This window comes from Pantoea sp. PSNIH1, from assembly GCF_007680655.1.
Taxonomy (GTDB): Bacteria; Pseudomonadota; Gammaproteobacteria; order Enterobacterales; family Enterobacteriaceae; genus Pantoea; species Pantoea eucrina.
Genome location: NZ_VEIP01000001.1, coordinates 1 through 55,345, shown reverse-complemented (window position 1 = coordinate 55,345; position 55,345 = coordinate 1). Strand labels below are relative to the sequence as shown.

The 55,345-nt window shown below is 57.7% G+C and carries 54 protein-coding genes and 4 tRNA genes (1 of these 58 cut by a window edge); 21 read left to right on the top strand and 37 right to left on the bottom strand.

Features of this window, described 5'->3' with window-relative positions; genetic code table 11:
- The 3 genes in view from mepA to prmB are tightly spaced (at most 46 nt apart) and all read right to left on the bottom strand, a layout consistent with a single transcriptional unit that may run on beyond the window.
- Positions 1-721, bottom strand: the 5' portion of a protein-coding gene (gene mepA / locus FS690_RS00285; RefSeq protein WP_145339313.1) for a penicillin-insensitive murein endopeptidase. Its footprint begins 104 nt before the window's first position; only the first 721 of its 825 coding nucleotides appear in the window; its start codon is at positions 719-721; the stop codon falls past the left edge of the window.
- Positions 722-729: 8 nt separating this feature from the next.
- Positions 730-1,815 (bottom strand): chorismate synthase, encoded by a 1,086-nt coding sequence (aroC, locus tag FS690_RS00280; protein WP_039379151.1) that lies wholly within the window; start codon positions 1,813-1,815, stop codon positions 730-732.
- Positions 1,816-1,861: 46 nt separating this feature from the next.
- The gene (gene prmB, locus FS690_RS00275; protein WP_145338905.1) at positions 1,862-2,794 is read right to left on the bottom strand and encodes a 50S ribosomal protein L3 N(5)-glutamine methyltransferase; all 933 of its coding nucleotides are present in this window, start codon (positions 2,792-2,794) and stop codon (positions 1,862-1,864) included.
- 154 nt (positions 2,795-2,948) lie between these two features.
- Between prmB and smrB the strand changes: the two genes are divergently transcribed.
- On the top strand, positions 2,949-3,497 hold the full coding sequence (smrB, locus tag FS690_RS00270) for an endonuclease SmrB (RefSeq protein WP_039379153.1): 549 nt from the start codon (positions 2,949-2,951) through the stop codon (positions 3,495-3,497).
- Positions 3,498-3,859: 362 nt separating this feature from the next.
- Here the strand turns inward: smrB and sixA are convergent, their stop codons facing one another.
- The 4 genes from sixA to FS690_RS00250 all read right to left on the bottom strand — a co-directional run bounded on the left by sixA (position 3,860) and on the right by FS690_RS00250 (position 8,441).
- Complete coding sequence (gene sixA, locus FS690_RS00265; protein ID WP_039385580.1) at positions 3,860-4,342, bottom strand: phosphohistidine phosphatase SixA; 483 nt, start codon at positions 4,340-4,342, stop codon at positions 3,860-3,862.
- Positions 4,343-4,549: 207 nt separating this feature from the next.
- Complete coding sequence (fadJ, locus tag FS690_RS00260; protein ID WP_145338904.1) at positions 4,550-6,670, bottom strand: fatty acid oxidation complex subunit alpha FadJ; 2,121 nt, start codon at positions 6,668-6,670, stop codon at positions 4,550-4,552.
- Positions 6,670-7,980 carry an acetyl-CoA C-acyltransferase FadI gene (gene fadI / locus FS690_RS00255; protein WP_039379155.1) on the bottom strand — a complete coding sequence of 437 codons (1,311 nt, stop codon included), beginning with the start codon at positions 7,978-7,980 and terminating at the stop codon, positions 6,670-6,672. Before fadI ends, fadJ begins: the two co-directional genes overlap by 1 nt.
- A 164-nt stretch (positions 7,981-8,144) precedes the next feature.
- A complete protein-coding gene (locus FS690_RS00250; RefSeq protein WP_082032635.1) occupies positions 8,145-8,441 on the bottom strand; it encodes a YfcZ/YiiS family protein in 297 nt (98 codons plus the stop codon).
- Between the two features lie 360 nt (positions 8,442-8,801).
- Between FS690_RS00250 and fadL the strand changes: the two genes are divergently transcribed.
- Entirely contained in the window at positions 8,802-10,052 is a 1,251-nt protein-coding gene (fadL, locus tag FS690_RS00245) for a long-chain fatty acid transporter FadL (RefSeq protein ID WP_039385584.1), read from the top strand.
- A gap of 50 nt (positions 10,053-10,102) precedes the next feature.
- On the opposite strand, the gene mlaA is transcribed toward fadL, so the two are convergent.
- Genes mlaA through ccmA form a run of 10 tightly spaced genes read right to left on the bottom strand, consistent with a single transcriptional unit; the run spans position 10,103 to position 17,851 of the window.
- Positions 10,103-10,870, bottom strand: a complete 768-nt coding sequence (mlaA, locus tag FS690_RS00240; protein WP_039379156.1) for a phospholipid-binding lipoprotein MlaA — start codon at positions 10,868-10,870, stop codon at positions 10,103-10,105.
- Positions 10,871-10,905: 35 nt separating this feature from the next.
- A complete protein-coding gene (gene ccmI / locus FS690_RS00235; protein ID WP_145338903.1) occupies positions 10,906-12,117 on the bottom strand; it encodes a c-type cytochrome biogenesis protein CcmI in 1,212 nt (403 codons plus the stop codon).
- Positions 12,117-12,575: a cytochrome c-type biogenesis protein gene (locus tag FS690_RS00230; RefSeq protein ID WP_039379160.1), complete on the bottom strand. Its 459-nt coding sequence runs from the start codon at positions 12,573-12,575 to the stop codon at positions 12,117-12,119. Before FS690_RS00230 ends, ccmI begins: the two co-directional genes overlap by 1 nt.
- Entirely contained in the window at positions 12,572-13,129 is a 558-nt protein-coding gene (locus FS690_RS00225) for a DsbE family thiol:disulfide interchange protein (protein ID WP_039379161.1), read from the bottom strand. Before FS690_RS00225 ends, FS690_RS00230 begins: the two co-directional genes overlap by 4 nt.
- The gene (locus FS690_RS00220) at positions 13,126-15,084 is read right to left on the bottom strand and encodes a heme lyase CcmF/NrfE family subunit (protein ID WP_039379162.1); all 1,959 of its coding nucleotides are present in this window, start codon (positions 15,082-15,084) and stop codon (positions 13,126-13,128) included. Before FS690_RS00220 ends, FS690_RS00225 begins: the two co-directional genes overlap by 4 nt.
- Positions 15,081-15,566: a cytochrome c maturation protein CcmE gene (gene ccmE, locus FS690_RS00215; protein ID WP_145338902.1), complete on the bottom strand. Its 486-nt coding sequence runs from the start codon at positions 15,564-15,566 to the stop codon at positions 15,081-15,083. The genes FS690_RS00220 and ccmE overlap by 4 nt, the downstream gene beginning before the upstream one ends.
- The gene (gene ccmD / locus FS690_RS00210) at positions 15,563-15,793 is read right to left on the bottom strand and encodes a heme exporter protein CcmD (RefSeq protein WP_039379165.1); all 231 of its coding nucleotides are present in this window, start codon (positions 15,791-15,793) and stop codon (positions 15,563-15,565) included. The genes ccmE and ccmD overlap by 4 nt, the downstream gene beginning before the upstream one ends.
- Complete coding sequence (locus FS690_RS00205; RefSeq protein WP_039379166.1) at positions 15,790-16,530, bottom strand: heme ABC transporter permease; 741 nt, start codon at positions 16,528-16,530, stop codon at positions 15,790-15,792. The genes ccmD and FS690_RS00205 overlap by 4 nt, the downstream gene beginning before the upstream one ends.
- Before the next feature lie 53 nt (positions 16,531-16,583).
- On the bottom strand, positions 16,584-17,243 hold the full coding sequence (gene ccmB / locus FS690_RS00200) for a heme exporter protein CcmB (protein ID WP_039379167.1): 660 nt from the start codon (positions 17,241-17,243) through the stop codon (positions 16,584-16,586).
- Complete coding sequence (ccmA, locus tag FS690_RS00195; RefSeq protein WP_039379169.1) at positions 17,243-17,851, bottom strand: cytochrome c biogenesis heme-transporting ATPase CcmA; 609 nt, start codon at positions 17,849-17,851, stop codon at positions 17,243-17,245. The genes ccmB and ccmA overlap by 1 nt, the downstream gene beginning before the upstream one ends.
- A gap of 243 nt (positions 17,852-18,094) precedes the next feature.
- Here ccmA and FS690_RS00190 point away from each other — a divergent pair, with 243 nt between their 5' ends.
- Positions 18,095-19,033 carry a formate/nitrite transporter family protein gene (locus FS690_RS00190; protein ID WP_108569482.1) on the top strand — a complete coding sequence of 313 codons (939 nt, stop codon included), beginning with the start codon at positions 18,095-18,097 and terminating at the stop codon, positions 19,031-19,033.
- A 95-nt stretch (positions 19,034-19,128) separates the two neighbouring features.
- Positions 19,129-19,203 (top strand) — tRNA-Arg (locus tag FS690_RS00185).
- Here the strand turns inward: FS690_RS00185 and FS690_RS00180 are convergent.
- Positions 19,163-21,028: a 3'-5' exonuclease gene (locus FS690_RS00180; RefSeq protein WP_369826787.1), complete on the bottom strand. Its 1,866-nt coding sequence runs from the start codon at positions 21,026-21,028 to the stop codon at positions 19,163-19,165. The genes FS690_RS00185 and FS690_RS00180 overlap by 41 nt on opposite strands.
- A 275-nt stretch (positions 21,029-21,303) precedes the next feature.
- Here FS690_RS00180 and FS690_RS00175 point away from each other — a divergent pair, with 275 nt between their 5' ends.
- The gene (locus tag FS690_RS00175; RefSeq protein ID WP_039385596.1) at positions 21,304-21,549 is read left to right on the top strand and encodes a DUF2543 family protein; all 246 of its coding nucleotides are present in this window, start codon (positions 21,304-21,306) and stop codon (positions 21,547-21,549) included.
- Between the two features lie 52 nt (positions 21,550-21,601).
- Here the strand turns inward: FS690_RS00175 and FS690_RS00170 are convergent, their stop codons facing one another.
- From FS690_RS00170 to FS690_RS00150, 5 genes are read right to left on the bottom strand one after another with little or no spacing between them, the layout of a single operon-like run.
- Entirely contained in the window at positions 21,602-22,609 is a 1,008-nt protein-coding gene (locus FS690_RS00170; RefSeq protein ID WP_145338901.1) for a substrate-binding domain-containing protein, read from the bottom strand.
- A gap of 34 nt (positions 22,610-22,643) precedes the next feature.
- A complete protein-coding gene (locus FS690_RS00165) occupies positions 22,644-23,663 on the bottom strand; it encodes an ABC transporter permease (RefSeq protein ID WP_369826788.1) in 1,020 nt (339 codons plus the stop codon).
- A 33-nt stretch (positions 23,664-23,696) separates the two neighbouring features.
- The gene (locus FS690_RS00160; RefSeq protein ID WP_071668099.1) at positions 23,697-25,169 is read right to left on the bottom strand and encodes a sugar ABC transporter ATP-binding protein; all 1,473 of its coding nucleotides are present in this window, start codon (positions 25,167-25,169) and stop codon (positions 23,697-23,699) included.
- Between the two features lie 17 nt (positions 25,170-25,186).
- Positions 25,187-26,704 carry a xylulokinase gene (gene xylB / locus FS690_RS00155; RefSeq protein ID WP_145338900.1) on the bottom strand — a complete coding sequence of 506 codons (1,518 nt, stop codon included), beginning with the start codon at positions 26,702-26,704 and terminating at the stop codon, positions 25,187-25,189.
- 3 nt (positions 26,705-26,707) lie between these two features.
- Positions 26,708-27,742 carry an NAD(P)-dependent alcohol dehydrogenase gene (locus tag FS690_RS00150; RefSeq protein WP_039379369.1) on the bottom strand — a complete coding sequence of 345 codons (1,035 nt, stop codon included), beginning with the start codon at positions 27,740-27,742 and terminating at the stop codon, positions 26,708-26,710.
- Between the two features lie 212 nt (positions 27,743-27,954).
- On the opposite strand from FS690_RS00150, the gene FS690_RS00145 reads away from it, so the two are divergent.
- Positions 27,955-28,497 (top strand): D-lyxose/D-mannose family sugar isomerase, encoded by a 543-nt coding sequence (locus tag FS690_RS00145; protein WP_094112061.1) that lies wholly within the window; start codon positions 27,955-27,957, stop codon positions 28,495-28,497.
- Between the two features lie 82 nt (positions 28,498-28,579).
- Positions 28,580-29,581, top strand: coding sequence for a LacI family DNA-binding transcriptional regulator (locus FS690_RS00140; protein ID WP_039379376.1), 1,002 nt, complete (start codon positions 28,580-28,582; stop codon positions 29,579-29,581).
- Positions 29,582-29,592: 11 nt separating this feature from the next.
- Here the strand turns inward: FS690_RS00140 and FS690_RS00135 are convergent, their stop codons facing one another.
- Positions 29,593-30,465: a helix-turn-helix domain-containing protein gene (locus tag FS690_RS00135; RefSeq protein ID WP_039385598.1), complete on the bottom strand. Its 873-nt coding sequence runs from the start codon at positions 30,463-30,465 to the stop codon at positions 29,593-29,595.
- 182 nt (positions 30,466-30,647) lie between these two features.
- Here FS690_RS00135 and FS690_RS00130 point away from each other — a divergent pair, with 182 nt between their 5' ends.
- Entirely contained in the window at positions 30,648-31,547 is a 900-nt protein-coding gene (locus tag FS690_RS00130) for a DMT family transporter (RefSeq protein WP_104085252.1), read from the top strand.
- A 37-nt stretch (positions 31,548-31,584) separates the two neighbouring features.
- On the opposite strand, the gene FS690_RS00125 is transcribed toward FS690_RS00130, so the two are convergent.
- The gene (locus FS690_RS00125) at positions 31,585-31,824 is read right to left on the bottom strand and encodes a hypothetical protein (RefSeq protein ID WP_039379380.1); all 240 of its coding nucleotides are present in this window, start codon (positions 31,822-31,824) and stop codon (positions 31,585-31,587) included.
- Between the two features lie 257 nt (positions 31,825-32,081).
- On the opposite strand from FS690_RS00125, the gene FS690_RS00120 reads away from it, so the two are divergent.
- Positions 32,082-33,299, top strand: coding sequence for an MFS transporter (locus tag FS690_RS00120; RefSeq protein WP_039379382.1), 1,218 nt, complete (start codon positions 32,082-32,084; stop codon positions 33,297-33,299).
- Between the two features lie 257 nt (positions 33,300-33,556).
- Positions 33,557-33,703: a hypothetical protein gene (locus tag FS690_RS18280; RefSeq protein ID WP_166714036.1), complete on the top strand. Its 147-nt coding sequence runs from the start codon at positions 33,557-33,559 to the stop codon at positions 33,701-33,703.
- 69 nt (positions 33,704-33,772) lie between these two features.
- On the opposite strand, the gene FS690_RS00115 is transcribed toward FS690_RS18280, so the two are convergent.
- From FS690_RS00115 to FS690_RS00100, 4 genes are all read right to left on the bottom strand, one after another.
- Positions 33,773-34,054, bottom strand: coding sequence for a hypothetical protein (locus tag FS690_RS00115; protein WP_039379385.1), 282 nt, complete (start codon positions 34,052-34,054; stop codon positions 33,773-33,775).
- A 255-nt stretch (positions 34,055-34,309) separates the two neighbouring features.
- Positions 34,310-35,113, bottom strand: a complete 804-nt coding sequence (locus tag FS690_RS00110) for a hypothetical protein (protein WP_145338899.1) — start codon at positions 35,111-35,113, stop codon at positions 34,310-34,312.
- A gap of 9 nt (positions 35,114-35,122) precedes the next feature.
- Positions 35,123-35,575 (bottom strand): universal stress protein, encoded by a 453-nt coding sequence (locus FS690_RS00105; RefSeq protein ID WP_039379390.1) that lies wholly within the window; start codon positions 35,573-35,575, stop codon positions 35,123-35,125.
- A 6-nt stretch (positions 35,576-35,581) separates the two neighbouring features.
- Complete coding sequence (locus FS690_RS00100; protein ID WP_039379392.1) at positions 35,582-36,370, bottom strand: IclR family transcriptional regulator; 789 nt, start codon at positions 36,368-36,370, stop codon at positions 35,582-35,584.
- 152 nt (positions 36,371-36,522) lie between these two features.
- Between FS690_RS00100 and FS690_RS00095 the strand changes: the two genes are divergently transcribed.
- The 3 genes from FS690_RS00095 (at position 36,523) to ypdK (ending at position 39,429) form a co-directional block, all read left to right on the top strand.
- Complete coding sequence (locus tag FS690_RS00095; protein WP_145338898.1) at positions 36,523-38,127, top strand: MFS transporter; 1,605 nt, start codon at positions 36,523-36,525, stop codon at positions 38,125-38,127.
- Position 38,128: 1 nt separating this feature from the next.
- The gene (locus FS690_RS00090; protein WP_145338897.1) at positions 38,129-39,157 is read left to right on the top strand and encodes an HlyD family secretion protein; all 1,029 of its coding nucleotides are present in this window, start codon (positions 38,129-38,131) and stop codon (positions 39,155-39,157) included.
- Positions 39,158-39,357: 200 nt separating this feature from the next.
- Complete coding sequence (ypdK, locus tag FS690_RS00085; RefSeq protein WP_006120362.1) at positions 39,358-39,429, top strand: membrane protein YpdK; 72 nt, start codon at positions 39,358-39,360, stop codon at positions 39,427-39,429.
- Positions 39,430-39,470: 41 nt separating this feature from the next.
- Here ypdK and alaC read toward each other — a convergent pair whose 3' ends face one another.
- A complete protein-coding gene (gene alaC, locus FS690_RS00080) occupies positions 39,471-40,706 on the bottom strand; it encodes an alanine transaminase (protein ID WP_039379399.1) in 1,236 nt (411 codons plus the stop codon).
- A gap of 119 nt (positions 40,707-40,825) precedes the next feature.
- On the bottom strand, positions 40,826-41,350 hold the full coding sequence (locus FS690_RS00075; RefSeq protein WP_039379402.1) for a GNAT family N-acetyltransferase: 525 nt from the start codon (positions 41,348-41,350) through the stop codon (positions 40,826-40,828).
- A gap of 345 nt (positions 41,351-41,695) precedes the next feature.
- Between FS690_RS00075 and FS690_RS00070 the strand changes: the two genes are divergently transcribed.
- Positions 41,696-43,387, top strand: coding sequence for a sensor histidine kinase (locus FS690_RS00070; protein ID WP_039379405.1), 1,692 nt, complete (start codon positions 41,696-41,698; stop codon positions 43,385-43,387).
- Positions 43,384-44,106 (top strand): LytTR family DNA-binding domain-containing protein, encoded by a 723-nt coding sequence (locus FS690_RS00065; protein WP_104085255.1) that lies wholly within the window; start codon positions 43,384-43,386, stop codon positions 44,104-44,106. Before FS690_RS00070 ends, FS690_RS00065 begins: the two co-directional genes overlap by 4 nt.
- A 30-nt stretch (positions 44,107-44,136) precedes the next feature.
- Here the strand turns inward: FS690_RS00065 and glk are convergent, their stop codons facing one another.
- Together glk and FS690_RS00055 are read right to left on the bottom strand one after the other, a co-directional pair.
- Complete coding sequence (gene glk / locus FS690_RS00060) at positions 44,137-45,102, bottom strand: glucokinase (RefSeq protein WP_039379409.1); 966 nt, start codon at positions 45,100-45,102, stop codon at positions 44,137-44,139.
- Between the two features lie 152 nt (positions 45,103-45,254).
- Positions 45,255-46,910: an alpha-keto acid decarboxylase family protein gene (locus tag FS690_RS00055; protein ID WP_145338896.1), complete on the bottom strand. Its 1,656-nt coding sequence runs from the start codon at positions 46,908-46,910 to the stop codon at positions 45,255-45,257.
- A gap of 215 nt (positions 46,911-47,125) precedes the next feature.
- Here FS690_RS00055 and mgrA point away from each other — a divergent pair, with 215 nt between their 5' ends.
- Entirely contained in the window at positions 47,126-48,115 is a 990-nt protein-coding gene (mgrA, locus tag FS690_RS00050; protein WP_145338895.1) for an L-glyceraldehyde 3-phosphate reductase, read from the top strand.
- Positions 48,116-48,263: 148 nt separating this feature from the next.
- Complete coding sequence (locus tag FS690_RS00045; RefSeq protein WP_052246436.1) at positions 48,264-48,647, top strand: DUF2502 domain-containing protein; 384 nt, start codon at positions 48,264-48,266, stop codon at positions 48,645-48,647.
- A gap of 34 nt (positions 48,648-48,681) precedes the next feature.
- Here the strand turns inward: FS690_RS00045 and FS690_RS00040 are convergent, their stop codons facing one another.
- Entirely contained in the window at positions 48,682-49,923 is a 1,242-nt protein-coding gene (locus tag FS690_RS00040) for an Nramp family divalent metal transporter (protein ID WP_039379417.1), read from the bottom strand.
- A 366-nt stretch (positions 49,924-50,289) separates the two neighbouring features.
- On the opposite strand from FS690_RS00040, the gene FS690_RS00035 reads away from it, so the two are divergent.
- Entirely contained in the window at positions 50,290-51,480 is a 1,191-nt protein-coding gene (locus FS690_RS00035; protein ID WP_039379419.1) for a NupC/NupG family nucleoside CNT transporter, read from the top strand.
- A gap of 225 nt (positions 51,481-51,705) precedes the next feature.
- Here FS690_RS00035 and FS690_RS00030 read toward each other — a convergent pair.
- Positions 51,706-51,781 (bottom strand) — tRNA-Ala (locus FS690_RS00030).
- Positions 51,782-51,824: 43 nt separating this feature from the next.
- Positions 51,825-51,900: transfer RNA gene (locus FS690_RS00025), tRNA-Ala, on the bottom strand.
- A gap of 343 nt (positions 51,901-52,243) precedes the next feature.
- Here FS690_RS00025 and FS690_RS00020 point away from each other — a divergent pair.
- Together FS690_RS00020 and FS690_RS00015 are read left to right on the top strand one after the other, a co-directional pair.
- Entirely contained in the window at positions 52,244-53,032 is a 789-nt protein-coding gene (locus FS690_RS00020; RefSeq protein ID WP_094111922.1) for a formate/nitrite transporter family protein, read from the top strand.
- Positions 53,033-53,142: 110 nt separating this feature from the next.
- Entirely contained in the window at positions 53,143-53,496 is a 354-nt protein-coding gene (locus FS690_RS00015; protein WP_039379424.1) for a YfeC-like transcriptional regulator, read from the top strand.
- Between the two features lie 77 nt (positions 53,497-53,573).
- Here FS690_RS00015 and gltX read toward each other — a convergent pair whose 3' ends face one another.
- Entirely contained in the window at positions 53,574-54,995 is a 1,422-nt protein-coding gene (gene gltX / locus FS690_RS00010; protein ID WP_071668079.1) for a glutamate--tRNA ligase, read from the bottom strand.
- A 273-nt stretch (positions 54,996-55,268) separates the two neighbouring features.
- On the opposite strand from gltX, the gene FS690_RS00005 reads away from it, so the two are divergent.
- A tRNA-Val gene (locus FS690_RS00005) sits at positions 55,269-55,344 on the top strand.
- Position 55,345: the final 1 nt, after the last annotated feature.

Here is a 55,345-nt window from a genome sequence, read left to right as displayed (position 1 = left end):
TCTCAAGCTCTGCACCGCAGCCGTCGCCCGGCGGCGGTGGCGCCTGATCTTCACACTCCAGGCTGCCGGCCGGACAGCGCAGGCGCACATGCATATGCGCCCGATGCGCAAACCACGGGCGAACTTTATGCAGCCACTCGCGATCGCTGCCGGCATCGGCGCAAAGCTGTTTTTTGATCGCCGGATTCACAAAAATTCGCGAGACGTCGCTGTCTTTCGCTGCCAGCTTGATCAGGCTATCAATCTGCGGCTGCCAGTGACGGGCGATCACCTGTTTATCATCCGGCGCCACCAGATCCAGCGGCTGCGGCTTCAGCAACTGCTGTGCGCTCCAGCGGGTTTTTGGCAGCTGCAGCCAGATATCCACATCCAGTCCGGTCTGATGACTGGCGTGGCCGCTGCTGAAACGTCCACCCGCCGCCATTCCCATATCGCCAATCAGCACCTGCCCCAGATGAAGCTGACGGGTGCGGGTGCTGAGGCGCTCAATAAAGGCGATCAGATCGGGATGACCATAGTAGCGGCGCTGATCCTGACGCATGACCTGATAGGCCGGTGCGTCCAGCGGCAGCGCCTGTGCGCCAATGATACAGCCATTGGCGAAGCCGCCAATCGACTGCGGCGCCCCGGAAACCGGGTGCTGGATCTGCTGCCACGGCGTGGCGGCAACGGCGGCCGCGCTACCCAGCAGCGCGGCGAAAGTGAGCAGAGCGCGGCGCATCATCAGGCTCACCAGCGCGGTACGCTGCTGTTAACGTCAGCGTTTTGCCCGCGCTGGCGTAACAGGTGATCCATCAGCACAATCGCCATCATCGCTTCGGCAATGGGCACGGCGCGAATGCCGACGCAGGGATCGTGACGCCCTTTGGTGATCATCTCCACCTCCTCCCCCGTGCGGGTGATGGTGTTACCCGGTACGGTAATGCTGGAGGTCGGTTTCATCGCCAGGTTGGCGCTGATGGTCTGCCCGCTGCTGATGCCGCCGAGGATGCCGCCGGCGTGATTGCTCTGAAAGCCGCTGGCGCGGATTTCGTCGCGATGCTCGCTGCCGCGCTGGTTAACGACGGCAAAGCCATCGCCAATCTCTACGCCTTTAACGGCGTTGATGCTCATCAGCGCATGCGCCAGATCGGCATCGAGGCGATCGAACACCGGCTCACCGAGGCCCGGTGGCACGTTTTCCGCCATCACGGTCACTTTCGCGCCGATAGAATCGCCCTCTTTCTTCAGGGCGCGCATCAGCGTATCCAGCGCCTCCAGCTTGCTGGCGTCCGGACAGAAAAACGGATTCTCTTCAACGATGCTCCAGTCTTTCAGCTCACAGGCGACGTCGCCAATCTGCGCCAGATAGCCACGCACCACGATACCGTGCTGCTGCTGCAGATATTTTTTGGCGATGGCACCGGCGGCCACGCGCATAGCGGTTTCGCGTGCTGAGGAGCGTCCGCCTCCGCGATAGTCGCGCAGACCATACTTCTGCTCATAGGTGTAATCCGCGTGGCCGGGCCGGAACAGATCTTTAATCGCGCCGTAATCCTGCGAACGCTGATCGGTGTTCTCGATTAACAGGCCGATAGAGGTGCCGGTAGTGACCCCTTCAAACACACCAGACAAAATTTTCACCTGATCCGGCTCGCGACGCTGGGTGGTATAGCGCGAGGTGCCGGGACGGCGGCGATCGAGATCGTGCTGGATATCGGCTTCAGTCAGCGGAATACCGGGCGGCACGCCGTCAACGATGCAGCCCAGCGCAAGACCGTGCGACTCGCCAAACGTAGTAACGCGAAAAAGTTGTCCAATGCTGTTTCCGGCCATGATGGCTCCTTGTTGCCATAGTGCGGGCGCTCAGGCGCGCCGCAAATTAATCTTTAAAAAAGGAGAAATGGTGCTGCGCCGCCACGATCTGATCGCGCGTCAGCATAAAGACGCCGTCGCCGCCGTTATCAAACTCCAGCCAGGTGAAAGGCACGTCAGGATATTGCTCAATCATATGCACCATGCTGTTGCCGACTTCGCAAATCAGCACGCCCCGCTCGCTGAGATAGTCAGGCGCACAGGCGAGAATGCGGCGTACCAGCTTCAGGCCATCGCTGCCAGCCGCCAGGCCAAGTTCCGGTTCATGATGATATTCGCCAGGCAGATCGCCCATATCTTCCGCATCCACGTACGGCGGGTTGGTGACGATCAGGTCATATTTTACCGGTGGCAGGTTGCGGAACAGATCGGCGCGAATCGGCGTGACGTGATGCAGCAGGCCATGCTCTTCAATGTTTTGTTCCGCCACCGCCAGCGCGTCGTGGGAGATATCGACCGCATCCACTTCCGCTTCAGGAAAGGCATAGGCGCAGGCGATAGCGATGCAGCCGCTGCCGGTACACATATCCAGAATATGCTGTGGCTGGCCGGGGATCAGACCCGCAAAGCGGTTTTCAATCAGCTCGCCAATGGGTGAGCGCGGAACCAGCACCCGTTCGTCCACGTAGAACTCATGTCCGCAGAACCAGGCTTTGTTGGTCAGGTAAGCGACCGGAATACGTTCATTCACGCGGCGGATCACCCGCTCAACGATACGGTGCCGTTCACTGGCGGTCAGGCGCGCATTGCGCATATCTTCAGGAATATCGAGCGGCAGCCACAGAGTGGGCAGAACCAGCTGGACCGCTTCGTCCCAGGGATTATCCGTGCCGTGACCGTACCAGATGCCAGCCGCTGAAAAACGGCTGACGGCCCAGCGCAACATATCCTGAATAGTGTGCAGTTCGTTTACTGCCTCATCGACGAAAATCTTGTCCACGTAGCCCTCCGCAGGCCATAAAATCAATCGGCCGATAGTTTGCCATGAAGCGGGCCAGAATTCAGCGCAGCGAGGCGAAAAAGCTGACATTTGTCAGCGCTTAGCGGTAAGGTAACAGCCCGGTAAACTGCAACGTTGAAAGAATTTTCCCGCCATGAGTAAAAAGACGCCGCTGAACGACGACGATCAGGCGCTGTTTCGTCAGTTAATGATCGGGACGCGTAAGCTGAAACAGGACACTATCGTACATAAACCTGCGGTTAAAACCCGGGAAGTCCCGCTGAAACGTCTGCTTTCCGAACAGGCTGACAACAGCCACTATTTTTCCGATGAGTTTCAGCCGCTGCTCTCCAGCGACGGGCCGGTGCGCTATGTCCGTGCTGACGTCAGCCACTATGAACTGAAGAAGCTGCGTCGCGGTGACTACACGCCGGAAATTTTTCTCGACCTGCACGGGCTGACGCAGATGCAGGCGAAGCAGGAGCTGGGCGCGCTCATCGCCGCCTGCCGCCGCGAACATATTTTTTGCGCCAGCGTCATGACCGGCCACGGAAAACATATTCTTAAACAGCAGACGCCGCTATGGCTGGCGCAGCACCCGCATGTGATGGCGTTTCACCAGGCACCTAAAATGTTCGGCGGCGACGCCGCACTGCTGGTGCTGATTGAGGTAGAAGAGTGGCAACCGCCCGAACTGCCTTAGCAGATGAGGTGGCAGGTGGCAGCAAGGCGGCAAGCAAATGAATCCCCGGGAGCTTACATCAGTAAGTGACCGGGGTGAAGGCGCGCAGCCAGTGCAGCTGCAGCCTGTACGCGCGTATTCCCCGAAATAATTCAGGTTGCAGCAAGGCGGCAAGCAAATGAATCCCCGGGAGCTTACATCAGTAAGTGACCGGGGTGAAGGCGCGCAGCCAACGCAGCTGCAGCCTGTACGCGCGTATTCCCCGAAATAATTCAGGTTGCAGCAAGGCGGCAAGCAAATGAATCCCCGGGAGCTTACATCAGTAAGTGACCGGGGTGAAGGCGCGCAGCCAACGCAGCTGCAGCCTGAATTATGAAGGGGAATCAGATAGCTTTAGCAAGCCTGGCCGGACTCACCTGCCACAAAAGCTTACCTTCGCACTCGTCGGCATTAAAATCGATACAGGCGATAGCCGACGTGGCGAACATGGGCGGCGCTTCCTGCGGGCACAGCTCAGAAACCAGGTATCCTACCAGCGGCAGATGCGAAATCACCAGCACGGCTTTCACGCCCTGCACCGCCAGCGCCTGCAAATGCAATGCGACCTGTCCCGGATCGCCGCCCGGCGTCAGTTCAGAAAGAACGTCCTGGTTTTGCGGCAAATCCAGTGCCTCGCGCACGGTGGCGAGCGTCTGCCCGGCGCGCAGATAGGGGCTGACCAGCACCCTTCCGATATCCGGCGTCTGGCTGTTGAGCCAGCTCGCCATCTGACGTGATTCGTTACAGCCGCACAGCGTAAGGGGGCGAGCAGAATCGCTCGCGGCTTCCAGAGCTGCATCGCCATGACGCATGATAAAAACTTGCATAAAGCACCGCTGTTGTTGGTCGATATCGTCCGGTACCACGGCACCAGACGCTTCATTCTGCGAATGAAGGCTGTGTTTTACCCCAATGGCTTCAGTATAGTCAACCGGTTGCTTATTAAATAAGCGCCCGCTAAATCGGTACCGGCTGACCTGTACTGCATCTTCTCTGCTAAGCGGCTGAATATGCACCGCTCTTGCTGAATGTGATTAAATGTAAAAATGCGCGCCGCTTTCTGCCCGCTTTAGCAGCGCCTCGCACGGGGCAAAGCGATCGCCATGCTGCTGGGCGAGGGCCGTAAGTCTCTCCACAAGCGCAGCGCTGCCGTATCGATCCATATAACGGAACGGTCCGCCAAGAAAAGGTGGAAAGCCGATGCCGAATACCGCAGCAACGTCGCCATCGCGTGCCGAACGGATCACCGACTCATCCAGACAGCGCGCGGCCTCATTTAACAGCATCAGCATGCAGCGTTCAGCAATCTGCTGCTCACTCTGACGCGCCTCAGGTTTCAGAGCGAGCAGCGTATAGAGGCTGCGATCCGCTTTATGCGCGCCGGGCCAGCGTCTCTTCTCATAGTGATAAAACCCTTTCCGGTTTTTTCGTCCTTTGCGATCGTCAGCGAGAATAGCATCAACCGCGGCCTGCGGTGCGGCAAAGCGCGCGCCATAAGCCTGCTCAAGCAGCGGGCTGATTTTACTGCCAGTGTCGATACCGACTTCATCAAGCAGCTGCAACGGCCCTACCGGAAAACCCGCTTTTACCAGAGCCTGGTCAATATGTTCGACCGGTTCCCCCTCCAGCAGACAGCGCAGCGCTTCGTTGATATAGGGGGCGAGGATACGGTTAACGTAGAAGCCAGGGCGATCCGCTACCACTACTGCAGTTTTACCCTGCTTTTGCGCCAGCCGCAGCGTGGTAGCCAGCGTTTCCGCTGACGTTGCCGCATGCGGGATCACCTCCACCAGCGGCATTTTATCTACCGGACTGAAGTAGTGCAGCCCGATGATATTTTGCGGCCGCTGCGCCTGCGCGGCGATAGCGCTGATAGCGAGCGAGGATGTATTCGAGGCGAAAATGGTGTCGGGCTGACAGTGCTGCTCCATTTCCGCCACCATCTGCTGCTTCAGTGCCAGATCTTCAAATACCGCTTCAATGACCACATCGCGCCGGCTGAAGCCCTGATAGTCGGTACCGCCGCTGATGCGCGCCATCTGCTGCTGACGCTCTGCGGGTTTCAGCTGACGCCGCCTGACTTTTTTTGTCAGCAGATCCCAGCTGTAGCGCAGCGCGTGATTGATTCCGCTGAGCTGGATATCTTTGATACGCACCGGCAGTTCCGCTTTCAGCGCCGTCACGCTGGCAATCCCTCCGCCCATCAGCCCACCACCCAGTACGCCCACCTGCTGCAGCGTGCGCACTTCGCCCTCTGCGGCGGCGGCTTTTTTCAGCGCGGTGGACGCGAAAAACAGGCTGCGCAGCGCTGCCGATTCCGGCGTGAGCGCCAGCTCGCCAAACGCCTGCGCTTCAGCCTCATGTCCCGCCTGGCTACCCTGCTCCAGCCCGATGCGCACCACCTGCAGAATGCGCCCGGTCGCCGGATAGTTACCCTGAGTTTTTTTATCCGTCTGACGCTTTGCCAGCGCAAACAGCAACGGGCGCCCCGCAAAGCTCTGCATCAGGCGCGCCCGCTGTGGCAACGTCCGCGCCGCGCCCTTTCCTTTATGAACGCGCGCCACCGCCGTTGCCAGTAAAATGGCCGGCGGCACCGCATCATCGACCAGGCCCAGCTTAAGCGCCTGCCGGGCGCGCAGGGCTTTACCGCTGAGTATCAGCGACAGCGCCTGCTCTGCGCCAATCAATTGCGGCAACCGCTGTGTGCCGCCGGAACCAGGCAGCAGGCCCAGCTGAACTTCAGGCAGACCAAGCCGGGTCTTCTCATCCAGCGAACAGATGCGGGCGTCGCACGCCAGCGCCAGCTCCAGACCGCCCCCCAGACAGGCGCCGTGTATCGCCGCCACAACCGGAAACGGCAGCGCTGCAATCTCCGCCATCACCTCCTGCCCCTGCTTCGCCAGCGCCTGCGCTTCAGCTGATGAGTGGCAGCGGTCGATCATGCTGATATCAGCACCCGCAATAAAATTGTCCGCTTTGCCGGAAATCAGTACCAGACCCGCCAGCTGCGGATGCTGACGGGCTGCGGCGATCACCGCGCGGATCTGCGCGGCAAACTCAGCGCGCAGCGTATTCATTTTTTCACCCGGCACATCAATGGTGATCACACCAACATGATCCGGGCGCAGGGTTAACTCAAACGCGGTATGCTGCATTATTCAGCCTCCAGAACCATTGCAGTGCCCAAACCGCCCGCCGCGCAGGCGGTTACCAGTCCCAGTCCGCCACCGCGCCGCCGCAGTTCATGCAGCGTCTGGGCGATCATGCGGGCACCGGTGGCGGCAAACGGATGCCCGTAGGCGATGGAGCCGCCCAGCACATTAAAGCGGTCATCATCAACCTCGCCCAGCGCCTGCGGCCGGTTGAGCACCTCACGCGCAAAGCGCGCATCGCTGAACAGCTTCAGGTTGGCTAACGTCTGGGCGGCAAAGGCTTCATGCATGTCAATCAGCGTTAAATCACCCAGCGTGACGCCAGCGCGATCCAGCGCCAGCGGCGAGGCGTAAGCCGGGCCCAGCAGCATGTCGGTCTGCACATCGATGGCGGTAAACGCGTAGCTGCGCAGGTAGCCCAGCGGCGCTATTCCCAGTTCGCGGGCGCGCCCTTCACGCATCAGGATGAGGGCTGCCGCGCCGTCCGTCAGCGGCGTACTGTTTGCTGCGGTTACCGAGCCGTGACGCCGGTCAAACGCAGGCCGCAGTCGGGCATAATCGGCCGCGCTGGCGTTAAAGCGGATGGTGTTGTCCTGCTCAACCGGCGCTTTCCACGGCGGCACAAAGGCGGGCATGACCTCCTGCTGCAGTACGCCGCTCTGCCAGGCCTGTGCGGCACGCTGATGTGAGCGCAGGGCAAGCGCATCCTGCTGCTCACGCGTAATACCCCAGGTTTTAGCCATCTGCTCAGCCGTATCTCCCATGCGCAGTCCGGTTGAATACTCCGCCACGGCAGGCGGCACCGGCAGCAGATCGCGCGGGCGCAGACGCCGCAGGATCTGCAGCTTTTTGCCCACTGTCCGCGCACGGTTAAGATCGACCAGCGCACGCGCCAGCGTTTTGCTGACACCAATCGGTAACACGGAGGAGGAGTCTGCGCCGCCGGCAATTCCGGCATCGATGGTGCCCGCCATCAGGCTCTCCGCTACGTTAGCGACGGCCTGAAAGCTGGTTGCACAGGCGCGACTGACGCTGTAGGCGTCCGTGTGCACGCTCAGCCCGCTGCTCAGCACAATTTCGCGCGCAATATTTGGCGCTTCCGGCATCTGTATCACCTGACCAAACACCAGCTGATCGATTACCTCAACCGGCAGTTCGCTGCGCACCAGCAGTTCGCTGACCACCATACGCCCCAGCTCCAGCGCCGGAATGCCGTGGAAATCGCTCGCCTGCCGGACAAAAGGCGTACGCAGCCCGTGAGTAATAGCGATACGTTCGCCCTGACGCGTCAGCAACGGCTGCGCTCTGCTCATGCTTTTCCCCCTGTAACCGACGATCTGACACCATTGCCAGAGAGGTCTGACCTGATCGTCAGTGTTAACCATCCGGCGACGGCTCGCCAATAGCAAAGAGAAAAAAGTGCGAGGAAAAACACGAAAATAGCGATTCGCCGTCGCGGATTGACGGCGATGCAGAATTAACGCAGGGCGAGCTGAAAAATCAGCGCTTCAGCCTGACAGGCAAAGGTAAATTCAGCGTTCAGGCGTATACCTTCCGGCTCTGAGGTAAATTGCGACGTAATCTCACAGGGTTCAGAGGCAGTTTGCTGCGCTTTCTCCGTCAGCGTTAACAGCATCGCTTCGGCAGCTGCGCGATCGGGAAACAGCGCTGACCAGCGGGCACTGCAGTCGCTGTTATCAATCACAATGCCCGTATCCACACAGCAGCAGGCAGCGGTCTCGCGGGCACTGCATTTATTAATGGTCTGACTCATGAGGTTTCTCCGGCTGAAAAAGCGGGCGATCTAAGGGGATGTTCTGTCATAAAGTGTACGCCTGCGGGCCATTTTCCTCTATCATTGCGCCGCTAAGTGACGAATATCACAATAAAATTTGATCCAAAACAAACCTGAGCCGGTATGCTGACGGCGCAGTATAAGGAAATTGTTAAGCAGATCTGATTTTATCGATCAAGTCTGTAATATTTGAAAAACATTATTGCAACTTACACACAGGTCAGACCTATACTCGTCGCACTGGTCTGATATGTCTGTTTAGTCTCAGTCCCTACAATCCGCCGTCCTTTGTTACGCGACGTGACAACGTTTAATAATAATTTTGATGAGGTTGTGGTCATGAACCATAAGAACCTGTTTGCAAAGTCAGCTGTGGCAGCTGCAGTGGCGCTCGTCTCCTCCCAGGTTTACGCCGCAGGCTTTCAACTTAACGAATTCTCAGCAATTGGATTAGGTCGCGCTTATTCAGGTGAAGGCGCGATGGGTGACACAGCAGCATCGGCCAGTCGCAACCCCGCCACCATGGCACTGATGGATAGCCCGATGTTCTCCATCGGCGCAGTCTATATCGATCCTGAAGTGGATATCAGCGGACGCAGTCCGCTCACCGGCAACAGCCTGAACGCGAATAACATTGCGCCTAATCAGTGGGTACCAAATATTCACTATGTTCAGCCGCTTACCGATCGGTGGTGGGTGGGCGCATCCGCAACCTCAAACTATGGCCTGGCCACTGAATTCAATAATGGTTATGCCGCAGGGGGCTATGGCGGTAAAACCGATCTGATGACCGCTAACCTTAATCTCAGCACCGCCTATCGTCTGAACGAGCACCTGAGCGTTGGCGTTGGCTTTGATGCGGTTTATGCCCGCGCCAAAATTGAGCGTTATGCCGGTGAAGCTGGCCCGGCAGTGGGCTTCCCGTCCGATCTGCAGGTCGCACACCTTAAAGGCAATGAGTGGGGCTATGGCTGGAACGCCGGCGTGCTGTATGAAGTGGATAAAAATAACCGTTTCGGCTTTACCTACCGCTCTGAAGTAAAAGTCGACTTTGACGGCAATTATAAAAACGATATCCCGGCGGCGTTTGGCGGTACCGGCGGCTCAACGGTGCCCGGCTACCTGACCCTGAACCTGCCGGAAATGTGGGAAGTGTCCGGCTGGCATAAAGTTGCGCCGCAGTGGGCAGTGCACTACAGCCTTGCCTATACCAGCTGGAGCCAGTTCCAGGAGCTGAAAGCGACCGGCAGCCGCGGCCAGACGCTGTTCCAGAAAGATGAGAGCTTTAAAGATGCCTATCGCATTGCGCTGGGTACCACCTACTTCTATGACGATCGCTGGACCTTCCGTACCGGTATCGCCTTCGATGACAGCCCGGTTCCGGCCGATAAACGCTCTATCTCTATTCCGGATCAGGATCGTCTGTGGCTGAGCGCCGGTGCGTCTTACGCCTTTACGCCTGAAGCGTCAGTGGATGTCGGCGTATCTTATATGCATGGTCAGCACGTTACCGTTAATGAAGCCCCTTATACCTTCAACTCAGAAGGCAAAGCCTGGCTTTACGGCGCAAGCTTTAACTATAAGTTCTGATCGCGCCTGCCGCACAAGTAATAAGGGCAACCCGGTGGGTTGCCCTTTTTTTACGGCGCGTCGATATCCTGCAAATCGTTTTGTATCGCGCTGGCGTTTGGATTCTCTTCCGGCTTCAGCTTGCCGCCGTTAGCCAGAAAATCGTTACGCTGGAAATAGGCATTGCGGATAAAAGAGTAAGGATCCTGCTGCTGTTTCAGCAGCCCGTCAGAGTCCAGCAGCTGAGCACGCGTCTCTACTCCCTCCAGCGCCCACTTACCGATCGACATCGGCCAGGTCAGCCAGCTGAGTACCGGATAGAGCGTATCCACATAGTCACCGCCATCCTGCCGCACGGTGAAACTGCCGTAGCCGGGCAGCACCACATACGGACCGTAGCCGACACCATAACGCCCCAGCGTACTGCCAAAGCGATGCGGCACCTCGCGCGCCAGCGCCGGGTTCGCTTTGCCTGCGACGTCGATAAAGCCGCCCAGACCCAGTACGGTATTCAGGAAGAAACGCGTGAAGTGGATCCCGGCCTGACGCGGCTCGCCCACCAGAATAGAGTTCACCATGCTGGCAGGTTCATTCAGGTTGCCGAGAAAATTACTCATGCCGGTACGCGCCGGTACCGGCACATAGTCGCGCCAGGCTACCGCCACCGGGCGCACCACATAAGGATCAAGTACGTTGTAATTAAAATTGAACATCGTACGGTTAAAACCTTCCAGCGGATCGCTGCGCTGCGCCGGGGCGGCGTCATCCGCCGGTTTTGAGCTGGCGCATCCCACCAGAAGTAAACTGGCCAGTGCCAGACTGGTCAGGCGGTTATTCATGTTCTTCTCCCTGTGCGGATGATAAATGTAGCGCTTCAGGGCTGCTGCTGATCGATCTCAACAGTCAGCGGCTGGTGACCCTCCCACGAGGTAATAGCACTGAGCCCGAACCAGTCCCCGGCCTGAGGATTTGCGCTGCCGTCGCGGGCAATACGCACTCTGACCTGAACCTGATGCTGCGCCGAAAGCAGGCGATCGGGCATCATAGCGTTGCTGTCATCCAGCGTAAGCGCTAGCGGAAAGTGGCTAAGCGGCAGGCGCTTAACGGCCACGGGCACCGGTGAAACACCGTCAGATACAGAAATATACAACACTCCGTCCGGCGGCAACATTTTTTCTGCCGGCGGCGACAGCTTGACCGTCAGGCTCAGCGCAACCGCCTGCTGCCCGGCAGCGGTTTTCGCCTGCTCAATGCTGCGCTGAATCAGCGTTATGCGCGGATCGCCGGCAGGCAGCAACGCCAGCATGGCGCGCCACGCGTCGAGCGCTTCAGTATAGTTCTGCTGTCCGGATGCGTTGAACGCCAGCAGGCTAAGCGTACGCAGATTCGCGCTGTCGCGCTTGAGCAGCGCATGCAGCAGCACGCTCGCCTGCCGGTTATCCTGTGGATCGCCGGAACGCGTCAGGACTTCGGCGTAATCCTGCTGCAGCTCCAGGCTGTCAGGCGCACGCTGCAGCGCGCGCTCAAACGCCTGTCCGGCAGCGGTAGCATTGTTCAGCACCATACCAAGCCGCCCCAGCATCGCCCACTCATCGGCGCTGCCGGGTGTCTGCTGCAGCGCCGTGCGCAGTCCCAGCTGCAGGCGCGCCAGCTCCTCCATCGTCAGCGGCTGCGCATCCGGATCCATTACGCGGGCGCGCAGCGCCGGATAGTCACGCTGAACGGCGAGCCAGCCCGCGAGCTGTGCGTAGCCGCCGGTTTGCAGATAGACCCCGGTTGTCACCAGCAGCAGCAGGATCACGCCCGGCAGCAGGATCCAGCGGCTGCTCTGCCGCGCCGGAAGAGTCTGCCCGTCGGGTACGTCCGTCAGCAGCATCTGCTGCAGATCGCGCTCCATCTCCGCCCGGTTGGCTACCACGCCTTCCGTTTCATCACGCTGCAGCTCGCGCAGGCGCTGCTGGTAAAAGGCGGTGTTAAGCCGGTCGCGTTCGCCAGCATGGTGTTCACGCTGACGCCATCCCGCAGCCAGAAACAGCGCTACCGCAGCCGCCAGTAAGACGATCAGAGTCATGCAAAATACAATCATTACGGCTTCCCGTTACGTTCCAGAATCGCCGCCAGGCGCTGTTGTTCATCGTCATTCAGTTCAGTCGTTTCACGCGCGCGGCGGTTACGCAGCAGGATCACCCCGCCGCCCAGCAGCACAAACAGCGCCGGACCGGCCCATAAAATCAGCGTCGCGGGCGTCAGCGGCGGATCGTAAGTGACAAAGTGACCGTAGCGCGCCACCATGTAATCCACTATCTGCTGCCGGCTCTTGCCCTGCTGCATCAGCTCATAGACTTTCAGGCGCATGTCAGCGGCAATCATGGCGTTTGAATCTGCAATGCTGTTGTTCTGGCATTTCGGGCAGCGCAGTGAGGCGGTGATCGCCCGGTACTGATCCTCCTGCTGCAGCGAGGTAAACTGCAGGCTATCTGTGGTGGTGGCCCGGACGCTGAGCGTAAGCAGCAGCGCCGTCAGCGCAATAAGCAGCCTGCTCATGCCCCCGCCTCCCGGCTATATTTTTCCCACAGCGGTTTAACTTCTTCATTCCAGACGCGCTCGTTCATATCACCGGCGTGGCGATAACGAATGATGCCGTGGCCATCAATGAGAAAGGTTTCCGGCGCACCGTAGACACCGAGGTCAAGCCCCAGCATGCCGCTGCCGTCGTAGAGGCTCAGCGCGTAAGGGTTGCCCAGCGTATTAAGCCAGTTTATCGCTTTCGTACGGTCATCTTTATAGTTGAGGCCAACCACGCGCACGCCCTGCTCCGCCAGCCGGTTCAGATAGTGATGCTCAGCGCGGCAGGTCGGACACCAGGTTGCCCAGACGTTGAGCAGCAGCGGCTGACCATCGGTAAGGATCTGCTGGCTGTAGATTTTGCCTGGCTGATCCAGCGCTTCCAGTCTGAACTGTGGCACCGGTTTGCCCGTCAGGGCTGACTCAAGCCGGGAGGGATCGTCACCCTGTGCATTACGCGACAGCTGCCACAGCAGCGCTGCCGCCAGCAGCAGAAACAGCGCCAGGGGAATAAAGAGAATTTTTTTGCTCATGCCCGCTCCTCACGCGCAACTTTTTTCCGCGCGCGATAACGCGGATCCAGCAGGCAGAGCAGGCCGCCTGCCGCCATAAACAGGCCGCCAAACCAGATCCAGCGGACAAAGGGTTTGTAGTAGAGGCGTACGGCCCAGGCGCCGTTATCCAGCTCCTCGCCGAGTGCGGCATAGAGATCGCGGGTAAATCCGCCGCTGATCGCCGCTTCGGTCATCATGGTGCGGGCAGCGGTATAAAAGCGTTTTTCCGCCCGCAGTACCGCTTCCGGTTTGCCATCGCGGGTGACATCGATGATCGCCACGCCGCCGCTGTAGTTAGGCCCCTGCAGGTTATGCACGTCGCGGAACACAAAGTGATAGCGATGAATATCGATGCTGTCGCCCGCCTTCATGCGCACATCGCGCTCAACGCTGTACTGGGTGCTGAACGCGATGCCTACTACCGTTACCGCTACGCCCAGATGCCCCAGCACCATGCCCCAGTGGCTGCGCGACAGATGCCACAGCCCTTTCAGCAGGCTATGCCGGTGAGTCGCGCGCTCATGCAGCTCCATCAGCGTCAGCAGCGTGACCCAGATCGCCATCAGCAGCCCGGTTACCGTCATCGCTTCAATGCGATCTTCCAGCAGCCACGGCAGCAGAACAGAGAGCAGCAGGGTAACCACCAGCCCGGCACTCAGCCGCTTCCACAGCTTTTGCGGCTCATCACGCCGCCAGCGCACCAGCGGACCAATACCGAGCAGCAGCGCAAACGGCGCCATCAGCCAGCTGAACAGCGTATTAAAGAAAGGTTCTCCCACTGAGATACTGCCCAGCCCCAGCTGCTTGTGCACCAGCGGCAGCAGCGTACCGAGCAGGACCACCAGCATTGCCGCAATCAGCAGCACGTTATTGCCCAGCAGAAACGATTCCCGCGACCAGATTTCACTCTGCACGCGGCTGCGTACCTGCCCGCCGCGCAGCGCATAGAGCAGCAGCGAGCTGCCAATCACGATGATCAGAAAAGCGAGAATAAACATCCCGCGCGCCGGATCGGAGGCAAAGGCATGCACCGAGACCAGCACGCCGGAGCGCACCAGAAAGGTGCCGAGCAGGCTGAGCGAAAACGTCGCGATCGCCAGCAGCACGGTCCAGGCTTTGAAGCTGCCGCGCTTTTCCGTTACCGCCAGCGAGTGCATCAGCGCGGTTCCGGCCAGCCACGGCATAAACGAGGCGTTTTCCACCGGGTCCCAGAACCACCAGCCGCCCCAGCCCAGCTCATAATAGGCCCACGCCGATCCCAGCACGATACCGATGGTCAGAAACACCCATGCGGCGGTGGTCCAGGGGCGCGACCAGCGCGCCCAGGCGGTATCCAGCCGTCCGGTCATCAGCGAGGCGATGGCAAAGGCAAAGGCGACCGAAAAACCGACATAGCCCATATAGAGCAGCGGCGGATGGAAGATCAGGCCGATATCCTGCAGCATCGGGTTAAGATCGCCGCCGTCGATGGGGAAATCAGGCAGCGTGCGGGCAAACGGGTTGGAGGTCAGCAGGATAAACAGCAGAAAGCCGGCGTTGATCATCCCCATTACCGCCAGCACGCGCGCCAGCGCATCGCGCGGCATCTCGCGGCTGAAAATTGCCACCGCCAGCGACCAGCTGCTGAGCAGCAGTACCCACAGCAGCAGCGATCCTTCATGCGCACCCCAGGTCGCGGCGACGCGGTAATAGACCGGCAGCAGCGTATTTGAATTTGTCGCGACGTATGCAACGGTGAAATCGTTCACCACAAATGCGTGCACCAGCACCATAAAGGCGGCGGCAATGGCTAAAAACATGCCCCAGGTCAGCGGTCGCGCGAGCGTCATCAGCCGCGCATCCTGACGCGCGGCGCCCCACAGCGGGTAAATACTCAGCAGCAGCGCCAGGCCCAGCGCCAGACAGAGCAGAAAAGTTCCGATTTCCGGCATCATGGCTGATTACCCGTCGGCTGATAGCGCACTGCGGCGCGGGTATGATTGGTATTCATTGCGTCCTGAATTTCCGGCGGCGTATATTTTTCGTCGTGCTTGGCCAGCACTTCCCGGGCGCTGATAACATTACCCGCCTGCAGTACGCCCTGCGCCACTACCCCCTGCCCTTCGCGGAAGAGATCGGGCAGGATGCCGTTATAGCTGACGCTGACCACGCCTCTGGCGTCATACAGGCTGAAGGTTACCGCCAGCGACTGCGGATCGCGCCTCACGCTGCCTGGCATCACCATGCCACCCACGCGCAGACGCTGTCCCGCTTCCGGCTTCAGCTGCGCGTCGCCTTTGCCGTTGATAATCTCGCCCGGCGTATAGAACAGATCGATGTTTGAGCGCAGGGCATACATCACCAGCGCGGTCGCGAGGCCAAGGCCGGTAAGAATAGCCAGCACCACCAAAAGGCGGTTGCGACGACGGAGATTCATCCTGCCTCCCCGGCAGCGCGCGCGCGCTGTTTAGTCTGTGCCGCACGCACACGCTGCTCCCGCGCCTGACGCTGACGGATCTCCGCCAGCAGACGCCGCCGCTGCAGCAGCGTATGCAGCACCAGGCCCAGTAGCGGGATCAGGGTGCAGGCAACCGACAGCCAGACAAAAAAGGCGTAGCCGCCCATAGCAAAGAATTCACTCCATGAGGTGAAGGCCGGACTCATGCTTTTGCTCCCTGCTGTGCCAGCGCGATAGCCCACGGACGATGCCGTTCGGTCAGTAAAATCAGGTTACGCAGCCGCATCAGCGTCAGCGTGATAAACAGCAGCAGATAGCCGAGAATCGACCAGCGCAGCGGCGTGCGCATAGAGGGATCGATCGCCTGCTGCAGCAGACCGGATGAGCCCTGATGCAGCGTGTTCCACCACTGCACAGAAAAATGAATAATCGGCAGGTTCACCACGCCGACGAGGATCAGGATACCGGCGGCGCGGCCCGCCGTGCGGCGATCGTCAAAGGCGAGCCAGAGCGCCATCGCGCCCATATAAAGGAACAGCAGCACCAGCTCTGAGGTGAGGCGCGCATCCCAGATCCACCAGGTTCCCCACATCGGTTTGCCCCATGCGGAGCCGGTAATCAGCGCAATAAAGGTAAAGGCGGCTCCCACCGGCGCCATCGCGGCGGCGGCCAGGTCAGCCATCTTCAGCTGCCACACCAGACCGGTAAAGGCGGCAATCGCCATGGCGGCGTAGATCCCCATTGACCACATGGCAGCGGGCACGTGCAGGTACATAATCCGGAAGCTATTGCCCTGCTGGTAATCAGCCGGGGCGAAGCCAAATCCCCATCCCCAGCCAAGCAGCAGCGCGCCGGCTGCGGCAATCGCCATGCCGGGAATAAGTCGCCCGCATAGCTGGTAAAGGCGTTCCGGCCTTGCCCACTGATGTATCCATTTCCACATTTGCATTGCTCACACTAATAATAAAGAGGGAACGGCTTCTCTGAGGAAGCGCGCTACTGCAGGCTGATCCGCAGCGCCGCAGCGGTGGCAAACGGCGACAGCGTCGCACTTACCGCCAGCATCGCGCCCAGAACCGCCAGATAGCCGCCAACTGGCAGCCCCTGCCCGGCGGCGTCGATAGCCGCACTGGCAAAAATCAGAACCGGAATGGTCAGCGGCAGCACCAGCAGGCTGAGCAGCACGCCGCCACGCCGCAATCCCGTTGTCAGGCCGGTGCCGATAGCACCAAGAAAGCTCAGCGTCGGCGTACCCAGCAGCAGCGTCAGCGCCAGCGCGCGCCAGCCTGCCATATCCAGCGACAGCAGCAGCGCCGCCAGCGGTGACAGCAGGATCAGCGGCAGGCCGGTGACCAGCCAGTGAGCGATCACTTTACCCAGCACCGTGACCGGCAGCGGTGCCGGCAACAGCAGCAGCTGCTCCAGCGATCCATCAAGGAAATCGTCGCGGAACAGGCGCTCCAGCGCCAGCAGCGAAGCCAGCAGAGCGGCGACCCAGACCACGCCGGGCGCAATGCGCGCCAGCTGCTGCGGCTCCGGACCGATGCCGAGCGGAAACAGCGTAATGACGATGAGAAAGAACCACAGCGGGTTGATCACTTCAGCCCCGCTGCGAAACGCAATTTTCAGTTCACGCCGGAGAATACGCAGCAGCATTATTGCCACTCCCCGCTCAGGCGTATTTTACGTAGCGCGGCGGCGGGCAGCTCCTGATGCGTGGTGAGGATCACCGCCCCGCCCTGGCTGGCGTGCTGGTTAAAACGCGCCATGAGTGCTTCGACACCGGCTTTATCGATGGCGGTCAGCGGTTCATCCAGGATCCACAGTCGGGCTGAGCTGAGCCAGAGGCGCGCCAGCGCGACGCGCCGCTGCTGACCCGCAGAGAGCTGCGCCACCGGCACCTCTTCATAGCCGGTCAGGCTGACCTGCTCCAGCGCCGCATACAGCGCCGTCTGGCTGCTGTCGCCGTGCCAGAAACGCAGATTTTCCAGCGGAGAGAGTACCGCTTTTACGCCAGGCTGATGGCCAAGATAGAGCAGGTTTTGTTGCCATATTTCACGCTGACGCTGCAGCGTTTCGCCCTGCCAGCGCACTTCGCCCTCTTCTGCCCGGCTAAGCCCGGCCAGCAGACGCAGCAGTGAGGTTTTGCCGGCGCCGTTTGGCCCTTCTATCTGCACGAGGTCACCCGGCCGGACATGGAAGCTCAGCCCATGAAACAGCATTCGCTCATCGCGAACGCATGAGAGATTAATGACTTCAAACATAGAGGGGCGCATCACCGCAAAAAATGAGGCGGCGATAATACCACACTGTTGCAGTGCGCCGAAGAGTGTGACCGTGCTCTCATTTCGCTGCGCACCGCTGTTTCACGCCTTCAGATCCGAAAAATGTATAAAAAAGCCGCTCGGTTAAAATTTTGTTACGCTTGAAGAAATTCTTCGTAACATTTCAGGCTTGCTAAAACCGTCTACGCTTATTACGCATTGGCACTATCACCAGGAGCAAACATGAAGCCATCGCCATCAAATGCTGAACACGACAATGACGTAGACAGCGAAGAAAAAGAGCAAGGCACTGAGATTGAAGTTGATGAAGAGGCCCTGCCCTCGCGGGCAGCGGCGATTCATGAAGAGATACGGCAGGACGGGGAGAAAGAGTTAGAGCGTGACGGCATGGCGCTGCTGTGGTCAGCCATCGCCGCAGGCCTCTCAATGGGCGCGTCGCTGATGGCGAAAGGGATTTTTCAGGTTCATCTTGAGGGTGTCCCCGGCGCCTTTCTGCTGGAGAACCTCGGCTACACCTTTGGCTTTGTGATTGTGATCCTCGCGCGGCAGCAGCTGTTTACCGAGAACACCGTGACGGCGGTCCTGCCGGTCATGCATAAGCCCACCGGCAGCAATTTTATGCTGCTGCTGCGCCTGTGGGGGCTGGTGCTGCTGGGCAATCTGATTGGTACCGGGCTGGCGGCGCTGGCCTTTAACTACATGCCCATTTTTGATGAGGCGACGCGCCAGGCGTTTACGGCCATCAGTGAAAAGGTGATGGAAAATTCGCCGGGCGAGATGTTCGCTAATGCCGTGATCTCCGGCTGGATCATCGCCACTATGGTCTGGATGATCCCGCATGCGGAGAATGCCAAACTGCTGATCATCATTATGATGACGTGGCTGGTGGCGCTGGGCGATTTGGCGCATATCGTGGTCGGCTCGGTCGAAGTACTCTATCTGGTCTTTGCGGGGACGGTGCCGTGGCAGGAGTTTTTCTGGCCGTTTGCGCTGCCCACGCTGCTCGGTAACATCACCGGCGGCACGCTGATTTTTGCCCTGATCAGCCATGCGCAGATCCGCAACGACATGAGCGAAGAGGCCAAAGCGAAGGCGCGGGCGGATCAAAAACGCCGCGAGAAAGCAGAAGCGAAGAACGCTGCCGGAGAGCAGACGGAGTAACCGCTCTTCCGGGCGCGGCGCTGCTGACAGAATGAGCAATCACGCCGCGCCCGGTTAACATCCGGGAGACATACGGGTATACTGCGTTTCCGGATGTCTCCTTAGTTAAATGGATATAACGAGCCCCTCCTAAGGGCTAGTTGCAGGTTCGATTCCTGCAGGGGACACCACAGACATCTCTCCCTCATCCTGCAGATCCATACCGGCAAATTTCGACAGCTGCTGACTGATGCTATTTTCTTTGTAGCAGGTGACCAGTAACGCCTGGGTTGCGCGCGTAAACGCCACATACAGCGCCGGGATAGCTTCAGACTCATCTTCAGCCCCTTTATGAACAAATGATGCATTGATCACGGCAACGTAAGGGAATTCAAGCCCTTTGCTGCTCTGAAAGGTCAGCAGATGAACCACATCCTCCCGATGCGAATAGCGTTTTTTATCTTCCGTGGTGAAGCTGACGGCGGCGGGGATCGCATGCTGCTGCAGCAGGTCGATGAGTTTGTCTGCTGAAAAATGCGTAGGACAGAGCACAGCCATATCGCCCCAGCGGCCTGCCGCCGCATACTTCTCTCGCAGCCACGCCACAACGCGACGCGCTTCATCTGTTGCAGACTGACACTGTTCGATATCGGGAATGTCGCTGTTCTCTTCGCCGCAGGCTTCCGGCAGCACCAGCGGAAGCTCCTGATTATGGTGCCGGTCAAAGTAGTCGCGTGAAAAAGCGTAGGCAAAATTGAGAATGCGCCGCGGATTGCGATAATTCACCCGAAGAATAGAGGTGCGCCCCTGAGCCTGAATACCCACGCTCGCCAGCGAAAAGTTCAGCGCTTTCTCGCGCCGGTACAGAGACTGGGCGTCGTCGTACATCAGCAGCAGCGAGCGGCGGGTGTTATCAAACAGCCGGGCTATCAGTGAAAGCCAGCGCCGGTCGAAGTCATGTCCTTCATCCACCAGCACCGCATCATACCCCGCATCCCCGACAGTGCCGCTATCAACCGCATTTTCCAGCGCCGCAAAGCAGTTATCATAATAGCGCCCTTCCCCGCTCATCTTCAGCTTAAAGGTCCGGGCTGCCGTCGCGCACCAGTCATGAAAATGATAGACGTGTACTTTATGCGATAGTCCTCTGGCCGCGATGCATTCACGGATATAGTTAGCCAGAATGATATTAAAACAGAGCACCAGCACAGGGCGTGTGGTGGTCTCGGAAAGGTATAAACAGCGGTAGAGTAAAATCAGCGTTTTACCGGAACCGGCTACGCCATGAATAACACGATGCCCTTCGCCGAGATTGCGTGCCAGCACCTCCTGCTGCAGATCCATTACCCGGTAAATATTACTGCGCTTATTTTTTACCGTAATGGCGATCTCCGGAAAAAGATGCCGGCGCAGAATATCCCGCACAGCCGGCGTTATTGCAGGCCTGAAACGGGTGGTAAAGAGTCCGGAAACTTTAGCGCGAAACGCAGAAACAGAGACAGACTCGGTCATTTCATCCTGACAAATCGTCAGCGCCTGTGGAAATATAGATTCAACCACGCCATCGGCTGAGAGTGATGTCAGCTGCTGGCGGGTAATATTGGTAAACACCACACCATAAGCCCAGGCGATATTCAGCTTTCCTTTATACAGGCCTGTTTTTTGCTGCAGTTTCGGATCCTGAGATAACAGGTCAACGGTCGCACAGGCATACTCCCTGACCTGCAGCAGCGGATTTTGCGCCTGCGTTTCGCCCTGAGCATGTCTCAGCGTTACCGTCTGCGGGTCCGCATGCTGAAATGTACTTAGCTTCCAGTCTTTGACCTCAAGGAAAATAAGCCCGTTGGCAGGATCGATAATAACAAAATCGGGATGCCTGTACTGGCGCCCGACCGGAATGTCATACCAGATAAGACAATCATCGCCGAGATGCGATTCAAGCCGCTGGGCGACGCGTCGTTCCCCGTGCGTCATTCGCCCTGAACAGAGCGTCAGGGAGGTCATTAATTTCGCCATAAAACAGTATCCACGTATATAAAGTACATCAGCGCAACACCACGATAACATCGCTATTAAAACTTTAGAATACGATGTTATGCCACTTAGCCCTGTGTCTGTTTATTATGTTGCCGGCATGCTGATAATACCGGCCCGGTACCAGGTTCATGATGACAATAATAGCGCGATGTCTCTGCTTTTTCCGGCAGGCGGGAAAAAGCTGGCAGGAGTGGTATGATTTACGTTAAATGATGCCGCTGGCATCTGACCCCTTCCCGTTTCCGGAGCGCACTATGAAACATGAGATTGATCTGAAGTATTACGATATCGCTGACGCCTACGCTGAAGAGTGTGAAAAACCGGTGAGCGAAGCCGAGCGCGACCCGCTGGCGCACTACTTCCAGCTGCTGATCACCCGCCTGAATAACCATCAGGAGATCAGTGAAGAAGCGCAGCATGAGATGGCGCGCGAGGCGGGAATTGCTGACGCGCGCATTGATGATGTGGCGAACTTTCTGAATGAGTGGGGCAACGAGTAAACGGCTTTGGCAGGCTGTCTGCTGGCAGACAGCCTGCCCGCCGTCGCGTTGATTACTTACGTGCGTCCAGCAGCTGCTGCGCATTATCCGCAGTAACCGTGGTCCACGGAATGTAATAGTGTTTTTTCGTGCCGCCATCCCAGGCGAGATCTTTGGCATACTGCTGCCAGATGTCAGACTGCGGCTGATAGCCTGCGCCTTTTACCGCACGCAGCGCGACATCAATAGCGCCCTGCATCTGGCCTTTCGCATCCTGCAGAATAGAGACCATTTCACCCGCCTGAACGGCATGAATCGCATCAGACACCCCATCCACACCCGCAATGGCGAAGTCCTTCACGTTCAGCCCGGCGCCCTTAATCGCTTCAATGGCTCCCAGCGCCATCTCATCGTTTTGCCCAATCACCCCGTTGATTTTGCCGCGATGCTTCTGCAGCCAGTTCTCCATCAGCGGCTGTGCTTCAGCGCGTGACCAGTTGGCCGTTTTTCTCTCCAGTACGGTAACCTGGCCCGGACCACACTCCGCTATCGCTTTATCATTGCCTTTGCCGCGCTGGATCTCACCGCTGCCGCCCTTCGGCCCTTCAATAATGACGACATTGACCTTTTTGGTTTTGCACTGCAGCTTATCCAGTACCGCTTTGGCTTCCAGATAGCCGCCCAGCTCATCATTAGAGACCACTTCGGACGTCATCTCTTCCGTATTCAGGCGGGCGTTGGTGACCACCACCGGAATTTTAGCCTCGTTAGCATTGGTCACAATATCGATGTTGGCTTCATAATCCATCGGGTTCACGATAATCGCGTCGGCACGCGTCTGGATAGCGGTCGCCGCCTGGTCATTCTGCACCGACGCGTCATAACGACCATCATAAAAGGTGAGCACGGCTTCGCCACTTTTTACTGCCGGATGCGCTTTACCGTAGCGCTCCATCAGCTGAACGAACTCCGCCTTATTGCCATACATCAGCACAGCGATTTTTACGGGGGCAGCCTGCGCTATGCTAATCGCGCCCAGCGTCAGGGCTGAGGTTAACAGAGCGATAGATCTTATTTTCATTGTTCTCTCCTGGCAGGGTTTATCTATTCAGAGGTTAATCGCGCTGTTGTTTACGCGACGGGTCGAGCAGTACAGCCACTACAATCAGAGCGCCTTTGATGATCTGCTGGTAGTAAGACTGCACCCCCAGTAAATCCAGGCCGTTATTCATTACGCCGATGATCAGCACGCCAAAAAAGGTGCCGACAAGCGTACCGACACCGCCAGCCATACTGGTGCCGCCAATCACTACCGCAGCAATCGCATCAAGTTCATAGCCTGCGCCCGCGTTGGTCTGTGCCGATCCGGTGCGTGCGGTGAGGATCAGCCCGGCGATTCCGGCCAGCGCGGCGCACAGGGTGTAGACCATGACTTTTATTCCGACGACGCTGATCCCTGACGTGCGGGCACTTTTCGGGTTGCCGCCAACGGCATAGACGTAGCGCCCGAGCAAAGTTTTATTGAGCAGCAGCCACGCGAGACCAAACAGTACGACAAAGATAATGACCGGTACGGGTATGCCGGCTATGTAGCCGTTGCCGAGCCAGCGAAAATCGCTGTTAAGCTGCGAAACCGGGTTGCCGCCGGTGGTCAGCATCGTGAGTCCGCGCGCAGCGGAGAGCATGCCCATGGTGACGATAAACGGCTGCAGCCGGTAACGCGCCAGCACGGTACCGTTGATCAGGCCGCAGACAATGCCAATTCCCAGCGCGATAATCATCGGGACCATCACCGCATGTGCCGTATCCCCAATTGCCATACCGCTGTTGTTCGTGGCGAAACGTGCAGCAACAATGCCGCTCAGCGCCAGCACCGATCCTACCGACAAATCGACGCCGGCAGTGATAATCACAAAGGTCATGCCGATCGCTAAAATGCCGTTGATAGAGACCTGGCGCAGCACAATCAGCATATTTTCATTACTGAGAAAATAGTTACTGCTCCAGGCGCCATTAGCGACCTGCAGCTCACCGACGGCAGCCACAATCAGGCAAAGCACAAAGAACGCGATGATGATGCCGTATTTGTGCATACGTCTTTTGTTGCGCGTAAAAAATGAGATGCCGGAAGGCATGGAATGTGTGGTGTTCATAACGTGATCTCTCTGTTAAACCGCCAGCTTCATCAGTTCACTCTGCGTTGCCTGAGCCGCACTTAATTCTCCCGCCAGCTGCCCGTCGCGGAACACCAGAATGCGATCGCTCATGCCGATGATCTCTGACAGCTCTGAGGAGACCATCACGATCCCCTTGTTTTTCAACGCAAACTCGGACATAAAGCGGTAAATCTCTTTTTTCGCGCCGACATCAATACCGCGGGTAGGCTCATCCAGCAGCAGTACTTCCGGGTCCAGTAACGCCCAGCGTCCCAGCACGACTTTCTGCTGATTACCGCCGCTGAGGTTGCCCACCAGCTGTTCGGCATCCGGCGTTCTGACGTTAAAGCGTTTGATCATCTCCAGGCTGCGCTGCTGCTCCTGCTTCTCACTGATAAAACCGGCGCGGGAGATAGCGCCAAATGAGGCGATGTTGATGTTTTCGCGAATCGAACGGCAGAGCACCAGCCCGGTTGCTTTGCGATCTTCTGTGACATAAGCGATGCCGTGCCGGATCGACTCTTTCGGTGAGTGGCGGCCCAGCACCACCTCGCCGAGGCGAATGGTTCCGCTGTCTGCGTGTTCAATCCCAAACAGTAAATCGAGAAACTCGCTGCGCCCGGAGCCAACCAGCCCGTAAATGCCGAGGATTTCGCCCCGCTTCAGGTGCAGGCTGATATCGTTGATTTTATTGCGCCAGCGCAGGTTTTTTACCTCCATCATCACCTCATTACCCGGCTGATTAAACTTGGCAAATTCACTCTCATATTCTCCGCCAATAATCTGCTCAATCAGCTGCTCGCGCGTGATATCGGCCAGCATGCCCTCCTGCACCCAGGCGCCATCGCGAAAGATGGTATAGCTGTCGGCAATCTGGAAAATCTCGGAGAGGCGATGGGAGACATAAATAATGCCTTTGCCCTTTTGCGCCAGCCGGGTCAGGGTCTGAAAGATTTTTTGCGCATCCTCCTCGCCAATCGCTGAGGTTGGCTCATCCATGATGATGATGTCAGCATTCGCGTGCGAGAGCGCTTTGGCGATCTCCACCAGCTGCTGCCCGGCAACGCTGAGGTTACGCATCTTTTCAGTAGCAGAGATGTCAAAATCGAGCTCTGCCAGCAGCGCGCGAGTACGCTGATTGAGCGTGGCAAAGTCAACAAAGCCAAAGCGGCGCGGTTCGCGTCCCAGCCAGATATTTTCAGCCACCGTCAGGTCCGGAATTGCGCTCAGCTCCTGCTGAACAATCGCGATACCGGCGGCCAGCGCGTCCCGCGGATGGGCAAAGCTGCAGCGCCTGCCGCGAATAAATATCTCTCCGGCGTCGGGCTGGATAAACCCCATTAAGATGCTGAGAAAGGTCGACTTTCCGGCACCGTTGCCGCCGCACAGCGCGTGAATGGAGCCGGGGCGCAGCGCAAATTCGGCGTTTTTCAGCGCCACAACCGGACCAAACGCTTTGCGGATCCCCGTGACTTCCAGCAGCATCTCCTGGTTATTTCTGGTCACAATGCCACCTCCGGATAAGTCGTGCTGAGACGCTTCAGATAGCGCTGATAGTGCGTTTCATAGGTCTGATGGCGCGCGGCATCGGGCACGGCGCGGGTACTTTCATCCGGCGTGACAAAGCGCTGGCACAGCGACTGCAGTAACGCATCCGGCTGCTGTGCCGGGTTATCCAGCAGCGCGCTGGCCCACATCGCCTGAATTGCCGCACCCAGCGCGGCGGTTTCCGGAATACGCAAAGAGACCACCGGGCAGTTCATGACGTCAGCCACAATTTGTCGCCAGCCAGCGCTGCGCGCGCCGCCGCCGGTAAGGCGGATCTCCTGCGCGCTGATGCCCTGCTGCCGGAACAGATCAAGTCCGTAACGTAATCCGTATGTGGCACTCTCCACGGCGGCGCGGCAGAGGTTAGCGCGGGTAAAATTCACGGCGTTCAGGTTGTGCAGACTCGCCTGCGCGTGGGGCAGCGCCGGCGTGCGCTCGCCATTAAAAAACGGCAGCATCTCAACGCCCTCAGCCCCCGGCTCTGCCTGGTTCAGCAGCTGATTAAAGCCGGTAAGATCCTCTGCCAGCAGCGTCTGGATCAGCGTGGTCGCCGAGGTGACATTCATGGTGCAGATCAGCGGCAGCCAGCAATTAGTGCTGGAGCAGAAGCTGGCAATCAGGCCGTTTTCGTCAGTCACCGGCGTCTCGCTGCAGGCGAACAGCGTGCCGGATGTTCCCAGGCTGAGCGTCACCGTGCCAGGCGCAATATTGCCGGACCCGATGGCGGCCATCATATTATCGCCGCCGCCTGTCGCGACCCGTACCGTGCGGCGTAGTCCCAGCCGCTGCGCCGCTTCCGGCTGCAGGGTGCCGATACACTTTTGCGCGGCAGCCAGCGGCGGCAGCGCCTGCCACAGCCGGCCGTCAGGATCGATAAGCTCCACCGTATGCCGATCCCAGCTGCGGCTGCGGATATCCAGCAGTCCGGTGCCGGAGGCGTCGCCATACTCCATAACCCGTTCGCCGGTCAGCCAGAAGTTAAGATAATCGTGCGGCAACAACACGGTATGTAAACGCGCCCACAGCGCCGGATGCTGCTGCTTCAGCCAGAGAATTTTTGAGGCGGTGTAGCCGGTAGCCGGAACAATCCCGGGCTGTGCCAGCGCACCGCTAACCCCTCCCAGCTGCTGCAGCAGCCAGCTGTTCTGTACATCGGTGGCGGTATCGCACCACAGCTTTACCGGATGCAGCACCGCTCCGGCTTCATCCAGCGCCACAAAGCCGTGCTGCTGGCCGGAGACGCTGAGCGCAGTAATCTGCTGTGTATCAATAGCGGCGTCTGAGGCTGCCTGATGGAATGCCGTGACCAGCGCGTCGATCCAGTCGCTGGCATGCTGTTCACGGGCGCCATCCGCCCCGCTCTGCAGCCGGTGCGGCGCGCTGCCTTCGCCGACGATCGTCCCCCGCTCGCTCTCCACGATAACCACGCGCGTTCCCTGCGTGCCGCAATCTATGCCTGCATAGAGCGCCATGCGTCACTCCATCTCCAGCATGATTTTGATATCCGCCGCATGGCCCGCGGCTGCGCGGTCAAACGCTTCAACGCTGTCGGCGAATTTATAGGTGTGGCTGATCAGCGGCTCTACCCGCAGCTTGCCGCTGCTTAACAGGCGCAGCGTGCGGGGATACATATTGGCGTAGCGAAAAATCGTTTTGAAGGTCAGCTCTTTGGCCTGTGCCGCAACAATATCCATTGGCGCGGCGTCCACCGGCATGCCCACCAGAATGACGGTAGCACCCGGCGCCGCGTGTTCCGCCAGCGTGGCAATAGCAGGTTTGGCTCCGCTGCACTCGAACACCACATCCGCGCCGTTACCGCTGGTCAGTTCTGAGACTTTACCGGCCAGATCGCCGGTTTTGATGTTAACGGCGTGCAGCCCTTCATACGCTGCCGCCACGGCAAGCTTTTCATCAAACATGTCGCAGATGATGACATCGGAACAGCCGCCTGCCAGCGCCGCCAGCGCCGTGACCACGCCGATCGGACCGGCCCCCAGCACCAGGCCGATATCGCCGGGTTTGATGCCGGCTTTGGTCGCGGCCTGCATCGCCACCGCCAGCGGCTCCACCATGGCCCCTTCGCGGAAGCTGACATTTTCCGGCAGCTTAAACGTGAACGCCGCAGGATGAATGACCGTTTCACGCAGGCAGCCATGTACCGGCGGCGTTGCCCAGAAGCGCACGGCGGGATCGAGATTGTAGAGACCGGCGCGCGACTGATCGGAGTGCATATCCGGGATCCCTGGCTCCATACAGACGCGATCGCCCGCCTTCAGGTGCGTCACGTTTTTACCGATCTCCAGCACAATGCCAGCGGCTTCATGACCCAGCACCATCGGTGCCTCCACCACAAACGGACCAATCCGGCCATGTTTGTAGTAGTGAACATCGCTGCCGCAAATCCCTACCGAGTGAATTTTAATTTTGACATCGTTATCACCCAGCACTTCATCAAATTCCCGATCTTCAATCGCAATGTGGCCTGCCTGAGTCAGAACTAACGCTTTCATTTACGCCCCCGGATTCATTTTAATGGTATCGATATCATTTCAATGCGGCGATACTGACCTAAAAAAAACGTGAAAACTGTGATGCAAGCTGAATAATATCGATCTGCAGTAGCGCAATTTAGCCCTGTCGCAGCGAATTGCGGATCGGGATCACAGAAGATCACAAGCGGAACACGCTTTAATGGTATCGATATCATTACAGGAGAAACCGTATGACCGATTATCCGCAGGCGATCCAGCGCACCCTGACCTTTTTAGAGCAGGCGAATATTGTTCTCACCCCTGCAGAGCAGAAGAAGATTGAGATTGCTACTTTCGGCCTGGACGATTACCCCGCCTCAGGTTTGCAGCTGTTAACCTATATCAACGAACCGCGCTATTGCGCTAAAGAACTGGTGCTGTTTCCCCGCCAGACCTGTCCTGAACATCGGCATCCGCCGTTTAACGGCACGCCAGGCAAGCAGGAAACCTTTCGCTGCCGCTGGGGCGAGGTCTATCTGTTTGTCGATGATGAACAGCTTACGCCAAACGATGCGACCGGCACTCCGCGCTGTCAGGTGCCTGCCGGCAGTGAAACCGCCTATACCTGCAGCCGCTATATCCTGCTGCGTCCGGGCGAACAGTACACCATTAAACCCGATACGCGGCACTGGTTTCAGGCGGGCGAACACGGGGCCGTTATCTCTGAATTTTCGTCAGAAAGTCGCGACGATCTGGATATTTTCACCGACCCGCGCGTCAGGCGACTCGCCTAGCGCAGCGAGATCGCTTAACGCGGTACGATCTGCCATGATTGACTCATGATACAAAATGACAGGGTTGATTAAGGAGCCAGACTTGGCAGCAGGACGGGGACGCAAGGCAACGCTGGCAAGCGTTGCTGCCCAGGCAAACGTAAGCAAAATTACCGCCTCGCGCGCTTTTTCACAGCCGGAGAAAGTGCATCCGGAGACGCTGCAGCGCATTCACGCTACTGCAGAGCAGTTGGGCTATGTGATGAATACGGCTGCGCGCAGCCTGCGGGCGAAAAGCAGTAAAACCATCGGGATCGTCAACCCCGATATGGCAAACCCCTTCTTTGGCGGCCTGACGCGTCTGATGACGCTGGAGGCGAACAAGCTGGGCTACGATACGCTGGTTTTTGACTCCTGTGAGTCGCAGGAGAATGAGAACCGTATTATCGATAAGCTGATTGGGTATAACGTTGATGCCATTATTCTGTCGGTGATCTCCAACGATCTCCACTATCACCCGGCCTATATGAGACGGCTGGAGACGCTGAATATACCGGTGGTGCTGGTCGACCGCGAGCTGCAGGTTTCCCACTGCAGCGGCGTCTATATTGATAACCTCGACTGCGGCCTGCAGACCGGTCGCTGGCTGGCGGAACAGGGGGCGCAGCGTATTGTCGTGGTCTCCGGCCCGGAAAAGTCGAACGTTGCGCGTGAGCGCGTGCTCGGCCTGCAGGCCGCGCTGCAGGGAAAAGCTGCCTCGCTTGAGGTGCTCTATGCCGACTTTTTTATGGATGCGGCCTGGCAGGAGACCCGGCGCTGGCTGAAACAGCACCCCGCCCCTGATTACTTCGTGGGGTGTAACAATCAGATCTCACTCGGCATTATCAAAGCCTGTATCGAACACAAACTCAGTCTGCAACAGCAGGTAAAGCTGTTCAGCATTGATGAGGTCACGCAGGCGGATATTTATGGCTTTCACTTTCCCTGCATCGCGCACGATCTGCAGAGCATCGCCTGGCAGGCGCTGAATCTGGCGCTCCGGCGTATTAACGAAAGCGACAGCAAGCCGGGCAAAGTTATCGTGCGGGGTGAAGTGCTTCCCTGACGACGCGCTTTTTACCGGCTAAAGTCCTGCCGCCACGCGGAGGGCGCCACGCCGTGCAGCTGGCGGAACCGGTTACTGAAATGGCTGGCGGAGTGAAAACCGCAGCGCAGTGCAATCTCCGTTAGCGGCAGGGTGCTGTGCATCAGTAGCTCTTTCGCCACCGCCATACGGCGCTGCATCACATATTGGTGCGGCGCGCTGCCGGTGCTGCTGCGAAACATACGCGCAAAATGATATTCGCTGAGCGCAGCTTCTGCGGCCAGCCGCGCCAGCGTCAGCGGCTGATCGAGCTGCGCATCAATCAGGGCAATGATCCGGCGCAGCACGGCGGGTGCCAGGCCGCCCCGCACGGCGGGCAGCTGCCACTGCACATCGCTGTAGCGATGCAGCAGATGCGTCAGCAGCAGCGTCGATGCGCTGCTCAGCATCAGCTGATTGGCGGGCTGCTGCCAGCTGACGCTGAGCAAAAAATGGCGATAGAGCTGCGTAATGCGATCGTCATCAGCAAAAATCTTCTCCTGCAGATTCAGACTGGCTGGCGTGCGATCCCAGATCTGTTCGCCAAGCTGGCGTAAATGGGTATCGGTGCAGTAGAGGTGCACGAATGCGAGGTCGGCCCGCAGATCCCAGGTGGACTCCATACCGGACGGCATCAGGCAGAAACGATCCGGGGCGCCACCGTTGCGCCACCCGTGCGCGGTTTTATGCCAGGTATCATACCCCTCTTCGATATAGAGGCTCAGGGTATGGTGATCGCTGTGGTTGGTTACGCGGTCGCCGCTATTAAACCAGGCTGCCAGCCGGATCCCGCCTGAAAGCGGTACGCTATCACGCAGCTGAGCCTTTCGGTTTTTTAGCATAGTAAAGGTCTGGTAATCGGACATTGCGCATATCACATCGGCAGCGGTTAACCAGCAGTTTACCCGTCCGGACGATGGAAAACAGCGCGGCAGTCGGTGTGAGAATGAAAAAAGCGCAAGTTTTTGCAAGTGCTGCGCAATCGGGTGCAAGCGCCCGCCCGCGCCTGCGCGGATACTGTCGTCCTGTCTCTGCCGGAGTATTAACGATGAATGTAGTGCTGTATCTGAGCGTGGTGCTGATCTGGGGCACCACCTGGCTGGCGATCTTTCTGCAGCAGGACGCAGCCACCACGCCGGTCTATGTGGCTGTTTTCTGGCGCTTTCTCTTCGCCTCGCTGCTGATGCTGGCGCTGCTGACGCTGTGCCGCCGTCTGCGATCGCTGGACAGGCGCGATCATCTGTTTTGTCTGCTGCAGGGAGGCTGTGTTTTTGGCTTCAACTTTGTCTGCTTTTATCATGCAGCAGCCTGGATCAGCACCGGTCTGGAGTCGGTGATTTTTTCCATGGCGGTGATCTTTAACGCGCTCAACGGCTGGCTCTTTTTTGGCCAGCGTCCGCCGCTGCGCCTGGTGCCTGCCGCGCTGCTCGGTATGGGCGGTATCGTCGCGCTCTTCTGGAGCGATATTCGCGCGGCGCACCCCTCGCCGCAGCTGTTATGGGGCGCGGGCCTGAGTGCGCTGGGCACCTTTGGCTTTTCGCTGGGTAATATGATTTCAGCCCGGCATCAGCGCCGCCAGCGCGATATTCTCACCACTAACAGTTACGCCATGCTCTACGGCGCGCTGATCATGGCGGTAATGGCATGGCTTAATGGCGATGCGCTGCAGCTGCCGCGCAATCTGCAGTGGCTGGGCGCGATGAGTTATCTGGCGCTGTTTGGTTCTGTGATTGGATTTGGCGCTTACTTCACGCTGGTGGGTCGCATCGGTGCCAGTCAGGCGGCCTACAGTACGCTACTTTTTCCGCTGGTTGCGCTGACGCTCTCGACAATTTATGAAGGCTATCAGTGGCACGCTAATGCCGTGGCGGGACTGACGCTGATTTTGCTGGGCAACCTGGTGATGTTTATGCGCTGGCCGGTGCGCCGCGCACTGCGGCTGGCCTGACAGCAGAAGCGGGCGTGCAGCCCGCTCTGCTCATCCTCTAACGCCAGCCACCTGCGCCGGACTGAAGCTGCTGCGGCTGATTAAGGGCTTTTCTGGCGATCCAGTAAAGCATTACCCGCTCATCATCCCTGTCACGATCGGCCATAGCCAGCAGCTTTAACGACAGCGTGGCTTTGTTGACAGGCTGATGTTCATCGCTCAATTCGATCACCGCCTGACCGATAAGACAGCAGACTTCATCTCCACTGGATACGGATTCATATGCTCGGTCTTTCATATTTCCTCCCGTTGGTTGAAATATAAGCCTGGCAAACATCCCGGACTCTGCAGCAAAATCGCCTCGCTTAACATACCTGGTTACATATGCTCATCGCAGGACATACCGGGACGTGAATTGTCACGCTGCTGCCATTCATACCGGAAAAACGGCATTTCATTCTGTTTCTCTGACCGCTGAAGCGGGATCCGGCCGCGGCTACGCGCGTGCGCGCTAAGCTGCCAGCAGACTCCATATTCCCGGACGGGAGAATCACCATGACCACAGCCTCAACGGCGCACTACCAGCGCACCCGCATACTGACTCTGATCGGCACTGTCATTACCCAGCTTGCGCTGGGGTCAGTGTATACCTGGAGCCTCTTTAACGGCGCGCTGGCGCATAAACTGCACGAATCAGTCAGTCAGGTTGCTTTCTCCTTTGGGTTGCTCAGCCTGGGGCTGGCTATCGCCTCCTCGCTGGCAGGCAAGCTGCAGGAGCGTTTTGGCGTGCGTAATGTGACTATCGGAGCCGGCATCCTGATGGCAGCCGGATTCTGGCTGACCGCGCAGGCTGATAACCTGATGATGCTTTATCTGAGCGCCGGTATTCTGGTGGGCCTGGCAGATGGTGCGGGCTACCTGATGACGCTATCCAACTGTGTAAAGTGGTTTCCTGAGCGCAAAGGCCTTATCTCCGCCTGTTCAATCGGCGCCTACGGTCTGGGGAGTCTCGGCTTCAAATTTATCTGCGGCACCCTGCTGGATGCTGTTGGCCTGGAGAACACCTTCATGATCTGGGGCGTGCTGGCGATGAGCATGATGTTCTGCGGCGCGCTGCTGATGCGCGATGCGCCGGTGCGCGCTGCCAGCAACAATCCGCAGCATGCCGGACGCGACTTTACGCTGGCACAGGCGGTTCGCCTGCCGCAATACTGGATGCTGGCGCTGATGTTCCTCACCGCCTGTATGAGCGGCCTGTATGTGATCGGCGTAGCGAAAGATATCGGCGAAGGAATGGTGCACCTTACGCCGCAGATAGCCGCCAGTGCCGTAACGGTTATCGCCATTGCCAACCTTAGCGGCCGGTTAACGCTGGGGGTACTGTCAGACAAAATGGCCCGTATCCGGGTGATCTCACTGGCGCAATGTATTGCGCTCGCGGGCATGAGTATTTTGCTGTTTACCCGTATGAACGAAACCACTTTTTTTGTCTCGCTGGCCTGCGTAGCCTTCAGCTTCGGTGGCACAATCACCGTTTTCCCGGCGCTGATCAGCGACTTCTTTGGCCTGAACAACCTGACAAAAAATTACGGGCTGATCTACCTCGGGTTTGGTATTGGCAGCGTGCTCGGCTCGCTAGTCGCCTCCCTGTTCGGTGGCTTTACCGTTACCTTTAGTCTGATCATGACGCTGCTGGTTATTTCGCTGCTGCTTTCACTGAGCGTTCGTCAGCCGCGCCGTCAGGCAATTAACAGGCCTGCACTGCATAATTAACTTACAGGCGAGCGCTGTTATCCTGAGCGCTCGCACTTTTATTTTTCATCCGCAGGCGCGAATTATTGTCTTTCAGAATTATCGCGCTAATATAGCCTGCTATTCAGCTTATTCTGATTCAAATAGAAAAACCCGCTTTCCCGATCTTTTATTTAGACACATCTGGCAATATTTATCTAAATAACTCTACATTTGCTGCATCTTCACTCCACTATTCCGGCGTAATCTGACCTCACTGGAAAAGAGGAGGTCTTTCCATGAAAAAGCTTATTTCGTTAACGTCGATAGCGGTTATGGTCAGTTTGCTCAGCGGATGTATTATTGAGCACGACCGTGGCCGCGGCGCTGGCTGGGGTCATGACCGCGGCTGGCATCATGGCCACCACGGGCATCGTCACGGATAATCGGGCAAAGCGCACACAGCACTAATAAAAAAATAAATAAGCAGGGCGGGAATATATCCCGCCCTTTTTTTAGCTTTTAATCGCGTAATTACACTGATACCAGGCTTTCTTTAATCCTGGCAGATGACTGTCCTGCGCAGGCAGCGAATCCACTTTATCAAAACCCCGCTCGCTGCAGTAATTTGCCAGGTCAACATTCATGGCATCCCGATTAAGGCTATGCGGGTCGTAACGATATTGAACGGTGTTGGACGTATTATCTTCATCTACACGTTCAAATCCGCCAGGCTGATTAACGCTGCAGCCCGCCAGCATAATGAGCGCTAACGCGCCGGTAACGATATTTTTCATTCAGGTGTCCTCTTCAGGCGTCGAAGTGTAAACAACGATGCCACCGCGCGCCTATAGGAAAACGCGCGAAACAGTGTTAAGACCAGTGTTTTTGCCAATTGAATCAATAAAACCAAACGGCTTTTCTTATCATATGACAACTGCGATAGTGCAGTCAGACCACACGATGTCTGCTCCACACCAGGTAATATCAATAATAAGAAGATGTAACAAAGTGACCTTTGTGCCCGCGCTGAGCGGGCTTTTTTTCACCGGTTAGCCGTTGCTGTGCACCATATTACGTAAAAGGCCGGCGGCGCGCTTAGCAGGCAATGCGAGAATGGCGCTGTAGAGATCGATAGACATAGCACACAGCGCGCTGCGATCGACGGCGGTATCAGCCGGCTGATTAAGCTGCTGAAGTTTATTGCCCCATTTCCCATAAAGCCTGTCAACTATCTCACGCAGATCGCGGCGGGCCAGCGTCTGGTCGGTCTGCTGCTCTGCCCCCTGGCTGCTCAGCAGCAGGGCTTCAAGCGCATGACCGTCGCGCTGATAGAGTGCCGGAGTGAGCACCTCCTGCAGATTGATGCCGCCGCTGACCTGCGGATAGAGGAACTGAAAACAGCGCTGCGGACTCTGCTGCTGCAGCGCCTGCATCTCTTCCACCGACACCTGAACATAGGCGATCACTGCATCATCGCTGGCGCGGGTCATACGTTTATTGACGATATCAGTCAGCCAGCCCCGCAGGTCGCCCAGCGCCTGTTCGGCGGAAACGCCCTGCTGCAGCTTATGCCGCAGTTCACGATTCAGTAATTGCCACAGCTCCGGCTCCTGAACCCTAAGCAGGCGATAGCCTGGCGCCGCGCTGAGCTGCTGCGCAACCGCCTCCATCTGTATCTTCTCTGCCTGACGCGGATGCAGCCAGCTAAACCAGATCAGATTAGCTGCCACAAGCGGCAGGATAAACAGCAGCACCCCCTGCCAGGCTCGCAGCGCCGTGGTGCGTACCAGCATCACAATCACCAGCGCCAGCAGTGCAAAAGCGGCCAGCACCGAAATAAAAAGCAGCGTCATAATACGGCGTTAATCCTTACGCACGTCCAGCAGAACCGGACAGGTCGCGCGTTCGATCACTGCCGCGCTGACCGAGCCTTTCAGCAGCCGGTTAAGCGGCGAGAGGTGCCGGCGTCCCATGATAATCATACTGGCGCGCAGTGCCGCAGCCTGCGCCACAATGGTTTCAGCGGCTTCACCCGCCAGGATGACGCCTCTGGCATTCACACCCGCCCGCAGCAGCGGAGCCAGCGCATGACGCACCACCATCTCGGCGGTGTTCTGCTCATCTTTTGCCGCGACAAAATCATCCGGATCTTCACCGGCGTCAATTTCGATAGGCTGGCTGCAGGCTGAATAGGCGGGATCGATACAGCACAGCACCGTGACCGGGGCGTTGAGCGCCAGCGCCTGTTCAAGGGTCAGCGCAATAACTTTCTCCGCGACCGGTGAGTTATCGATAGCCATTAACAACATTTTCATGAGTCGTTACCTCTTCTCCACAGCGGTTATTTTGCCAATTTCGCGCAGCAGCGCCTCTTTACAGGTGATGATCTCTTTGCGATAGCGCGCTTCATGTTGCGCAAAGCGCGCGCCGGGAACCAGCAGCGAGATAGAGAAACGTCCGAACAGTGTGTCAATGGCGACCGCCAGGGTGGTGATCCCTTCAAGCGTTTCACCGCGATCGATCGCCAGGCCACTGCTGCGTACTTCAGCAATCAGCGCCATCAGCTGCGGCAGCGTTTTTACCGTTTTATCCGTGAGTTCCTGCCAGGCATCGCCCACCAGCAGCTGTACATCTTCATCGCTCTCCAGCGCCAGCAGCGCCCGGCCGCCGGAGGTACTATAGAGCGGCAGATTAAGCCCCATCCGCGGTACGACCCGCAGCTCGCGCGGCGCCACGACATAATGAACGATCGCCAGCTGCGTCCCGCTGGCGCGCGCCAGCGAGACGGTTTCATTAACCGTTGCTGAGAGCTGTTCCAGCAGCGGACGCGCCAGCTCCACCACATCTGTATGGACGCTGGAGATCAGTTTCAGCAGAGCTGGCCCCAGCCTGAGGCCCCCTGCCCCGCTACTGCGCACCAGCTGAGCGCTGTCGAGCGCCGCCACGATGCGCTGTACCGTGGAGCGTGGCAGGTTCACCACCTGCGCAATTTCGCCCAGACTCATGCCGCCGGGATGTTCACCCAGCGCATGTAAAATTTTTGCCGCACGCGCAATGACCTGAATGCCACCCGCTTTTTCATCCTCACGGCCTGAGGCAGATCCCACCATAATGCGTTCCTTATGAGCCTGCTTTACTGTAGCGCGAATGATCGCACTTTTGTACCTGCGTATCACATTGCAATACATCATACCGGCATGTAAGATGCGCGACCTGTATCACATCGTAATACACTGCATCATAATTTCATGAGAGTTCTGCTATGACCGCTTCGCCCGCTGCTCCGCCAGCTCCGCACCCGTTTACATTGCGCCTGGCTCTCGGGCTGGCGGGCGTGCTGATCGCGGCGCTGACGTCAGGACTCAACGATCGGGTCACGGATATTGCGCTGGCAGATATCCGCGCCGCTATCGGTGTCAGTCACGATCGCGGCAGCTGGATTGTCTCCGGCTATCAGGCGGCTGAAGTCGCCGCAATGATGATCGCGCCCTGGTTCGCCATCACCTTTTCTCTGCGCCGCTTTGCCCTGGTGGTTTCTGCCGGCTTTATGCTGTGCGGCCTGGTGCTGCCGCTGACGCAGGATGCGACGCTGTTTATTGCGCTGCGCGTGCTGCAGGGTATCTTTGGCGGCGCGCTGCCGCCCTTGCTGATGACAGTGGCGCTGCGCTTTCTGCCGCCGCCGATCAAACTCTATGGCCTGGGCGCCTATGCGCTTACCGCCACCTTCGGCCCCAATATGGCGGCCTCGCTGGCGGCGTTCTGGACCGATGAGGTGGGCTGGGCGTTTGTGTTCTGGCAGGTAGTCCCGGCCATGCTGCTGGCAATGACGCTGATTGCCTGGGGACTGCCGCAGGATCCGCTGCGCCTGGAGCGCTTTCGGCAGATCGACCTGTTTGGCATGCTTACCGGCTGCGCCGGCATGGCGCTGCTGATTCTGGCCCTGACTCAGGGGGAACGGCTGGACTGGCTCAGCTCACCGCTGTTTACCGCCATGCTGCTGAGTGCGCTGGCGCTGCTGACGGTGTTTCTGATTAACGAGTGGTTTCATCCGCTGCCGCTGTTCAGGCTGCAGATGCTGCGCCGTTCCAACCTGGCGCACGGCCTGCTGGCGCTGATGGCGGTGCTGATTCTGGCACTCTCCGGTTCAGCGCTGCCTTCGCTCTATTTTGGTCAGGTAGAGGGATTTCGCACGCTGCAGTTTGCGCCGCTGGCGCTGACCGTGGGCCTGCCGCAGCTGCTGATTGCCCCGCTGATCGCCGCTTTGCTGAACATTCGCCGGGTCGATTGCCGCTGGGTGTTGTGCTGCGGCGTGCTGCTGCTGGTCACCGCCTGCCTGCTGGGAACGCAGATTACCACTGACTGGGCGCGGCAGAATTTCTGGCTGATGCAGATCCTGCAGGCGTTCGGACAGCCGATGGTGATCCTGCCGGTGCTGATGAGTGCCACCAGCGTTGTGGCGCCGCCGGAGGGCCCTTTTGCCTCTGCCATGTTCAACACCGTACGCGGTTTTTCCAGCATTGCGGCCAGCACGCTGGTGGAGTGGTTTATCAGCCATCGCGAACAGTTCCATTCGCATGTACTGGTAGATCAGGCGGCCAGCCGTAGCTGGCTGATGACCGCGACCAGCAGCGCGCAGGCAGGCAGCAGCACTCCCCTGCTGCCGGACGGCAGCGCCAGTAGCGTGCAGAACCTGAGCGGATTTGCCGCCCTGCTGAAACATCAGGCGCTGGTACTCAGCCTGAGCGACGCCTGGCTGATGCTGACCACCTTTGGCGCCCTGCTGCTGCTGCTGACGCTCTGTCTGGCGCACCGCGTCTGGCCGCCTCAAACATTGATTCAACCTGTTACGCCACGTCGGGAAAACTGATATGCAACTCTCTGCTGTAAAAAGAACGGCGCTGCTAAGCGCCCTGTTAGTGCTGCTGCTCGCGCTCGCCTTTCTCCTCTGGCGTGCCATGACCACCAACGATCATCGCACCGATGATGCCTGGGTTAATGCGGATTACACGCTGGTCGCCCCCAAAGTTTCAGGCTATATCGCCCGGGTCAGCGTGCAGGATAACCAGCACGTCCGGGCGGGCGATCTGCTGGCAACGCTTGACGATCGCGATTTTCGCGTGGCGCTGGAAACCGCGCGCGCTTCGCTGCAGGTCAGCGAGGCTAAGCGGCTAAGCACCCAGGCGCAGCTGGCGCAGCAGCAGGCGACGATTAATCAGGCAAAAGCGACGCTGGCGGCCAGTGAGGCAGCGGCCCGCTACGCCGGCCAGAACGCCGCACGTTATAATCAGCTTTATAAAAGTGGCACCATTGCGGCTGACGATCAGCAAAAAGCGGATACTAACCAGCGTTCCGCTTCGGCGACGGTACGACAGAGTGAGGCGGCGCTGGACGCGGCGCTTAAGCAGGTTAATGTCCTGCAGGCGGCCGTGCGTCAGGCGGAGGCGGATGTCGCAGTCGCGCAGGCGAATGTCGACCAGGCGCAGCTTAATCTCTCTTATACCCGTATTGTTGCGCCGGTAGAGGGCACGGTCGGCCAGCGTACCGTACGTCCGGGCGCCTATGTCAGTGCCGGCAGCCGCCTGCTGGCAGTGGTGCCGCTGCAGCGGCTCTACATTACGGCTAACTATCTGGAAACCCAGCTGACCGACGTGCGGCCAGGGCAAAAGGTCAGCGTTACTGTTGATGCGCTACCGGGTAAAACCTTTACCGGGCGTATCGACAGCATTGCGCCGGCAACAGGGGCAACCTTCTCGGCAATTTCACCTGATAATGCAACGGGTAACTACACTAAAGTGGTTCAGCGTCTGCCGGTAAAGATTGTGCTTGATGCGGGTCAGCCCGATCTGGCGCAGCTGCGCGTCGGCATGTCGGCGATCCCGCACATTCAGACCCAATAAATTGTGAGCAATATCTCAGAACCGGCCTATTTATTTCTGGATCGATTCCGCGTAAATTAGCGCCCGATCCTGTTCCGGTCTGGCCGGGACCACCTGAGTAGAAAGCGTGTAGCGTTAATGAACTCCACCTTTCTCTTATTCTGTTCGGGTTACGCTGGTCTGGGATCGCCATCACGGTAACCGCACAGAGGAGTTATGTTGTGAAATACGCTTTGATGGGCATCTCTTTTTTCGTGTTGCTTTGGGTCGGCACCTTTGTGCTGATGCTCTGAGTACCGGACGGGGCGACCATACCAGTCGCCCCGACGCACGCTTAACGCGTCTCTTCTGCTTCTTTTACCGCTCCCGGTAAGATACCGTCGGCGCGGAACATCGCCTTAATTCCCCGCACCGCCTGACGAATGCGATCGCTGTTTTCAATCAGCGCAAAGCGCACGTGTGTATCACCATATTCACCAAAACCGATGCCCGGCGACACGCAGACTTTGGCCTCCTGCAGCAGCAGTTTGGCAAACTCCAGCGAGCCAAGATGCGCGTAGCGTTCCGGGATTTTTGCCCAGACGTACATCGATGCCTTAGGCAGATCCACCATCCAGCCCGCTTCATGCAGCCCTTTTACCAGCACATCACGCCGGCGCTTATACTGCTCAGCGATATCGCGCACGCACTGCTGATCGCCCTCCAGCGCGGCAATGGCTGCCACCTGTAGCGGCGTGAATGTCCCGTAATCGTGATAGCTTTTGATGCGCGCCAGCGCCGCTACCAGCTCTTTGTTTCCTGTCATGAAACCGATACGCCATCCCGCCATATTGTAGCTTTTGGAGAGCGTAAAGAACTCTACCGCCACGTCGCGTGCACCCGGCACCTGCATGATTGAGGGCGCTTTCCAGCCGTCGTAGGTGATGTCAGCGTAGGCGAGATCGTGGATCACCAGCACGTTATACTGTTTTGCCAGCGCAATAACCCGTTCAAAAAAGTCGAGTTCGACGCACTGAGCGGTGGGATTAGAAGGGAAGCCGAGGATCATCATTTTCGGCTTTGGATAGCTTTCGCGAATTGCACGCTCCAGCTCAGTAAAGAAATCCACGCCCGCGACCAGCGGCACGGAGCGAACCTGCGCCCCGGCGATCACCGCGCCATAAATATGGATAGGATAGCTGGGGTTGGGCACCAGCACGGTGTCACCATGATCGAGCGTGGCGAGCATCAGGTGCGCCAGTCCCTCTTTGGAGCCGATAGTCACAATCGCTTCTGACTCCGGATCGATATCCACCTGATAGCGCTCAGCGTACCAGCGCGAAATCGCCCGGCGCAGGCGCGGAATACCTTTTGAGGTGGAGTAGCCGTGCGTATCTTCACGCTGCGCCACCTGACAGAGCTTTTCCACAATATGCGGCGGCGTAGCGCCATCCGGATTCCCCATTGAAAAGTCGATAATATCTTCGCCGCGCCGACGCGCAGCCATCTTCAGTTCAGCGGTGATGTTGAATACGTATGGGGGAAGGCGTTCTATACGCGAGAAACGACGGGGTATGCTGTTATCAGCCATGATGTCCTCAGGATTACGTGAGCGCCCGGACCGTCCGAGCGACGCGGATCACTTGTTGTGACCTCACCCCGAACATAACGCGCTGTGACCTGCGCTGTCGAGAGCAGCAGAAAATTTTTTTATTTTTCGGGATTCAGGCAGCCAAACACCCAATCGTTTACCCACTCTCCGTTTAGCAGATAATTATCCCGCAGAGTCCCCTCCAGCATAAAATTATTCTTTTCCAGAATACGTCGGGATGGCCAGTTACCCTCAATCACCAGCGCTTTCAGCTTATGAAATTCTGCGCTGAACAGAAAGTGAACCAGCGCCGCCAGCGCTTCGCTGCCGTAGCCCTGCCCGATGTGGCTATGGCGCAGCATATAGCCAACTTCCGCCTGGCGATAAGGGTGCCACTCGGCGCTGCAGCCAAACAGGCCTATCGGTTCCTGATTTGTTTGCAGGCGCGCCACCAGGCACAGCATATGAAAGCTGGCGGGCTGCCACGGCGCCAGGCGTTCATTGAAACGCTGACGAATGTCGTTTTCATCGGGAATTTCACTTACCCAGGTCATGGTGGCAGCGTCTTCATGTACCGCTTTGAAGATCTGCCAGTCCTCCGGCTGCAACCGGCTCAGGGTTAATCGCGGGGTCTGAAGTTGCATGGCGGCGCTCCGCTACGGGGAAGAGTGCAACATAGCAAACTGCCGCAGCGACAGCCAGGGCGCCATTAATGGCGCCCCTGTGCGCCTCCGCACGGGCCGCATTTATGCGGCCCGTTAAACCAGGGCGCCATTAATGGCGCCCCTACACAAATCCTGTAGGGGCCGCATTTATGCGGCCCGTTAACCCAGGGCGCCATTAATGGCGCCTCTACACAAATCCTGTAGGGGCCGCATTTATGCGGCCCGTTAAACCCGGAGCGCTATGCTGGCGCATTGCGCGCGCATTTTTTATTATGACGCCACCGATATTCTGTCCCGGAAATGCCTGTGCCCTTCCATTTTGACATGCTGCTGGCGGTATTCGATCGCGCAGCGCTGATGCTCATCTGCCTCTTTTTTCTCACCCGCACCCGGGTGTTGCGCCAGCTGCTGCAGAAAGATGAACACACGCTGAGCGAGAAAGCGATCGTCACCCTGATTTTCTCGCTGTTTGCGCTGTTCAGCACCTGGTCCGGCGTGGCGGTGGATGGCTCGCTGCTGAATGTCCGCGTCATTGCGGTGATGGCGGGCGGCATTCTGTTTGGCCCCTGGGTGGGCGTGACGACCGGCGTCATTGCCGGGCTGCACCGCTTCCTGATCGACATAGATGGCGTCACGTCAGTACCCTGCCTGATCACCAGCATTGTGGCCGGTATCGCCTCTGGCGTAATTAATCGCCGGGTCAGCAAAGAGCAGCGCTGGGGGGCCGGCATAGTGGGCGGCATGCTGTGCGAGGCGCTGACTATGCTGCTGATCCTGTTATGGGCAAAGCCTGCAGCGCTCGGCCTGACGATTGTCTCGGAAATCGCCCTGCCGATGATTCTGGGTGCCTCCAGTATCGGATTGATTGTGCTGCTGGTGCAGAGCGTGGAGGGAGAAAAAGAGGCGATTGCCGCCCGGCAGGCCAAACTTGCGCTGGAGATAGCGAATAAAACGCTGCCGCTGTTTCGTCAGGTAAACAGCGATGCGCTGCGCGAAGTGTGCGATATTATCCGGCGCGACATCCACGCTGATGCGGTTGCCATTACCAATACGCAGCAGATTCAGGCGTATGTCGGCTATGGTGAACAGAACTACCATAATGGCGATGATGGCATCAGCCCCACTACCGCACAGGCGATTGCCAGCGGAAAAATCATCATCAAAAACAACGATGAAGCGCATCGCACGCGCGATATTCACTCAATGCTGGTGATCCCGCTCTGGGAGCAGGGTCAGGTGACCGGCACGCTGAAAATTTACTATCGCCGGGCGCATCGCATTACCGGCTCGCTGAAAGAGATGGCTATCGGGCTGTCGCAGATTATCTCGACCCAGCTGGAGGTATCGCGCGCTGAGCAGCTGCGTGAAATGGCCAATAAGGCGGAACTCCGTGCCCTGCAGAGCAAAATTAACCCTCACTTTTTGTTTAATGCCCTGAACGCTATCTCTGCCTCAATCCGGATGAATCCCGATACTGCCCGTCAGCTGGTTATCAACCTGTCGCGCTACCTGCGCTACAACCTTGAACTCAATGAGGATGAGCTGATCGATATCAAGAAAGAGCTGTGGCAGGTAAAAGATTATATTGCCATTGAGCAGGCGCGCTTCGGCGATAAGCTGTCAATGATCTACGATATCGACGACGATCTGCACTTTACTCTGCCCAGCCTGCTGATTCAGCCGCTGGTGGAAAATGCTATTGTGCACGGCATTCAGCCATGCCGGGGCAAAGGCGTGGTGACGCTCAGCGTGAAAGATCTGGGCGATCGGGTGCGTATCGCCGTACGCGACACCGGACCGGGGATCAGCGACGAGGTGATCCGTCGCGTTGCGCGCAATGAGATGCCGGGCAATAAAATTGGCCTGCTGAACGTTCACCATCGTGTCAGACTGCTGACCGGCCAGGGGCTGATTATCATGCGTCACCAGCCGGGAACGGAAATCGCCTTTAGCCTGCCGAAAAACAGCCAGCCTCTTCCTGCCGCGCTCAGCGTTCAACCGGAAATAACAGTATGAAAGCCATAATAGTGGAAGATGAATTTCTGGCGCGCCAGGAGCTCAGCTGGATGATTCAGCAGCATAGTCAGATCACGGTTGAAGCAAGCTTTGATGACGGGCTGGATGTGCTGAAATATCTGCAGACGCACCGGGTCGACGTGATTTTCCTCGATATTAATATTCCGTCGCTCGATGGCATGCTGCTGGCGCAGAATATTCATCAGTTTACCCACAAGCCCCTGATTGTTTTTATCACTGCCTGGAAAGATTATGCGGTGGAGGCGTTTGAACTCGACGCGTTTGACTACATCCTCAAGCCCTATCATGAGGCGCGCATCATCACCATGCTGAATAAGCTGGAGGCCACCACGCAGCCGCCGCCGCCGCAGAACAGCCCGGCTGTTACGCCGCAGACGGTGAATCTGCAGAAAGATGAGCGCATCATCGTTACCGATATCAACGATATTTATTATGTAGAAGCGCATGAAAAGCTGACGTTTGTGTATACGCGGCGGGAAGCCTACGTGATGTCAGTGGCCATCAGTGAGTTCTGCAGCCGGCTGCCGGAGGCGCTGTTTTTTCGCTGTCATCGCTCTTACTGTGTGAACCTGAGTAAAATTCGCGAGATAGAGCCGTGGTTTAATAATACCTATCTGGTGAAGCTGCGCGATCTGGAAGCGCAGGTACCGGTAAGCCGCAGCAAAGCCAGACCGTTCCGGCAGCTGATGCGGCTGTAAGGCGGACGACCCGCGCCGTCCGCCGCTGTGTCAGAGCACGCGGCCCAGCGCCTGACGCAGATGCGCGCCGGCACCCAGCAGGCCGGGCTGATCGTGCGTGATCATATACACCGGAATATCGACCAGATAGTCGCGGAAACGTCCCTTATCTTCAAACGCCGCGCGAAAACCGGAGGCTTTGAAAAAGTCGAGGAAGCGCGGCACGATGCCGCCCGCAATATAAACGCCACCAAAGGTGCCGAGGTTCAGCGCCAGGTTGCCGCCAAAGCGTCCCATGATCACGCAGAACAGCGTCAGCGCGCGACGGCAGTCGATACAGGTGTCCTGCAGTGCCCGCTCGGTCACATCTTTGGGCTTGAGGTTTTGCGGCTCGCGCGCGTCAGATTTCACAATCGCGCGGTAAAGGTTGACCAGTCCGGCTCCTGACAGCACGCGCTCGGCAGAAACGTGGCCCATCTCTGCACGCAGCACTTCGAGGATCTGATCTTCCTCTTCGCTGTTCGGCGCGAAATCGACGTGGCCGCCCTCACCCGGCAGACTGACCCAGCGCTGATTGACGTGTACCAGATGACTGACGCCCAGTCCGGTGCCCGCACCGTAGATAGCGATCGGCTTATCTTTAACCGGCGCTTTGCCGCCAAACTGGATCACTTCGTTTTCCGTCAGCATCGGGATCGCCATAGAGACGGCGGTGAAGTCGTTGATAATTTCCAGCGTGCTGAAGCCCAGATTCTGTTTCATCTGGCGCGTTGAGAATGCCCAGTCGTGGTTGGTCATCTCGACCCAGTCTTCGGTGATCGGACAGGCGATAGCGATACAGCCATCAGTCACTGCCTGCTGCTGTTCCGCCAGATAGAAACGGATAACGGCTTCAAGATTGTCGTAGTCTGATGTGGAGAATGTTTTGGCGTGTGAGATGGCGCCGGTCTCTACCTCACACAGCGCGAGACGAGCGTTAGTACCGCCCACATCGCCGACCAGGGCGTATTTTGTCATTCTTCTGCTGCTCCGCTTGGGTCATAAATAGTGGCAAACACTATAGAAGCCTGCCAATAAAACAACAACGCCCGCCGGTGAGGCGGACGCTGTTAATCCAGTGTGATGCACAGCCTGGCGATTGTCAGGCCATCTGTATAGAGGCAACTTTCTTAAACTGCACCACTATTACGCTGATGCAGGGCGGCGGTAACTTTGCGCAGCAGCGGCGGCAGATCCTGTTTTTCCATTACCACTTCAATCAGCGACAAACGCGCGGTTTTGCTGACCACCGCCATCGCCGCCTCCAGCTGCGCGGTTTCGCTGACCCGCCAGCTCTGCGCCGCCCCTTCCAGGCTCATCGCCTGCGGCAGTGCGGTCCAGTTCCAGCGCGCAATGTCATTATAACGCTGTTCCGGACCGTGAATGGCGCGCTCTACGGTATAGCCGTCGTTATTGAGCAGGAAAATCACCGGGCGCTGGCCGTCACGCTGCATGGAGCCCAGCTCCTGAATAGTCAGCTGTGCTGAGCCATCGCCAATGATCAGGATCACCCGGCTGTCGGGCCGCGCCGTCTGCGCACCAAACGCCGCCGGCAGCGTATAGCCAATCGATCCCCACAGCGGCTGTACCAGCAGCTGCGCCCCCTCCGGCAGCTGCAGGGCCGCTGCGCCAAATGCCGCCGTACCCTGATCGGCAAGGATAATATCACCCGGCAGCAGGAAGTGCTGCATTGCCTGCCAGAATGCCTGCTGAGTGATTATCCCTGCAGCAATCTGATGATTTTCCTCGCACTGCATGCTCTCTCCGGTCGGCCAGCGCGGGCAGTGACGCTGATAAACCGACTGCAGCGCCGCCAGCGCCGCCTTCATTGGCAGCGCAAAGCGCTCGCCCGCCACACAGCTGTGAAACGGCTGGATATCGATAACGCGTTCAGCGGAGAGCTGCTGGGTGAAGCCAGCGGTCAGCGTGTCGGTAAAGCGCACGCCTGCGCACAGCGTCACATCCGCCTCCTCAATCGCCCTGCGGATAGCCATGCTGCTGCCCGCCGCCGCGTAAGTGCCGACAAAACCAGGCTGCTGTTCATTGAGCACGCCTTTGCCCATCAGCAGCGTCGCTGACGGGATCGCGCGCAGCTCACGCAGTCCGGCCAGCTGTGCGGCAGCCCCCCAGCGTGCGGCGAGAAAATCAGCCAGCAGCGCCACGCGCTGTGCCGGTGCCAGCAGACGCTCAGCCGCCGCCGCAAAGGCTGCAGCGGCATCTGCGTTTTCGCTGTGCGGCTCAGCGCGGGCTGACGGCGGGGTTATCGCTGCCGCGGCCACATCCACCGCCAGCAGCAGGTAGCCCGGCCGATGCTCATGCAGTGCGGTGCTTACCACGCGATCGATCTCCGCCGCAGCGTTCTCTGCGGTAAGCACCGCTGTCGCGGCGTTGACCTCCTGCGCCATGCGCAGAAAATGGTGAAAATCACCGTCGCCCAGCGAATGGTGCACGCACTCCCCCTGCTGCTGCACCGTCAGCGCCGGCGCACCGACAATCTGGATCACCGGCACATACTCGGCATAGCTGCCGGCGATGCCGTTAATCGCGCTCAGCTCACCCACGCCAAAGGTGGTCAGCAGCGCTGCCGCGCCCTGACAGCGGCCATAGCCGTCAGCGGCATAGGCGGCGTTAAGCTCGTTGGCACAGCCGACCCAGGCGATCGCCGGATGCGCGATCACGCTATCGAGAAACTGCAGATTGTAGTCGCCCGGCACGCCAAACAGGTGACGGATGCCCGCCTCATCCAGCCTCTGTAACAGATAGTCGCTTACGGTGAACCTCTTCATCAGATGCTCCTTCCAGGGGGAATGTTCTGGAGTATCAGCGATGGCTTTGAAAGGAAGCGACTTTTTAACCGCGATTGCGCCGGGCTGAATGGCAAGCATTCGTTACGGCGTGATATCTCTCTGCAGAATGGGATCTTTCACGCTTTTTAGCGCAGTGTAAACGCATACACTAACTGGCCGGAATGCTCATTTCTATTGCAGGATAACTCTAAGCCATGCCTCTTTTTCCTCATCCCGATCGTTATCAGCAGATGCACTATCGCCGCAGTGGCCAGAGCGGGCTGAAACTGCCCGCTATTTCACTGGGGCTCTGGCACAACTTTGGCGACGCGACGCGCGTCGATACCAGTCGCGAACTGCTGCGCCACGCCTTTAACTGCGGCATTACTCATTTCGATCTGGCCAATAACTATGGTCCTCCGCCCGGTTCTGCAGAGAGCAACTTCGGTCGTATTTTGCGGGAAGATTTCTCCGGCCTGCGCGATGAGCTGGTGATCTCTACCAAAGCGGGATACACCATGTGGGACGGCCCTTATGGTGACTGGGGGTCGCGTAAATACCTGATCGCCAGCCTCGATCAGAGCCTGAAACGCATGGGGCTGGAGTATGTGGATATTTTTTATCACCATCGTCCCGACCCGCATACGCCGCTGGAAGAGACGATGCGCGCGCTCGATCACTGCGTCCGTCAGGGCAAAGCGCTCTATGTTGCGCTCTCTAACTATCCGGCTGAGCAGGCCGCACGCGCTATAGCGCTGCTGCGTGAGCTCGGTACGCCCTGTCTGATTCATCAGCCGCGCTATTCGCTGTTTGAACGCGGCCCGGAACAGGGCCTGCTGGATGTGCTGGGCGAACAGGGAACCGGCTGCATCGCCTTTTCACCGCTGGCGGGCGGCATACTGACCGATCGCTATTTAGCGGGCATCCCGCAGGATTCGCGTGCTGCCAGCGGCAGTAAATTCCTGAATGAGGACCAGCTTACCGCAGAGAAAATGGAAAAAGTCCGGCAGCTGCAGGCGCTGGCGCAGCAGCGCGGGCAGAAGCTGGCGCAGATGGCGCTGAGCTGGGTGTTACGCGATCCGCGCATCACTTCAGTGCTGATTGGCGCCAGCAAAATCGCGCAGATTGACGACGCGGTAGCGATGCTGAGCCAGCCGGCGCTGACTCCTGAAGAGCTGCAGGCGATCGATCGGATCCTGATGTAACCGCTCTCTTTTACGGCAGCAGGGGCGGTTAACTAACCGCATATTCTGCTGCCGTCGTACTTTTTCAGACTAACTCTCAAGGCTAAGCTGGTCCGATGTGGCACACTGGTCTGACGATAGCAGTGATAAGCTGTCGCAAGGAGATAACATGAAATCTGCACTTTTCGTTGCCGTTTTGCTGGCAACATTATCGCCGCTGGTGCCACACACAGCCCATGCTACCAGCGCTACCATCGATCTTGCCCCCGGCGTCAGTTTACAGCTGGGAGAACGTGACCGTCGCGGCTATTACTGGGATGGCGGGAACTGGCGCGAACCGCGCTGGTGGAACGACCGCTACCAGTATAATGAACATCGCTGGTGGCGCCATGAAGAGTGGAAGCGTCATAAAGCGTGGGAGCGCGACCGCGAACATGAACGACGCCGGCACGAGCGGGAGCGCTGGCGTGAACAGGATCGTCATCATGAACGGGAACGTCGCGCGCACTGGCGACACGGCGGCCCGCCGCATCCTCATGACCACCATCACTAAACCCTCTCCCGGCGCCTTCGCGCCGGTTTTTACGCTACCAGCCGAGCGCTTCTCCCACCAGTAAATAGATGTTCAGTGCCACGACCAGCATCACAATCAGGCGACCGGTGTTCTGCATCAGGCGGGAGTTGACCAGTTCATCCCCCATCAGCTCACGATTCCCGGTAAACGCCAGCAGCGGGATCAGCGCCAGCGCGATACCAAAACTCAGCAGCACCTGACTCATCACCAGAATGCGCGTCGGGTCCCAGCCAGCCCAGATAACAATAAATGAGGGCAGCATGGTAATCACCCGCCGGACCCACAGCGGAATATGAAACCGGATAAAGCCCTGCATCACCACCTGCCCTGCCAGGGTGCCGACCACCGTGGAGGAGAGTCCGGCCGCCACCAGGCTCAATCCAAATACAATCGCTGCGGCCTGCCCGAGCAGCGGCTCCAGCGTCAGATACGCCTGGTCAAGATCGACAATGGAGGTGTGTCCGCTGAAGTGAAACGCCGCCGCCGCCGTGGCCATCATTGCCAGGTTCACGAAGCCGGCAATGGTCATCGCAATCGCCACATCCAGTTTAGTGGAGGAGTAGCGTTCGGCTTTGGTGCCTTTATTACCGTGCTGGGTCAGCGCTGAATGCAGATAGATAACGTGCGGCATAATGGTGGCACCCAGTACACCGGCTGCCAGAAATACCGCGTCAGACCCCGGTAACGAAGGCAGGGCCATCCCGGTAACGAGCTGGCTGACGCTGGGCTGGGAGAAAAAGAGCTCAACGATATAGGCCGCGGCAACAAACAGCAGCAGGCCACCAATCACCCGCTCCAGCGGTTTCTGTCCGCGGCTTTGCAGCATCAGGATCAAAAAGGTCGCAATGCCGGTCAGTACGGCGCCCTGCAGCAGTGAGATGCCAAGCAGCAGCTTAAAGCCCAGCGCGGCACCGATAAACTCTGCCAGGTCGGTCGCCATCGCGATGATTTCGGCCTGCACCCAGTAAAACCAGACGGCGGGACGCGGGAAACGGTCGCGTATGTGCTCCGCCAGGTTTTTACCGGTTGCGATCCCCAGCTTGGCTGACATCAGCTGGATCAGCATCGCCATGACGTTTGCCCAGACCACCACCCACAGCAGCTTATAGCCATAGGCGGCTCCTGCCTGAATGTTGGTGGCAAAGTTACCCGGATCGATATAACCGATAGCGGCGATAAACGCAGGCCCCAGCAGGGCGAGCTTGAGTTTTCTGGCTCCGCGGGCGGCGCGCTCTGCGGTGCGGCTTTCTGACATAGTGTGATCCTGTCCTGACGCGTGTAGACCCGCTGAGTTTAAGGGGCCTTACAGGCAAGTAAAATCTGGTTATATTTATCGCAGTAATAGATAGTGCTATAAAGTATAGCCAATGCTATACATCAACGCAAAGATCGGCCTCTGACAAAGCATAGAACGGATTTACTCTACGCCCGGAACAAATTATAAACAATCTCTGTGTGGATAAATTGTGTGAGCGGTTTGTTACGGTGATGTGAGCAGGCAGAGTTATCCGCAAAAAATTGCGATACTGAATACTTATAATGCGGGTTTGATCTCGTTTTTAAGTAACGTGTTACATAGAATACGCAGCAAAATACAACCCTCCTCAAATTTGGAGCCGATATGTCCCATATTTTGCATTTCCTTTTAGCACTGGTGGTCGTCGGCGTGCTGGCCCTGCTGGTCAGTCACGACCGTAAAAGTATTCGCTTTCGCTATATCGCACAGCTTTTAGTGATTGAACTCCTGCTGGCGTGGTTTTTCCTGACCTCTGAGGCGGGACTGGGCTTTGTTAAGGGCTTTGCCAGCATGTTTGATTACCTGCTGAAATATGCAGGTGAAGGCACCAATTTTGTGTTTGGCGGCATGAACGAAAAGGGACTCGCCTTCTTCTTCCTTAATGTTTTATGCCCTATCGTCTTTATTTCTGCGCTGATCGGTATTTTGCAGCATTTCCGCATTCTGCCGTGGATCATCCGCGGTATCGGAACCGTGCTGTCAAAAGTGAACGGCATGGGCAAGCTGGAGTCTTTTAACGCCGTCAGTTCTCTGATTCTGGGACAGTCAGAAAACTTCATCGCGTATAAAGATATTCTCGGCAAAATGTCGCAGCGTCGTATGTACACCATGGCGGCCACCGCTATGTCGACCGTATCGATGTCCATTGTTGGCGCCTACATGACCATGCTGCAGCCAAAGTATGTGGTTGCCGCACTGGTGCTGAATATGTTCAGTACCTTTATCGTTCTGTCGCTGATCAACCCTTACCGCGTAGAGAATGAAGAAGATCTGCAGCTGCAGGATCTGCATAAAGGTCAGAGCTTCTTTGAGATGCTGGGTGAATATATTCTTGCCGGATTTAAAGTGGCGATTATCGTTGCGGCTATGCTGATTGGCTTTATTGCCCTGATCTCCGGTCTGAATGCGCTGTTTGACCTGATTTTTGGTATCAGCTTCCAGGGCGTGCTGGGCTATGTATTCTATCCGTTTGCCTGGGTGATGGGTGTTCCGGCTCATGAAGCGCTGCAGGTAGGCAGTATCATGGCCACCAAACTGGTCTCTAACGAATTTGTGGCGATGATGGATCTGCAGAAAGTTGCAGGCCAGCTGTCACCTAACGCAGAGGGCATTCTTTCGGTGTTCCTGGTATCGTTCGCTAACTTTTCATCCATCGGGATTGTGGCTGGCGCGATTAAAGGACTGCATGAAGAACAGGGCAACGTGGTATCACGCTTTGGCCTGAAACTGCTCTACGGTTCAACGCTGGTCAGCGTGCTCTCAGCTGCCATTGCCGGTCTGGTACTCGCTTTCTGATTATCAGGGCGGGCTTCGGCTCGCCCTGCTCTCCTGCTCAGCCGTTACGCCTTCAGCACCACGCTTCCCGCTTTTCTCTGCGCTTTCTGCACATCACTGATTTTCATCAACGGAATAGCTGCCGCTATAAAGCGTGCGTTGCAGGGAGCAGAACTGACAGAAAAGGTCATTCAGGAAGAGATTTATCGCAGTAACGGGAAGATATTCAGAGCAACAACGAAGATTTGGTGGAGATAAGCGGGATCGAACCGCTGACCTCTTGCATGCCATGCAAGCGCTCTCCCAGCTGAGCTATACCCCCACATCTGGAATCATTCTTTCGGTTCAAACCGTTGGGAGCGGTTTGGTGGAGCTAAGCGGGATCGAACCGCTGACCTCTTGCATGCCATGCAAGCGCTCTCCCAGCTGAGCTATAGCCCCGTACCGAAAAAACTGCCGGGCAGACCCGACGGACGGCATAATATGAAACCGCTCTGAGTGTGTCAACGGCAAATTCTCGTTCTGTGTGCAATCGCTGAAAAAGACGGCAAACCCGTGTTGTAGTGACCTTTTTTTCGCCACTTATGCTCCTCCTGCTGCTGATGGTGGCCAAAAAGCAGCGCGCTGGCGGGTTAAATTCAGGTTAAAGATGTTAGCGCCAGGCTTGTTTTCGTTAATGGTCCGTGTAAAACTTCGCACGCTAATTAACCGGTTGACCTGCCAGGGTTAGCTCCTTAATAACCGGTAAAATCATCCCTTTGTTTAATAAAAGAAAAAGAGAATTATGTCACTACATACTCCTAAAGAGATCGCCCAGCTGGCGATTCAGGCTGGCGTGGCTAAAAGCCGCCTGCCCGTTTCAACCTTATTAATCCTTGGCTTTATGGCTGGTGCCTTTATCGCTACCGGCTTCCTGCTTGATCTGCACGTCATTAACCAGCTGCCTGCTGAATGGGGCTCATTCTCAAGCTTTCTGGGCGCTGCCGTATTCCCGGTCGGTCTGATTCTGACCGTGCTGGCTGGCGGTGAGCTGCTGACGGGCAATATGATGACGCTGCCGGTGGCGTGGTTTGCCCGCCGTATCAGCGCTTTGAGCGTCCTGCGTAACTGGTTCTGGGTTACGGTTGCGAACTTTATTGGTAGCGTCGCCGTCGCCTGGTTCTTTGGGCATATGCTGGGCATGACGGAAGGTGACTACCTGAAAAAAACCGTTGCGATTGCGCACGCTAAAGTCAGCGCCGATTTCCTGCATGCCTTTATCTCTGGCGTGGGCTGTAACTGGCTGGTCTGCCTGGCGGTATGGCTGGCGTTTGCCAGTAAAGATATGGTGGGCAAAATCATGGGGATGTGGTTCCCGGTGATGGCGTTCGTGGCCATTGGTTTCCAGCACGTCGTGGCGAACATGTTTATTGTGCCGGCGGCTATCTTTGCGGGTCAGATGAGCTGGGCCGAGTTTGCGCCTAACGTAATTGCCGTGTTCCTTGGCAACGCCGTAGGGGGAGCTATCTTCGTCGGTCTGACCTATTTCCTGGCGTTCCGCCCTGAACAGGCAGTTGCTCGCGAAGCCTCGTAACCTATTAATGTCTTTTATTGGTCGTAAAAAGCATTTTCTGTCCGGATTACTTTTCCCAGTAACGTTTTGTTGTAATATGTAGAGCTAATGTATTCAACAGGGACAGCATCGTGAAAAAGGAATGGCTAACCCCCGAAGAGCTCGCGCTTGAAACGGGCTACAGTCGGCAGACGGTGAACAAATGGATCAAACGCGAAAACTGGACCACCACGCCTAAGCCCGGCGTACAGGGCGGCAAAGCGCGTTTGATCCATATCGATGAGCGGGTGAAAAGCTTTATTCAGTCCACCCGCCACGCGAGTGAACCGGCAGCGAATTACGCCGCTCAGCAGAATACGTTACCTGCGTTATTAATAAATTCTGTCCAGCAAATGACGCAGACAGAACAGGACCAGCTCGCCGCCCTGTTACTGCGTGAAGGGATCCGCGGTGTTCTGGAAAGGCTGGGTATTCAGGATGCATAAAAAAGCCGGAGGCAATTGCTTCCGGCTTTTTTGTTGTACCTGATAACGCTCCCGCGGCGTGCGAGAGCGATAAGCTATCAGGCGTTAGCTTCGCGCTCAGCAATAAATGCCAGCGCTTTATCAATCCGCGCAACGCTGCGGCTGCGGCCAATCGCTTCCACGGTCACATCCAGCGCCGGCGACTGCCCTGCTCCGGTAACGGCAACACGCAGCGGCATGCCCACTTTCCCCATACCCAGCTCAAGTTCATCCGCCGCGCTCTGAATCGCATGGTGAATCTGCTCTGCATTCCAGTCGCTGTCGCTCAGTGCAGCCAGCTTGTCACGCACCCGCTCCAGCGGCTGACGCGCAACCGGACGCAGATGCTTCTTCGCGGCATCCGCATCAAAGGCGTCAAACTCTTCATAGAAGTAGCGGCAGGAAGCGGCAATCTCCACCAGCGTTTTGCAGCGGTCGCCCAGCAGCGTCACCAGTTTTGCCAGTTCAGGCCCGGTGCGGGTATCGATCTGCTGCTGTTCAATGTGCCACTGCAGATGCGTCGCCACATACTCTGGCGGCAGCGTAGTAATATAGTGGTGATTCAGCCACTGCAGTTTTTCAGTGTTGAAAGCGCTGGCTGATTTACTGACCGCATCCAGCGTAAACAGCGATTTCATCTCAGGAATGCTGAAGATCTCCTGATCGCCATGAGACCAGCCCAGACGAACCAGATAATTAAGCAGCGCCTCCGGCAGATAGCCATCGTCGCGATACTGCATCACGCCTACCGCGCCGTGACGCTTGGAGAGTTTTTTACCATCATCACCGAGGATCATGGAGACGTGCGCATAGACAGGAACCTGCGCGCCAATCGCTTTCAGGATGTTGATCTGACGCGGTGTGTTATTGATGTGATCTTCACCACGGATAACGTGCGTGATCCCCATGTCCCAGTCATCCACCACTACGCAGAAGTTGTAGGTCGGTGAACCATCGGTACGACGAATGATCAGGTCGTCCAGCTCCTGATTGCTGAATTCAATCGGGCCGCGGATCTGATCGTCAAAGATGACAGAGCCATCCTGCGGATTACGGAAACGGACCACGCACGGCTCATCAGCAGCGTGATGTTCATGGCTGTCGCGGCAGCGACCGTCATAGCGTGGCTTTTCACCGTTAGCCATCTGCTCTTCACGCAGTGCATCAAGACGCTCGCGGGAGCAGTAGCACCTGTAGGCGGTGCCCGCTTCCAGCATCTCATCAATGACGTCGTTATAGCGGTCAAAACGTTTGGTCTGATAGTAAGGACCTTCATCCCAGTCAAGGCTCAGCCAGTTCATACCATCCATAATGGCTTCGATCGCTTCCGGCGTGGAGCGCTCCAGGTCAGTGTCCTCAATACGCAGGACAAACTCGCCTTCGTAATGACGTGCAAAAAGCCAGGAGTAAAGCGCGGTGCGGGCGCCTCCAACGTGCAGATAGCCGGTCGGGCTGGGGGCGAAGCGGGTTTTAATTTTCATTCAGCATTGCCTTAGATGCGCAGGTTTTCTTGTCTGGATGACAAAAAAACGGGTTAACGCGAAAAAACAGTGCGCACATTCTAGCAGGTGGAGATGATTCCTCAATCACTCTCACCGCCGCTGCCGTAGCGCAAACGGCTTTTTCTGCTAATAAAACCAGCACATTGGCTAAAACCCCTTCAGGGTGACTATTTTTAAAGCGAACAAACATTTTAATTTTAAAAAGCGTTGACTCACTTCGAAGGATCCCTATAATGCGACTCCACACAGCGGGGGTGATTAGCTCAGTTGGTAGAGCATCTCCCTTACAAGGAGGGGGTCGGCGGTTCGAACCCGTCATCACCCACCAC

Excerpts from the sequence above, each read along its gene's own strand:
- aroC (WP_039379151.1), bottom strand. The coding sequence starts at position 1,815 with ATGGCCGGAAACAGCATTGGACAACTTTTTCGCGTTACTACGTTTGGC.
- smrB (WP_039379153.1), top strand. The coding sequence starts at position 2,949 with ATGAGTAAAAAGACGCCGCTGAACGACGACGATCAGGCGCTGTTTCGT.
- sixA (WP_039385580.1), bottom strand. The coding sequence starts at position 4,342 with ATGCAAGTTTTTATCATGCGTCATGGCGATGCAGCTCTGGAAGCCGCG.
- fadJ (WP_145338904.1), bottom strand. The coding sequence starts at position 6,670 with ATGCAGCATACCGCGTTTGAGTTAACCCTGCGCCCGGATCATGTTGGT.
- fadI (WP_039379155.1), bottom strand. The coding sequence starts at position 7,980 with ATGAGCAGAGCGCAGCCGTTGCTGACGCGTCAGGGCGAACGTATCGCT.
- FS690_RS00250 (WP_082032635.1), bottom strand. The coding sequence starts at position 8,441 with ATGAGTCAGACCATTAATAAATGCAGTGCCCGCGAGACCGCTGCCTGC.
- fadL (WP_039385584.1), top strand. The coding sequence starts at position 8,802 with ATGAACCATAAGAACCTGTTTGCAAAGTCAGCTGTGGCAGCTGCAGTG.
- mlaA (WP_039379156.1), bottom strand. The coding sequence starts at position 10,870 with ATGAATAACCGCCTGACCAGTCTGGCACTGGCCAGTTTACTTCTGGTG.
- ccmI (WP_145338903.1), bottom strand. The coding sequence starts at position 12,117 with ATGATTGTATTTTGCATGACTCTGATCGTCTTACTGGCGGCTGCGGTA.
- FS690_RS00230 (WP_039379160.1), bottom strand. The coding sequence starts at position 12,575 with ATGAGCAGGCTGCTTATTGCGCTGACGGCGCTGCTGCTTACGCTCAGC.
- FS690_RS00225 (WP_039379161.1), bottom strand. The coding sequence starts at position 13,129 with ATGAGCAAAAAAATTCTCTTTATTCCCCTGGCGCTGTTTCTGCTGCTG.
- FS690_RS00220 (WP_039379162.1), bottom strand. The coding sequence starts at position 15,084 with ATGATGCCGGAAATCGGAACTTTTCTGCTCTGTCTGGCGCTGGGCCTG.
- ccmE (WP_145338902.1), bottom strand. The coding sequence starts at position 15,566 with ATGAATCTCCGTCGTCGCAACCGCCTTTTGGTGGTGCTGGCTATTCTT.
- ccmD (WP_039379165.1), bottom strand. The coding sequence starts at position 15,793 with ATGAGTCCGGCCTTCACCTCATGGAGTGAATTCTTTGCTATGGGCGGC.
- FS690_RS00205 (WP_039379166.1), bottom strand. The coding sequence starts at position 16,530 with ATGTGGAAATGGATACATCAGTGGGCAAGGCCGGAACGCCTTTACCAG.
- ccmB (WP_039379167.1), bottom strand. The coding sequence starts at position 17,243 with ATGCTGCTGCGTATTCTCCGGCGTGAACTGAAAATTGCGTTTCGCAGC.
- ccmA (WP_039379169.1), bottom strand. The coding sequence starts at position 17,851 with ATGTTTGAAGTCATTAATCTCTCATGCGTTCGCGATGAGCGAATGCTG.
- FS690_RS00190 (WP_108569482.1), top strand. The coding sequence starts at position 18,095 with ATGAAGCCATCGCCATCAAATGCTGAACACGACAATGACGTAGACAGC.
- FS690_RS00180 (WP_369826787.1), bottom strand. The coding sequence starts at position 21,028 with ATGGCGAAATTAATGACCTCCCTGACGCTCTGTTCAGGGCGAATGACG.
- FS690_RS00175 (WP_039385596.1), top strand. The coding sequence starts at position 21,304 with ATGAAACATGAGATTGATCTGAAGTATTACGATATCGCTGACGCCTAC.
- FS690_RS00170 (WP_145338901.1), bottom strand. The coding sequence starts at position 22,609 with ATGAAAATAAGATCTATCGCTCTGTTAACCTCAGCCCTGACGCTGGGC.
- FS690_RS00165 (WP_369826788.1), bottom strand. The coding sequence starts at position 23,663 with ATGCCTTCCGGCATCTCATTTTTTACGCGCAACAAAAGACGTATGCAC.
- FS690_RS00160 (WP_071668099.1), bottom strand. The coding sequence starts at position 25,169 with ATGCTGCTGGAAGTCACGGGGATCCGCAAAGCGTTTGGTCCGGTTGTG.
- xylB (WP_145338900.1), bottom strand. The coding sequence starts at position 26,704 with ATGGCGCTCTATGCAGGCATAGATTGCGGCACGCAGGGAACGCGCGTG.
- FS690_RS00150 (WP_039379369.1), bottom strand. The coding sequence starts at position 27,742 with ATGAAAGCGTTAGTTCTGACTCAGGCAGGCCACATTGCGATTGAAGAT.
- FS690_RS00145 (WP_094112061.1), top strand. The coding sequence starts at position 27,955 with ATGACCGATTATCCGCAGGCGATCCAGCGCACCCTGACCTTTTTAGAG.
- FS690_RS00135 (WP_039385598.1), bottom strand. The coding sequence starts at position 30,465 with ATGTCCGATTACCAGACCTTTACTATGCTAAAAAACCGAAAGGCTCAG.
- FS690_RS00130 (WP_104085252.1), top strand. The coding sequence starts at position 30,648 with ATGAATGTAGTGCTGTATCTGAGCGTGGTGCTGATCTGGGGCACCACC.
- FS690_RS00125 (WP_039379380.1), bottom strand. The coding sequence starts at position 31,824 with ATGAAAGACCGAGCATATGAATCCGTATCCAGTGGAGATGAAGTCTGC.
- FS690_RS00120 (WP_039379382.1), top strand. The coding sequence starts at position 32,082 with ATGACCACAGCCTCAACGGCGCACTACCAGCGCACCCGCATACTGACT.
- FS690_RS18280 (WP_166714036.1), top strand. The coding sequence starts at position 33,557 with ATGAAAAAGCTTATTTCGTTAACGTCGATAGCGGTTATGGTCAGTTTG.
- FS690_RS00115 (WP_039379385.1), bottom strand. The coding sequence starts at position 34,054 with ATGAAAAATATCGTTACCGGCGCGTTAGCGCTCATTATGCTGGCGGGC.
- FS690_RS00110 (WP_145338899.1), bottom strand. The coding sequence starts at position 35,113 with ATGACGCTGCTTTTTATTTCGGTGCTGGCCGCTTTTGCACTGCTGGCG.
- FS690_RS00105 (WP_039379390.1), bottom strand. The coding sequence starts at position 35,575 with ATGAAAATGTTGTTAATGGCTATCGATAACTCACCGGTCGCGGAGAAA.
- FS690_RS00100 (WP_039379392.1), bottom strand. The coding sequence starts at position 36,370 with ATGGTGGGATCTGCCTCAGGCCGTGAGGATGAAAAAGCGGGTGGCATT.
- FS690_RS00095 (WP_145338898.1), top strand. The coding sequence starts at position 36,523 with ATGACCGCTTCGCCCGCTGCTCCGCCAGCTCCGCACCCGTTTACATTG.
- FS690_RS00090 (WP_145338897.1), top strand. The coding sequence starts at position 38,129 with ATGCAACTCTCTGCTGTAAAAAGAACGGCGCTGCTAAGCGCCCTGTTA.
- alaC (WP_039379399.1), bottom strand. The coding sequence starts at position 40,706 with ATGGCTGATAACAGCATACCCCGTCGTTTCTCGCGTATAGAACGCCTT.
- FS690_RS00075 (WP_039379402.1), bottom strand. The coding sequence starts at position 41,350 with ATGCAACTTCAGACCCCGCGATTAACCCTGAGCCGGTTGCAGCCGGAG.
- FS690_RS00070 (WP_039379405.1), top strand. The coding sequence starts at position 41,696 with ATGCTGCTGGCGGTATTCGATCGCGCAGCGCTGATGCTCATCTGCCTC.
- FS690_RS00065 (WP_104085255.1), top strand. The coding sequence starts at position 43,384 with ATGAAAGCCATAATAGTGGAAGATGAATTTCTGGCGCGCCAGGAGCTC.
- glk (WP_039379409.1), bottom strand. The coding sequence starts at position 45,102 with ATGACAAAATACGCCCTGGTCGGCGATGTGGGCGGTACTAACGCTCGT.
- FS690_RS00055 (WP_145338896.1), bottom strand. The coding sequence starts at position 46,910 with ATGAAGAGGTTCACCGTAAGCGACTATCTGTTACAGAGGCTGGATGAG.
- mgrA (WP_145338895.1), top strand. The coding sequence starts at position 47,126 with ATGCCTCTTTTTCCTCATCCCGATCGTTATCAGCAGATGCACTATCGC.
- FS690_RS00045 (WP_052246436.1), top strand. The coding sequence starts at position 48,264 with ATGAAATCTGCACTTTTCGTTGCCGTTTTGCTGGCAACATTATCGCCG.
- FS690_RS00040 (WP_039379417.1), bottom strand. The coding sequence starts at position 49,923 with ATGTCAGAAAGCCGCACCGCAGAGCGCGCCGCCCGCGGAGCCAGAAAA.
- FS690_RS00035 (WP_039379419.1), top strand. The coding sequence starts at position 50,290 with ATGTCCCATATTTTGCATTTCCTTTTAGCACTGGTGGTCGTCGGCGTG.
- FS690_RS00020 (WP_094111922.1), top strand. The coding sequence starts at position 52,244 with ATGTCACTACATACTCCTAAAGAGATCGCCCAGCTGGCGATTCAGGCT.
- gltX (WP_071668079.1), bottom strand. The coding sequence starts at position 54,995 with ATGAAAATTAAAACCCGCTTCGCCCCCAGCCCGACCGGCTATCTGCAC.